The following is a 54,602-nucleotide window of genomic DNA, read 5'->3' on the forward strand; positions in this document are numbered from 1 at the left end:
GGGAGTGTCATCGGCTCCGGGGGTCGCAGGAAGTCGAACCGGATCACAGTGAACGGAATTCTGGCAGAGGCCGGGCGAAGCGACAACGGGCGTCCGGTGGGTACCGGACGCCCGTCGGTGCCCCCACCAGGGCTCGAACCTGGGACCTGCGGATTAAAAGTCCGTAGCTCTACCAACTGAGCTATAGGGGCGCGGGAGGACAGTGTAGTGGGCGATCTCGGTTTCGCGTAATCGGGGGACGGTGTGAGCCCGGGCGCTCACATCAGGTTGCGGCCCTGCGGGGTTACGGGTTCGCCGGTGACATCGCCACGGCGGGGTTTGCTGCGGGTGGATGTCCGCGCCGGGTGCCTTTGAGTAACGTCCCGTGAACAGGATACTATCCAAATATGTTGTATACCAATGCCTTTGGCCCAGAAGGGGTGGGACTCGGAGCCTGTCGGTTCCGGGACGCGGTGGGATCGGTGTCGTTCGTTGCCGTGGTCTGCGCCATCGGTTCCACGAGGCGCACGGTACGGCATGTTCGGCGAATGGCGCTGTATCGCGGGTGAACCAATCCCTGTACCAGGGAGTTTCACGGGATCGGCGCGCAATTCGCGCGATTGCGCCAGGTTTGCTACACGGGGTTCGGGCGGGTCCGGCTAATCCGCTCCGCCGGTTTGCCGCGTGTCGGCCGGGAATCCCAGGTACGGTGACTAGTCGGTGAATTCGGGGTTTCGCACGGGTCTACGCCGCGGGAGGCACATCGGGGACGACGAAAGCGCGATAGGTGTTTGCCCGGATGCACACCCCCTGCGGCGCATCCGGGCAAGCAAATTATACCAGCTGGTGTGTTATTGAAATTCAGAAAGTTTTCATACCCGAAGGTATGGAACGTCTGAAAAACCAGACTGGACGTACAGATAAACCGCATAAATTCGCGCCATCGGTCCGTTCCCTTGTGTGGTTGGGTCGGTGGCGGGCGCCCGATGAGAGGAATTCATCGGGCCGCACAAGCTTCGGAGGCGTTTCGAGCATGGCACGGCAACAGGAGCGGGCCCGCCGGACCCGGGCGGCGATTATCAAGTCCGCCGCCGTTGAGTTCGGGAAGAGCGGTTATGCCGCGGCTTCGCTCAACCGAATCTTGGAAGGGTCGCGAGCTACCAAAGGCGCAATGTACTTCCATTTCGATTCCAAGGAAGATCTGGCGCGGGCCGTACTCGATTCGGCGGTAGAACGCTATCGCCACTCCGCGGAACGATGGTTGGCCCGCGCCGATCTCGGTCCGCTGGACATCCTGCACGGGTTGCTCGACGAGATAGCGCTACGGCTGGAGCACGATATCGTCGTGCAGGCCGAATTCCGGCTGATCATCGAGCCCGGATTCCATCAGGAAGCGCAGCACGGCGGTCGGATACTCGCCGGTGTCATCCGGATGCTCGCGGTCCGTGCCGTCGAACAGGGGCAGCTGCGCGCCGATGCCGATCCCGATCGTTTCACCCATATCCTCGCCGGTGCGCTGGTGGGTCAGCGCTACATCCTCGACCTGACGGGCAGCAAGGCGGATCTGCGAACCCGGTTCACCGAGGCGCTGGAGGTGGTTGTCCAGGCCATGGCGACGTCCGAGTGGACCGAGAAGTTCCGGCAGCGCGGCTGGCGCGCCGCTGCCCGCCTAGAAGAGTTAGGCTTAGCCACCTGACCAGCTGGTTTGGGAAACCGGCCCGGTCTGGCATAAGCTATGCGAGCTCCCAACGGACAGCCGTTGAAAAGCCGGTCCGGAGAAATCCGGGACGAGCCCCCTTCGTCTAGCGGCCTAGGACGCCGCCCTTTCAAGGCGGTAGCGCGGGTTCGAATCCCGTAGGGGGTACTGCCTACAGAGTAGGTACACAGAGCATGGCCCTGTGGCGCAGTTGGTTAGCGCGCCGCCCTGTCACGGCGGAGGTCGCGGGTTCGAGTCCCGTCAGGGTCGCCAGCAAACGCCGGAGAAATCCGGCGTTTCCCGTATGGCATTCCACACCGGGTGTCTGCGGCCAGGTAGCTCAGTTGGTACGAGCGTCCGCCTGAAAAGCGGAAGGTCGCCGGTTCGATCCCGGCCCTGGCCACTCGTGATCGAGAGGCGAGTGCTCGCGAAGAGCGCTCGCCTCTATTGCTTTGTCCGTGTTCTATGTGGGCGGCTCTCACACTCTCCCGGGGGTTCGTTCCCCCCTCCGCGGTCCCTGCGGTCGCGTCCCCCGGTCCCGGTCGACTCGAGAGCGTGGTGTTTCTCACTTCCGGGATGGAATGGGATGCTGGGGTATGGCTGAACGCTGGTACTACTGCTTGAAGCACAATCGGGCCGAACAGGGGCGGCAGTGCTGGTTTCGGGATCGGATGGGGCCGTATCCCGACCGGGCGACCGCGGAACGGGCCCTGGAGATCGCCCATGAACGCACCGCGCGTCAGGACGCCGAAGATCGGACCTGGCGGGAGGGGGACTGATCCGGTGGCCGGGGTAGGGTGGGCACCGAACGGGTCGGCGCAGTACGGCCCGGTGCGCTGAATTCGCGGGGAGGCGGTTCGGCTACCGTTCACGAGAATCAGAACGAATGCTCGTGGCCCGCGTACCGGCCGGCGGGCGCGACCAGGTGAGCAGGGAGGGCGACCCTTGAGGGTTACCGTTGTTGTGCCGACCTATAACGAGCGGGACAATCTGCCGGTTGCGGTGGAGCGGCTGATGGCGCTACCCGTACCCGACCTGCACGTACTCGTTGTGGACGACAACTCGCCGGACGGCACCGGCGAGGTCGCCGACAAACTGGCCGTCGATATGCCGGAAAACGTCGGGGTGCTGCACCGCACCGAGAAGGACGGGCTCGGGCGCGCCTACGTCGCCGGAATCACCCGCGCCCTGGACCAAGGCGCCGACGTGGTGGTCCAGATGGACGCCGATCTGTCGCATCCCGCGGAGGTCATCCCGGCCATGCTGGAGGAACTGGACCGTACCGACGCGGGCGTCGTACTCGGTTCCCGCTACGTGGCGGGCGGCTCCACGGCCGAGGAGTGGAAGTGGTACCGCAAGGCGCTGTCGGCGTGGGCCAACTTCTACGTCAATCTGATCCTGCGGCTCGGCGTCAAGGACGCCACGGCGGGTTTCAAGGCGTGGAAGGCCGAGACGCTGCGCGCCATCGACGTCGCCTCCATCCGCAGCAATGGGTACTCGTTCCAGGTGGAGATGAACTACCGGACGAAGCAACAGGGCATCGCCATCGCCGAGGTGCCCATCCGCTTCGAGGAACGCACCCTCGGCGCGTCCAAGATGAGCCTGAAGGTGCAGTTGGAGTCGGCGCTCATGCCGTGGAAGCTGCTCCTCGGCCGCACCGTCTGAGCCGGATACGGCTTCGGCTATACCGGTCGGCACGGCCAATCGCGCAGCGTGTCCAGGAACCGCTGCCGCACCGCGGCGACCTCGTCGCCCATATCGGCCGGGTCCCAGTCGCGTACATCGATCGGCGGCAGAATCGCCACCTCGACCGTGCCGGGGCGAGCGATCACGGAATTGCGCCGGACGATATCGCCCGCGTTCCGGATCACCACCGGGATGACGGGTACACCGGCCTGTCGGGCGATATGGAAGGCCCCCTTCTTGAACGGGCCCACCTGAGGGGTATAGGAGCGGGTACCTTCGGGGGCGATCGCGATCGACAGGCCCTCGCGCAGGGTGTCCACCACGGGTATCAACGATTTCCTGGCGCCGGCGGTATCGGCTCGGTCGATGAACGTGACTTCGACGAACCGCATGAGCGGACCGAAGAGCGGGTTCTTGGTGAGCTCCTTCTTGGCGACGGCGGTCACGCCGCCGCCGAGCACCGCGGGCACGATGATCACATCGAACTGGCTCTGATGGTTGAAGACGAATACCGCCGGGCGGGGCGAGCGGGCGTATTGCTCCCCGACAACCCGCAGCCGGACCCCGCACAACCGCAGTGTCGCCGCGGTGCCGTATTTCATCAGGGCATCGGCCATCGGCCTGCGCCTGCGGGTATAGGACTTCACCAGAACCCCGAACAGCGCGCCGGCGAGCAGCCCGGCGAATCCCAGCAGGGTCCGGACATAGGCGGCCGGGCGGGGCGCGGTGCGCGGGCGCACCACGGGCCGCGGCCAGCCGTGCTCGGTCGCGGCGGCGGCGAGTTCGGGGTCGGGCGCCACCACGACGGGCTGCCCGGCCAGAGACAGCATCGGAAGATCGGTGGCGCTGCCGGTATAGACGAAGCTGCGGTCCAAATCGATACCGTGCTCGGCGCCGAACTCGGCGACGGCCTCGGCCTTCCCCTGGCGTATGAGCACCCGGCCGGCGGGGCGGCCGGTGAGCCGGCCGTCGGCGACTTCCATCCGCGTGTGCAGTGTCCGGGAGATACCGAGCGCGGCGGCCACGGGCGCCAGCTGGAATTTCGTCGGCGAGCCGACCAGCAACACCGTGTGCCCGGCGGCCTCGTGCTCCCGGATCAGCCGCCATGTCTCCGGGTACAGCAGTTCGTAGGTGCGGCGGAACAGCCGTCGGCCCACCGCGTCCAGTTCTTCCTCGGGCCGACCGGCCAACAGGGTTTCGGCACCGTGCAGAAAGCGTCCATAGTCGCCGTCCCGGCGGATACCGTCGAGCAGCAGCGCGGCCACCGCTCCGTCGCGTGAACGCCGCAGCCGAGGAACGGCTCGGTCATCGGCTACCGCCGAGAAATCGAATACGGCCGCGATCCGGGGCCCGCGAGGCGCCGATCGGATCGCGGCGACCAGCGTTTCGATATCGGTTGTGCCGGCCGCCGGGGTGCCCGGGCGGGAGGCGGCGGTACCCGGCGAGGCGACCTCGGTGGCCGGGGTGTCGGGTTCCCGGTCGGGCACGGTCACGGTACCTCCGTCGGGGTGCGGTTGGACGGGTCGAGCGTCGCGACCCGGGATATGCGCTTGCCGATAACGCGCAGACGTTCGGCGAATTCGATCCGACGTGCGGCGAGTGCGGCTCGCGCCGCAGCGGATTCGGGGTCGGCGGGTTCGAGCAGGTCGTAGTTGTCGGCGAGTTTGAGGGCGCTGGTGAACAGTTCGGTCGACACCGATTCGGGGCTGTGCAGCCGCTGCTGCAACAGCATCTGTTTGCCGACGGAGACGCATTCGTCCACCAGTTCCTTGCGGTCGATCTCCTCGCTCGGATCGCGCGCCGCCAGGCGTTCGGCCACCACCAGTTGCGCGTCGAAGAAGGAGCGCAGCACCCGGTGCGCCATCAGGAAACCGCTACCGGTCAGGGCGTCCAGGATCTCCGTGCTCAGGGTGTCGCGGCTGCGGGTATGCCAGGTGGGGTCCACCAGCAGCATCTCGGCGGTGAGCTGTCGGGCGAATTCCTTGCGGTCGGGAAAGAAGAACTCGAATTTCAGCAGGTCACGCAGGCGGAACGCTTCCTCCCAGCCTCGATTCAGGGCATCGGTGTCCGGTCCGGACGCCGCAGGGTCGATCGGGGTGCCCTCTGTCGCCTCGACCACGGCGAGAATGGACAGTTCCAGAATCGCCCGGTCGATGAACCAGTGCACCGCGCTGTTGCGGTAGAAGGCGGCCTCGAGATGTGCGCCCGGTTCGATCGAGTACACCGGTTCGAGACCGCCGCGATAGACGGTCACCACCCTGGCCAACGCCAACTGTTCCAACACCACGGCCAGACTCTGTTCGTCGCGCAGGGCCTCCACCGCGCCGCGCGGCAGATCGCGCCGCTCGATATAGGACAGCACCGGGCCGAGCAGACCCCGTACCTCGTGCAGGGTGAGCGCCCGGTCGTTCACGCCGAGCAGGGCCAAGGTGACCAGGGCGTTGACCGTGATCGGGGTGACCGCGTTGATGCCCACGGCGATCTTGAAGGCGAGCCGCTGCACCGCCCGGCGTTCCAGTTCCTCGCCGCTGGTATCCGGTTCGCGCGATACCGTGTCCCGGCGCTCGGGGGAGTCGGTGCGGTGCAGCGGGATGGCGATCGGGGGCGGGGTGAGCGGGTCGCCGTAGGCGGCGAGCCGCTCCCGGGCCGACAGCGGGGTCCCGAACCGGACATAGACGTTGCCGGCCGAATGCTGTTGGCTGCGTATGTACCGGGCCAGCCAGGCCAGGCCTTCCGGTTTCTTCCGGCCGCCGACCTGTTCGGTGGCGATGGCACCCAATTCGTTGAGCCGCTCGTAGGTGATCGAGACCGGCACCAGCAGGACATCGTCGATCCGGTTCCGGCGTACCGCCGCGGCCAGATAGTTCAGCAGCCCGTAGCGCGGGGGCCGCAGTTTCCCGGTACGGGTACGTCCGCCCTCGAAATACCATTCCAGGTTGAACCGTTTGGCCAGCAGGTAGCAGAAGTACTCCTCGACCACGGCCTTGTACACCTCGTCGTCGCCGAAGCTGCGGCGAATGAAGATGGTGCCGGTGCGCCGGGCAATCTGACCTATCGGCCAGAACCGCAGATTCGCCCCGCCGACCACATGGTTGGGCGGGAAATCGTTACGGGCCAGCACATCCCCGAGGACGAACGGGTCCACATAGGACCGGTGGGAGGGCAGGAAGACCAGCGAATGGCGCCGGTTGAGCTCACGCAGGGCGGCCAGGCCGGAATCGTCGCTGTCCACTTTCCAGGTCGACGCGTGTATCGGGCGCATGGCCTGGGTGAACAGATCGGAGACCAGCCGGCTCTGCGCGGCGACGAGTTCCCGTAGCGCCCGCTCGGTCCGCCGGTACACCTCCTGCGGTTCCATCCCGGTTTCGTCGGCGATCAGATCGAGGCGGCGCAGGAATTCGGGGGAGTCGAGTATTTCCTCGGCGACCAGGCGCGGAACCTTGTACCGGTCGCCGATCACGGTGCGTTCCGCGCGTTCCAGCGCGACCACCGCGGCACGCACGATGGCCCGGGCGAACGGTTCCGTGGTGCCTGCGGTGTGCAGGGCGGCCGCTTCCGGGTTGTTGGCACGCAATTCGCTCAGGCGCGCGGGGCTGCCGGTGAGCACCAGGTGCCGGTCCGGCGCCCGGCCGATCAGTTTGCGCTGGGCCAGCCGGTTCGGTTTGCGGGGGTTGGTGAGCAGGGCGAGATCGGTGAAGGTGACCCGCCGGACACCGTCGCGCTCCGGAGGCAGCCACAGGACCCGAACCGGTATCACGAGCGGATCGTCGGTACGCCCGGTGAGCCGGGTACCGATCGCGTCCGCGTCCAGGTCGAGTTGGGTGACCGGCACGGTGACGCCGAGGTCCGCCGCGAGTCCGCCGTTGGTGAGCCACCGGCCGATCAGTTCGCGTTCCACGCTCGATGCCGCGTCGACCAGAGCCACAACCGAATCAGGCGGTGTTTTTTTCAGAGCACGGGCGGGTGTCCCGCCGCGGTGATCGATCATGGCGTTCGGTCCTCCCGCGTGTAGACGATTCCTCTATTCAAGCTCGCCGAGGGGATGGGCGCATGGGACTGGGGGATGTGAGTCGAATTCGTACTGCGGACGCGAGAACCGGCCCATTTTGGGAGGTAATGCTAACCTTACCTCTCGGAGTTAGGTCAGGGTAACCTTGGAGGATCGTTGTCGAGCACGGACGAGTACTTGCGTGTTGAGTATGTGACTGACCCGGCGGCAGCGATGTCCCGACTCGCGGGGGACGAACGATTCGGCGAATACGTCGTATACGAACGGCCGGGCGAATGGGTTTTCGCCGCGGACCCCATCGGCGGTATCGAACTCGACGTCGACGAACTGCGGGTGACCTGGGAAGGGCAGACCACCAGCGTTCCATGGGACGGCAGGCCCGCCCAGGTGATGGACCGGACCCTGACCTCGCTGCCACTGAACGGCCGCAACGCCTACGGGTGGATCGGATTCGAGTTCTGCGCCTGGGCGCTGGGTGCCACCGAATACCTACGGCCTCGGACATCGCTGGCGCATGTGATGGTTCCCCGGGTGGAGGTGCACATAGGGGCCGGCGGTATCCGGATCAGCGGCGCCACACCGGGGGAGACCACAGAGATCCACGATCTGATCGCGCATTCGCAGGAGTTACCGCTACCGCGGCCGTACCCGGTGGATATCCGCCTCGACCCCACCGGATACCAGGAACGGGTGGCCGAGGCGATCGACGAGATCCGGGCCGGGCAGTATCAGAAGGTCATCCTGTCCCGGAAGGTCGACCTGCCGTTCGCGGTGGATATTCCGGCCACCTACCGGCTCGGTCGGGCCAACAACACGCCGGCGCGGTCGTTCCTGCTGCGGCTCGGCGGGCTGGAAGCGGCCGGGTTCAGCCCGGAACTGGTGGCATCGGTGGACGACGACCAGATGGTCACCACCGAACCGCTGGCCGGTACCCGGGCGTTCGGGTTGGGTCCCGATATCGATATGGCGGCCCGCGCGGACCTGGTCACCGACCCGAAGGAGATCGTCGAACACGCCATTTCGGTGCAGACCTCGTTCGCCGAGATCGCCGCCGTCGCCGATCCCGGCACCCCGGCGGTCTCGGATTTCATGGCGGTACGGGAACGCGGCAGCGTGCAGCATCTGGCCTCCACCGTGCGCGGCCGACTGGCCGCCGACCGGTCCTGCTGGGATGCGCTGGAGGTGCTCTTCCCCTCGGTGACCGCGTCGGGTATTCCGAAGCGGGCGGGCGTGGACTCGGTGTTCCGGCTCGACCACGATCCCCGAGGCCTGTACTCCGGTGCGGTGCTGACGGTTTCACCGACCGGAGCCATGGAGGCCACCCTGGTGCTGCGCGCGGTGTACCAGGACGCCGACGGCGCGTGGCTGCGTGCCGGCGCGGGAGTGGTCGGACAGTCCCGGCCGGAGCGGGAATTCGAGGAGACCTGCGAGAAATTGGGCAGTGTCGCGCCGTACGTCGTGAAGGCCTGATCCCGAGGACGCGGTGATCGAACACGGCGCCCGATAGGTGGTTCGACCACCGGACGCCGTGTGGTTACCAGGACATTCGAGGCAACGGTGCCGTATTCCGAAGCGACGCCGCGGAATCGGGCGGCACCACATCGCTCACTCCTGCGCGCGCAACGCCTTCTTGTCGATCTTGCCGACCGCGGTGATCGGCAGGCCGTCCGCCCGACGCAGGACGTCGGGCAGTTTGTAGGTGGCCAGGCCGCGCTCGGTGAGGAACTTCTTGATCTCGGCGAGCGTCGGCATCTGCCCGGTGACCACCAGTACCGCGCAGACCTTCTCTCCGAGCGCGGGGTCGGGTAGACCGACCGCCGCCGCATGCCGTACGGACGGGTGGGCGAGCAGGTGCTCCTCCAGTTCGTCGCAGGAGACGTTCTCCCCGCCGCGGTTGATCACATCCTTGATCCGTCCGGATACCACCAGATGACCGCTGGGCAGTCGGCGTACCAGATCGCCGCTGCGGTAGAACCCGTCCGGGGTGAAAGCGCGGGCATTGTGTTCCGGGGCGCGGTAGTAGCCGCGGATGGTGTAGGGCCCCCGGGTGAGCAGCTCGCCCTCCTCGCCGGGGGCGAGGTCGTTACCGTCCTCGTCGACCACCCGCACCTCGTCGGCGGGGGAAAGCGGCCGACCCTGGGTGGTGCACACCATATCGGCGGAATCGTCGAGGCGGGTGTAGTTGATCAGTCCCTCGGCCATGCCGAAGACCTGCTGCAGGGTCACATTCAGCGCGGGCGCCACCTCGCGGGCGTTCACCTCGGCCAGTTTCGCCCCGCCCACCTGTAGCAGGCGCAGCGACGAGATATCGGCGTCCTCCCATTCCACGGCCGCACACCACAATTGGGCCAGGGGGGGAACCACCGCGGTGACGGTCACCCGATGCTTTTCGATGGCGGCGAAGGCGTTTTCCGGGCTGGGGTTGGTGACGAACGCGAGCGCGCCGCCGGTCGCGACGGTGCCGAGGATGCCGGGGCAGGCCAGAGGGAAGTTGTGCGCGGCGGGGAGGGTGGCCAGGTAGACGTCCGTTTCGGACAGTTCGCAGATCTTGGCGCCGGCGGTCGCGTTGTAGACGTAGTCGTCGTGGGTGCGGGCGATCAGCTTGGGCAGACCGGTCGTGCCGCCGGAGACCAGCATCAGCGCGATATCGCCGGGATCGATATCGGGCAGCGAACCGGTGTCGCGCGCCACGGTGTTCAGGTCGGTGAACGGGCCGGTGTCGCCGAGGACCAGGACATGGCGCAGGGTCGGCACCGTATCGCGGAGCGCGGCGGCGAGTTCCCGGTAGTCGAAATCGGCGACCCGGTCGGCGATCAGGTAGCCGACCGCGCCCGACAGTGTCGCCAGGTGTTCGATCTCGGCGCGGCGGTGCGCGGGCAGGGTGAGCACCGGGATGATGCCGGCGCGGAGCAGTCCGAACAGGACGGTCACGAATTCGGGCACATTCGGCAGTTGGACCACCACGCGGTCGCCGGGGGCGATACCCAGAGCGAGCAGACCGTAGGCCATACGGTCTGCCTCGGCGTCCAGTTCCGCGTAGGACAGGGGCCGTTCCCCCAGGAGGGCGGGATGATCGGGTTGCCGGCCGGCGGTCGCGCGGAGTAGGTCGCTCAGGGTGCTGCCGGTCCAGTAACCGGCCGCGCGGTAGGCATCGGCGCTGTCGGCGGGGAACGGGATGTAACCGTCACGGTGGGTACCGGCGGTGATGGAAGTCGAACTCACGGTGGCCTCGCAGGAACGGGGTCGGTGGGCGGGGTGTGGGTCTCTGGTCTGCAAAGTAGGTTAGGCAACCCTATCCAATTCCGGAAGTCGAAGGAGAAATCGGGTGGGTTTTCCACCCCACATGGCACCGATCGCGGAATTAGACTCGCCGCATGAGTGGTTGGGGAATCGGGGATATTCCCGATCAGCAGGGCCGAGCGTTCATCGTCACCGGGGCCAACAGCGGGCTCGGCGCGGTCGCCGCGCGGGCGCTGGCCGGGGCCGGAGCGCAGGTGGTGCTGGCCTGCCGGAATATGGACAAGGGGCGTGCGGTCGCGGACAAGATCGGACCGCGGGCCGAAGTGCGCCGACTCGACCTTGCCGACCTGGCCTCGGTGCGGGAGTTCGCCGCCGGGGTGGACCGGGCGGATGTGCTGATCAACAACGCCGGAGTGATGGCGATACCGCTGCGCCGGACCGCCGACGGTTTCGAAATGCAGATCGGGACCAACCATCTCGGCCACTTCGCCCTCACCGGACTGCTCCTGGACAAGATCGCGGATCGGATCGTGACGGTGTCCAGCAGCACACACGCCGTAGGCACCATCGAACTGGACGATCTGAACTGGGAGCGGCGCCCGTACCGTCGGTGGCCCGCCTACGGTCAGGCCAAACTGGCGAACCTGATGTTCGCCTATGAACTGCAGCGCAAGCTCGCTGCCGCCGGCTCCACCACGATTTCGGTCGCCGCGCACCCGGGCTATGCCGCCACCGAACTGCAGTCGCATACCGAGACCCTCCTGGACACGGTGATGGCGCTGGGCAATCGGCTGTTGGCGCAGAGCGCCGATATGGGAGCGCTGCCGGAGCTCTACGCCGCCACCGCCGCCGACGTGGAACCGGGCGGCTACTACGGTCCCGTCGGATTGGGCGGGATGCGCGGCCGGCCCGGCCGGTCGGGGTCCTCGGCCCGGGCGAAGGACGAGTCGACGGCCCGGGCACTGTGGGATCTGTCGGAGAAACTGACCGGGGTGACCTATCGCTTCGGAAACTGACACAGCTCTGTCACACCCGACGCGGCCACATCGTCGTCCTGATGAACACCGATGACAACGGAAGGAAACAGGACATGGAACCCCGCTTCAACCTCTTCGGCAGCTCCGTCACCGCAAGCTTCGCCAAACGGCTGATCACCGCGAGCAAGGTGGTCGACACCTCCGGTCTGTCGGCGGCCACCCACGAACTGGTCAAGATCCGGGCCAGCCAGATCAACGGCTGCAGTTTCTGTGTCGATATGCACACCAAGGACGCCGCGCACGCCGGCGAGTCCACCACCCGGATCAACCTGGTCGCCGCCTGGCGGGAGGCGACCGTGTTCACCGAGCCCGAACGCGCCGCGCTGGCACTGACCGAGGAGGCCACCCGGCTCGCCGACGGCGGTGGTGTGAGCGAGGAGGTCTGGCAGCAGGTGCGCAAGCACTACGACGACGACCAGATCGGCGGGCTCATCGCCACGATCGCCGCCATCAACGCCTGGAACCGTATGAACGCCATCGCCCACACCCCCGCCGGCGACTATGTCCCCGGTTCGCTCGGCTGAGCCGCGAGCCCGAACAGCGAACCACCAGAACCTTCGCCCGACGGTTCGCCGGGGCGGGCCCGACCCGGCGAACCCGACCGCAGCGAATTCACGGTAGCGGCCCCGCGAGGACCAGGCCCGAGAGATAGACCCGGCCGGCACCTCTTCGGACGTCTCGCGGTGATGGCCGGGCCCACCCGGGCCGCCCCGCCCGGAGCGACGTCGCGTCAGCGGCATCGTGGGGAATGACCAGGCTCTTCGGGCATTCCGCTCTCTCCGAAAAGAGGGCGCCACACCTTTCCGGACGCCTCACGTAAGTGGCCGGCCTCGCTCAGGGTCTGGCCCGCCCGCAGCGACATGGCGCAGCCGCGGAATGCAAGAGGGGAAGACCCGGCGGCACGAGCGCCCGACAGCGCCACCCGAGGTGTGCAATCGAACACAGTCCACCTCGGCTCTGCCTCGCCCGCCGCGACATCACACAGCGGCGACACGCAGAAAGGCGAGATCCAAGGTCACGGGACCACCAAGGGTTGCGGCCCGTCTCGTGTTCCAGCGCCCGAAGCGCACGTGCCGAATGCACGAGTTTCGGGCGCTGGAACACGAGACCCGTCGGGGCCGCAACCCCGCGCCGCCGAAGGCGGCGCAATCGAACACAGCCCGGACGCATACCCGGCGTTCATCGACTGGTACCGTACAGAACGTGCAGTGCGTGTATTCCTGGTTTAGCAAGCCGGCCCTGGGTGGGTCGGTCTGCGGCAACCGCGTGCGCTGACCAGTTTCACCCCGAGCCGGAGCAAGGACCGGCTCGACGGGTTGATGTCCGTGGGTCGGCCGGAGCAGTTAGGAACCACCCACGATGACAATCGCAGTCGATATCGACGCCCGCCATGCCGACCTCGACGATCAGCGCACGCTGAGCGTAAGCCCGCTACGTTCCCCGGCGGAGGTGCGTATGGTGCACCCGATCACCGATGAGCTGGCCGCGACCGTGCGCGCCGGGCGCAAGGCGACGGTGGACGTGCTCGACGGCACCGACGACCGTCTCATGGTGATCGTCGGGCCGTGTTCGGTGCACGACCCGGCCGCCGCGCTCGACTACGCGCGCCGGCTGGCCGCCGAGTCCGCCGCGCTGGCCGATCGGCTGCATGTGGTGATGCGGGTGTACTTCGAGAAGCCGCGTACCACGCTGGGCTGGAAGGGGCTGATCAACGATCCGCATCTGGACGGCAGTTTCGATGTGAACACCGGGTTGGGAATCGGTCGCAAACTACTCACCGATATCACCGCGCTGGGACTGCCGGTGGCCTGCGAGTTCCTGGACCCGATCACCCCGCAGTACATTTCCGATCTGGTCTGCTACGGTGCGATCGGCGCGCGGACCGCCGCCAGCCAGGTGCACCGCCAACTCAGCAGTGCGCTGTCCATGCCGGTCGGGATCAAGAACGGCACCGACGGCGATGTGCAGGTGGCGGTGGATGGGGTGCGTGCCGCCGCCGCGAGCCATGTGTTCCCCGGCACCGATCTGTCCGGCCGGTCCGCCCTGATCCGTACCACCGGCAACCCGGACTGTCACGTGATTCTGCGCGGTGGCAGCTTCGGTCCGAACTACGACGTCGCCTCGGTGGCCGAGGCGTGTGCCCGGCTGGAGAAGGCGTCGCTGCCGCAGCGGCTCGTCGTCGACGCCAGCCACGGCAACAGCAACAAGGACCACACCAGGCAGGTCGACGTGGTCACCGATATCGCCTCCCGGCTCGCCGCCGGGGAGCCGGGAGTGGTCGGGGTGATGTTGGAGAGCTTCCTGGTTGCCGGTCGTCAGGATCTGACACTTGGCCGGGCCGAGGATCTCACCTACGGACAGTCCATCACCGATGCCTGCATGGACTGGGATACCACGGCCGCACAGCTGGTGACACTCGCCGACGCGGTGGCCCACCGTCGAGGCCGGTAGGAGTTCGGGCCGGCTCGGCGATGAGGCCGAGCAGGTCGCCGGTTGTGACACTGCGCACGGCGAAGCCGCCGGCGGTGGGCCGCCGGGTTCAGATATCCGCCGGCCAGCCTTCGGCCCGGCCGGGCGGATCGGTGGACAGGCGGGCGGCCATCCAGTGGTCACGGCGCACACCGCGTTGGAGGCTGCCGAGCCGGCACAGTCCCTCGTAGCGGAAGCCGTTGTTGCGGACCACGGCTGCGGAGGCGTGGTTGCCGACGAAGGCGCGCCACGATATCCGGGCCAGTGCCAGGCCGTCCGTTCGGAAACCGAAATCGCACACCATGCCTACTGCCCGGCCGATCAGGCCGCGGCGGCGGTATTCGGGGGCGAGCCAGTAGCCGATCTCGGCAGCGGACTCGTCACGGGCACCGAGGCCGACCGTGCCGATCAGCCGGCCGTGCTCGGCCAGGCGCACCCCCCAGACCGGGCTGCGTTCGACCCAGCCGTTCGCGACCATGTCGTGCACGAACCCCTCGGCGTCACAGCGGCGATACGGTACCGGGATGGTGACCCATTCGCCGATCACCGGGTCCTGACAGTGTTCGGTGATCACGTCGATATCGGTGTCCTTCGGTCGGGACAACCAGACGGTGCCGTCGGTCAGGGTGCGCTCCTCCATCTCGCCATGGTGGCACGGAGGTACCGGTTCCGCCCAGACGTTTTCGCTGTTCGTGCAGGCTGTGCCAGGTGGAGGTGTTCGGCGCCCCGGACCGTAGAATCGGTCCGGTGGTGGCCGCGATCCTCGCCGATCTGTTCGAATCCCATCGTTCGCACCTGTTGGCGGTGGCCTATCGGCTGACCGGCAGTGCCGCCGACGCCGAGGACGCGGTGCAGGAGAGTTGGCTGCGGTTGGCGGGGGCCCGCCAGTCGGAGATCGAGGACCTGCGGGCCTGGCTGACGACCGTGGTGAGCCGATTGTGCCTGGACCGGTTGCGCAGCGCGGCGGTGCGCCGCGAAAGCTATGTGGGGCAGTGGCTGCCGGAGCCGGTGGTCGCGCCCCTGAGCGGTGCGCGTCCGACCGACCCGTTGACGGCCGTGGTGCGCGGGCAGGAATTCCGGTTCGCGGCAATGGTCGTGCTCGATTCGCTCACGCCACCGCAGCGGGTGGCGTTCGTGCTCCACGAGGGGCTTTCGGTGCCCTACGACGAGATCGCGGAGATCCTCGGGGTCACCGTGGACGCGGCGCGACAGCTGGCGGCGCGGGCGCGCAGATCGGTGCAGGCGGCACCCGAACCGGTGACCGACGCCGAACACGATGCCGCCGTGCAGCGGCTGCTGACCGCGCTGAACTCCGGCGATGTACATGCCGTGGCCGCGGCGCTGCACCCGGAGACGGTGATGGTCGGCGACGCGAACGGCACCACCCCGACCGCGCCCAATGTGATCACCGGCCCGGTCAAGGTCGCGAGGTTCTTCCTCGGCCTGATGCGCCGGTACGGGCTGACCGAGCTCGGCGAGGCCTCCGGGTTCGAGTTCGTGCTGGTGAACGGTCGACTCGGCGCGCTGGTGCATGAGCGGCGCCCCGACGGGGTCCATCCGGGACACCCGAGGCGGGTTGTCGGGTTCACCGTTGTCGACGGGCTGGTCCGGGGCACCTACGATATCGCCAACCCGGCGAAATTCACCGGTATCCGGCTGGGCCGTCCCACGGGAGCACCATAAGGTGGGCTCATGCCCGTCGATACGCCGACCGTCACCCGGCTGCGCCCCTTCACGTCCACCATCTTCGCCGAAATGACCGAGCTCGCCCTCCGGTACGACGCGGTCAACCTCGGCCAGGGTTTCCCGGACAGCGACGGGCCGGCGGAGATGCTCGAGATCGCCCGCCGTGCGATCGCCGATGGAATCAACCAGTACCCGCCCGGGCGGGGTATGCCGGTACTGCGTCGGGCGATCGCCGCGGACCGTGCCCGCCGCTATGGCACCGACTACGACCCGGACACCGAGGTCCTGGTGACCGTGGGCGCCACCGAGGCGGTGAGCGCCGCGGTGCTCGGGCTGGTGGAACCGGGCCGGGAGGTGGTGCTCGTCGAGCCCTACTACGACTCCTATCCGGCCGCGGTCGCGCTGGCCGGCGCGCGTCGGCGTACGGCGCGGCTGGTGGCCGACGGCGACCGGTTCGTGCTCGACCACGACAGCCTGCGCGCGGCGATCACCCCGGAGACCCGGATGATCGTGCTGAATTCGCCGCACAATCCCACCGGCACCGTGCTCGATCGCGCCGATCTCACCGCGATCGCCGAACTCGCGTGCGAACACGACCTGCTGGTCCTCACCGACGAGGTCTACGAGCATCTGGTCTACGACGGCGTCGAGCATGTCTGTATCGCCACCCTGCCCGGGATGGCCGAGCGCACCCTGGTGGTGTCCAGCGCGGCCAAGACGTTCAATGTCACAGGTTGGAAGATCGGCTGGGTATGTGGCCCGCCCGCGCTGGTCGACGCGGTACTGGCCGCGAAACAGTTTCTGACCTTCGTCGGCGGCGGCCCGTTCCAGCCGGCCGTCGCTCATGCCCTGACCTACGAATCGGCCTGGGTGCAGCGGTTGCGTGCCACCCTGTCCGAGGAGCGGCTACGGCTGTCGGCCGCCCTGACCGACGCGGGTTTCCGGACGTACCGCAGTGCGGGCAGCTATTTCGTCTGTGCCGATATCCGGCCGCTCGGCGCCGGCGACGGAGTGGAGTTCTGCCGGGAACTGCCGGGCCGGCTCGGTGTGGCGGCCGTTCCGGTCGGTGTCTTCGCCGACGATCCGGCACCCTGGCGGCACCTGATCCGGTTCACGTTCTGCAAACGGCCGGAAACCCTCGACGAGGCCGTCCGCCGGCTGCGTCGAGGGTAAGGTGATCAGGCCGGAACCGGACGGGCACGGTCGGTGATGAGCAGGCCGGCGATGACGCCCAGTACGGTGCCCATGAGGTATCGCTGGACCCGCACCCACAGCGGACGGCCGGTCAGGAGGGCGGCCACTCGTCCCGCCCCTAGCACGATCAGCCCGTTCACCAGCAGCGCGACCGATATCTGCACCGCACCCAGGCACAGGCTCTGCGCCCAGACCGGCCCGCCGCAGGGGGCGACGAACTGTGGGATCAACGCCAGGTACATGACGGCGATCTTCGGGTTGAGCAGATTCGTCAGCAGACCCATGGCGAACAGCCGCCGGGCGGGGGCGGCGGGTAGCGCGGTCGGGGCGAACACCGAGGCACCGCCGGGCCGGATCGCCTGCCACGCCAGGTAGCCGAGATAGCACGCGCCGGCCAGTTTCAACGCCAGATACAGTTGGGGGACCAGCGCGAAGACCGCGGTGATGCCGGTCGCGACCGCGGTCAGATACACCGCGAACCCGGCAGCGACACCGCTCAGCGAGATCAGTCCGGCACGGCGCCCCTGCGCCACCGTCCGCGATACCAGGTACATCATGTTCGGTCCCGGACTCAGCACAATCCCCAGCGCCGCCGCCGCGACTCCTACCACCGCTGCCATCTCGATCACGGTTCCTATATTCGCCCCGGTCGCTCGTATCCGTCTCGGTCCACTTCACGATCGCCGGCCCGGTCCGCGCGGGTGCGAGGAATTCGCCACCGTGTCGGAGGGTTCGGCAACAATGGGAAACGGCAGAGGAGGAGTTCTTGTGGCAGATGGCCCGCTGATCGTACAGAGTGATAAGACGCTGTTGCTCGAGGTCGACCACGAACTGGCCGATACCGCCCGGCAGGCCATCGCCCCGTTCGCGGAACTGGAACGGGCGCCCGAGCATGTGCACACCTACCGGGTCACGCCGCTGGCGCTGTGGAACGCCCGGGCGGCGGGGCACGACGCCGAGCAGGTGGTGGACGCGCTGGTCAGCTATTCGCGGTATGCGGTCCCGCAGCCGCTGTTGGTGGACATCGTCGACACCATGGCCCGGTACGGGCGGTTGCAGTTGGTGAAACACCCCGCGCACGGACTCACCCTGGTCAGTCTGGACCGGGCGGTGTTGGAGGAGGTGCTGCGGCACAAGAAGGTCGCGCCCATGCTCGGTGCCCGTATCGACGACGACACCGTCGTGGTACACCCGTCCGAGCGCGGTCATATCAAACAGCTACTGCTCAAGATCGGCTGGCCGGCCGAGGACCTGGCCGGTTACGTGGACGGTGAGGCGCATCCCATCGAACTCGATTACGCGGGCGGCCACTGGCGGCTGCGTGATTACCAGGAGATGGCCGCCGATTCGTTCTGGGCGGGCGGCTCCGGGGTGGTCGTCCTGCCGTGCGGCGCGGGCAAGACGATGGTCGGGGCGGCGGCCATGGCCAAGGCGAAGGCCACCACGCTGATCCTGGTCACCAATACCGTCGCCGGACGGCAGTGGCGGCGGGAGCTGCTGGCCCGCACCTCGCTGACCGAGGACGAGATCGGCGAATACTCCGGGGAGCGCAAGGAGATCCGGCCGGTCACCATCGCCACCTACCAGGTGATCACCCGGCGCACCAAGGGCGAGTACCGACATTTGGAGCTGTTCGACAGCCGGGACTGGGGCCTGGTGATCTACGACGAGGTGCACCTGCTGCCCGCGCCGGTGTTCCGGATGACGGCCGATCTGCAGTCCCGGCGCCGGCTCGGGCTCACCGCGACCCTGGTGCGCGAAGACGGCCGCGAGGGCGATGTGTTCTCGCTGATCGGTCCCAAACGCTACGACGCGCCGTGGAAGGATATCGAGGCGCAGGGGTGGATCGCGCCTGCGGAATGTATCGAGGTGCGGGTCACGCTCACCGACGCCGAGCGGATGGCCTATGCGACGGCGGAACCGGAGGAACGGTACAAGTTGTGCTCCACCGCGCACACCAAGATCGCCGTGGTGGAATCCATCCTGGCCCGGCACCGGGACGCTCCGAGCCTGGTGATCGGCGCGTATCTGGAACAGCTGGAGGAGTTGGGCGCGGCCCTCGACGCCCCGGTGATCCAGGGCTCCACCAGAAACAAGGAACGTGAAGCGCTTTTCGACGCCTTCCGACGGGGTGAGATTCCGGTGCTGGTGGTGAGCAAGGTGGCCAATTTCTCCATCGACCTACCGGAGGCATCGGTGGCGGTGCAGGTATCGGGCACCTTCGGTTCCCGACAGGAAGAGGCCCAGCGGCTCGGCCGGCTGCTGCGGCCCAAACACGACGGTGGTCAGGCGCATTTCTATTCCGTTGTCGCCCGCGACACCCTCGACACCGAATACGCCGCCCACCGGCAGCGGTTTCTCGCCGAGCAGGGTTACGCCTATCGCATCACCGACGCCGACGATCTCCTGGGGCCGGCCATCGGTTCGGAATGAACGGTGGCGACCGTTCCGGAGCCTACCGGCGCACGCGGGTCGGGCGATCAGTCGAGCAGGGCGACCGAAGCGATGCGGTGCAAGGTGAACTGTCGCACCGTGCCGGTCACCGGGTCCAGCGCGTCGAGTTGTCCGTGACCCACCCGGACCGGTTCGACCACCCGCTGAATGGCCACCCCCTGCGCGTCCACATAACCGATATTCACGGATCGGTGGCCCCGGGCCGCCAATTGGAGCAGCGCCAGGGTCGCGGCGGTACCGGTTCGGGTGCCGTCGGTACGCACCGTCCGACCACCCGTCGCGCTCGCGGCGCGTTCCCCGGCCCGCAGCTCGGCGACCAGCAGTCGTAGCTGTTCGGTGCTCGGCGGAACCGGACGGTAGGGCTGCCGCGTCGGTGGGCGCACAGTGATTCGGGCACCGCGGCGGCGCAGGTCCACGATCAGACCGGCCGCATCCTCACCGGCCGGCGCGAAACCGGCCGTACGGAGCCGCTCCAGCAGTTCACCCAGCGGCGCCTGCGATATGGCGACCGTCGGCGCGATACCGCGCAGGGCGAGATCTTCGGCCACGGGCGAGGCCAGGACCTGGGCCAGCAGGGTCGCGTCATCGCTACGCACGAACGACTGCGCCATCCCGGCCCGCAGCCGGCCGTGGCGGCGGGCCACATCGTCGATCAGATAGGACAGGGTCTGCGGTATGGGCGTGCGGGAATGCCGGTCGAACAGGGCGTGTAGTTCGGCCGCGGTCAGACCGGCGTCGAGGGCCCGGCGCACCGAGGTCTCGCTGATCCGGTACACCGTCGCGGCGCCGGCCGATTCCACATCGGCCACCAGTTCGATCCGCTGCTGGAGGTCGGCGGTGAGCGGTCCGGGGGCGATAACCGTCAGGTCCGCCTGCACCAGCACATGATCCACGGGGTCGGGCAAAGCGGTTTCCATGGCGGCCTCGGCCGCAGCGGTGCTGTCCGGTGTGTCGCGCAGCAGTGCCCGCGCCGGTGCGGTGAGGGCACCCCGACCGATGAGGCCCAAGGCGGCCGCTTCGCCCAGGATGTGCTCCACCACCTCGCGTCGGTAGTGTCTGCGTCGCCGTGGGGCGCGCCAGGCCAGCAGCCGGGCGATATCGGCGGGGCCGAGTTCGGTGCCGGCGGGTTGTTCGGCCAGGACACCGAGGATCGCGCGTCGGTCGCGGACGGCGTGCGGTACCCGCAGTTCGTGGGCCAGCGCCGCCAGCGGTTTGCCATTGGCGTCGCGCATACCGATCATCCACGGGCAGCGGTCCAGTTCGAGCCAGGCCGTCGCGAGCGGTACCCATCGGTGTGCGGTCGACGCCGCCTGCCAGGCGTCCGCAGCGGGCGTGGGCGCCCAGAAATCGTCGGTGGTGTCGAGGGCGGGCGCCGGATCCGGTAGGCCCTTCCCGATCAGTTTCGCCGCGGCGAGCAGTTCCACCAGCAGACCGGCGCGTGATTCGTCGATACCGGCGGCCTTGGCCACCCGCCGCAGTTCGCGGACGCCGAGCCCGCCGGCGCGCAGCGCCGGCGCGGGAGCCTGCCCCAGCACGTCGATGATCGCGGCACAGTGCCGCAGCAGTTCCCCGACCTCACCGGCCGCGACACCGTTCACCTCGGCCCCGGTGTGGGCGACCGGTTCGAGTTCGGGTGGGGTGAGGCCATGGGGGTCGGTGACCGGTTCGTGCCGCAGGACCTGGCCGACGGTGAGCGGCAGCTCCACGGTTTCATCGTCGATCCGGTGCAGCAGCCCCCGGGCCAGAAGGCGTTGGACCGGACGATCGGGCGAGGTGCCCGGTGCGGCGTCACGGGTGCGTCCACGCGGACCGTTGTCCGCCAGCTTGTCCAGCAGGGCGCGTTCGGCCGGGGCCAGCTCGGAGAGGGCGGCCGTCACCTCGGGTTCGGTGAGCGCGTCGGGGAGGTCGGTGGCGCTGCCCATCGGCCACGGCAGCGCCTCGGCGACCGTGGGCACCGGATGCAGTCTGTCGTCACTGTCGGACCAGAGCAGGGCCCGGTCGGTCAACCGGGTCAGGGCGGCGTCCACGGCTGCGGCCCGTGCCCGATCACACAGCGCTTTCTTCAACTCCTGGCAGGTCGGTGCCGGGGCGCCGGAGGAGGTCCGCACGGCCAGGATCTCGGCGATGGCGAACTCGAGGGTGTTGAGATCATCGGCGGCGCGTAGAACGGAGGCCCGCTGTTCGGCCCGGGCGGCGAGTACCGTCATCGACGAGGGTAGTGGCACTGCCAGATCGGGCCGGCGCTCGAGCAAAGTCACCAGCTGTGCGTCGGTTCGGCCGCCGAGCCAGGCGGCCAGAGAGTCGGTCCCGGTCATCCGATCCAGCCTACGTGGCTGCCACCGCATCGATGGCGGTCGTTGACATGCCAGAATGAGCCCGTGGTGAACAAATCGAAGAAACGTTATGTCGACAACGGCTGGCCTGAAGTAGGCGATGGTGAGCACGCGGTCACCGAGTTGTCGTCGGCCCGCTCCGGTAATCTCTCGCCCTTCGGCGAGGACACCGAATTCCCGGTCGCTGCCGAGCAGTTGCCGTACCTGCACCCGCGCACGGTCGTCAACCGCTGAGCTGTGTTCGATTGCGCCGCCTTCGGCGGCGCGGGGTTGCGGCCCTGGCGGGTCTCGCGTTTCAGCGCCCGAGACTCGTGCCTTCGGCGCATGCGCTTCGGGCGCTGAAACACGAGAACCCCGGGTGCCTTTTGCTGTATCTACCCCAACAGATCGTTACGCAGCAGGCGCGAGCCCGACCGGGCAACGTGCACGATGCTCGCCGCCTCTCGTCCCGTCAGGTCCAGGCGTTTCGCCAGCTCGAGTGGCACTGTCGTCGCATCGCCCACCAGTTCGACGAGCAGGCGGTTACGTGCCTGTTTCGCGGCATGTAGATCCTCGGCCGCGCGGCCGTGCCGGACGGTGGGCTCGGACCGTCGCCCACCACCGATATAGGTCGGTTTCGATCCATAGAAAGCTGCCCGCGCCCGAGCGAGACGGGCGAGGATCCACCGTTCGCGGACATCGACAGGCGGCACGTTCATACCTGCACGATATCGCGGCCGACGAGCTGCTCGTCGAGCTCCCGCACCGACTTGCTCGTCGCCCAGGGTGCGAGTCGATGCCTACTCGACACGACGGCAGCGGCCAAACGCGGGGATCGGTTCCGCTCGCACAGCTCGGCGGCCTCGCCGATCACGGCCGCGGCCTCGTCGATGTCGTTCATTTGCTCCAATGGCCGGGCCAGCTCGAGCAACGTCACTGCCCGGTCACGCGCGAATTCGGGGTCGATCATGGACGCGGCCCGCCTCGATGCCGCGGCGGCGGGGCCGGCCTCGCCGAGGTTGGACAGGACAAGGCCCCGGTAGGACTCGAGCAGGCCGGGGCCTGCGAAATAGGCCCGGGACTCGGACGGATGGCACGGTGAAAGTCCGGCGAGGTCGCGCTCTGCGTCGGCGAGCGCGGACAATGCGGCGCGATTCTGCCCGGCCAAACCGGCGGCGTCGGCGTACCGGATGCCGACATAGGCACGTAGCCGGCGGTCCTCGCTTTGGGCGACCCACGAACGTGCAGCGACAGCGTAGTCGAGGGCGGTACGGCGCCGCTGCTGCCATATGGCGAGTTGGCTCATGTGGCACAGCATGTACGCGGCCAGGTCGTCGTCTTCGGCGTCGTGCGCCAGTTCACGGGCGTCCGCGTATCGCTGTCCCGCGGTCGCGTGGTCGCCGCTGTCCCACGCCAGGCACCCGGAGAATCCGACCCATTCGGCGCGCGGCGACAGCAACGCGGGCCGCAATTCGGCCGGGCAGTCTTGCAACATGGCCTCGGTGAGTTGCTGTTGGACGGTGACCAGGCCGGACGCGGCGGGAGATCCCAATTTGTCGTCGAGCTGCATGGCTGCGTGCAAGGTGGAGCGGACCAGCTCGACTGTCGCCGTGTCGGGTCGGCCGGATCCGTGGGCGAGCCAATCCGGGCCGGCCGGATTACCGCCGGGCCCGGTGAGGGTTGCGGCGGCACTGAACGCGCCGGCAGCCTTGAACAACGCCCGCCGATCCACGTCGGACTCCTCTCGCGTGAGGCGGAACGCCTCGGTCTCCGAGGGCGTCAGCCGTGCCAGTAGGCGGCCGAGGTCGGCTTGCCCGGCACGGCCGATCGTGTGGCCGGCTTCCCACCTTTTGACGGTGCGCACGTTCACGCCGCACCGGTCGGCGAATCCCTGTTGCGACAGAGACATAGCGTCGCGCAACGCGCGCACGTCTCGGTCTGTCCACGTGGCAACGATAACCATCTGCGCCCCTGCGAAGTCGGTGTGAATCCACTGTATGCGCGCATGGCACCACCATGCCCCCGAATGTCCCCCCAATGTCCCCAAGGACACCCATAGCGTCGCCTGTACACCCGGCGCCGGGATGTGCCGAAGGCTGACACAGCGCGCGGCTCAACCACCGGCCGACAGACGAGCCGGCGGGGATATTCCAGCCTTGGCGCCGGGTGAACACACCGGACACCAACAGGGGACACATAATGAGTCATGTCGAGATAGCTCCGCCGCCCGCTAGAGTGCCGATGTGCTCGCAGGCGATCGTGACCGCGCTGAACATTTGGAACGTCCTCGGCACTCGCGTGGATGCCGACGCATGCAACAGCGTAGAGCTTTTGGAACGCGTCTCCGAAGGACTGCGGGGTCGGCCATGACCGGGCATGCTCCCACGATCGCCGCCCCGAGGCGGGCAATCGTGCTGTGCCGGCAGGACTGCGATACCCACACGCTCAAACGGATCGTGCAGCGGCACGGCCTCACAGTGGTGCACACCGTATTCGCGGAGATAAAGCTGGAGCTCGCAGCGGCTGTCGCAGTGCAACACATGCTCGAGCATGACGCCGAGGTGGTCGTCGTGCCGCACCTGAGCAAACACGCTGTCCAGCAGCCTCGGCCGTGGCGTGCGGTCGCTGCGGTTGTCGACCTCGTGACCGCGACCGGCGTGCTCGAGTGCAGACTGAACCCGCCGACCCGCTGAAACGACTCGAGGCGCCTCGCCGATCCCGTAACGGACCGGCGGGGCGCCTTTTTCGTGCCCCCGCACCATCACCGAGGGGACACCTTATGTCGATTCCTGTTCGTTCCACTCTCGCTGTGCTCGCCGCCGCGGCGCTGCTGTCCGGCTGCTCGGTCGAAACCGATACCGCCGCCCCCGCCACCGAAGCCACCGCACCGCCCGCCACGACGAACGACGCGGCGACGGCACCGACGATGTGCTACCCGGCGTCACCTATCAAGGATCCCGAGCTCTCCGCGTTCGCCGCGGTCCTGCAGTTGCCACCCGACGCCCAGGTGGTCACCGGCCGAGTGTCCACCGACAGCGATCACCCGGGCGAGGTCGGCGTCGCGCTCGACCTCTGCGTTCCGGACTCGTCGAGTGCGGATGCGTTGCGGCCGATCGCTACCGATATCGCGACGGTGCTGAAATCGACGCCGCTCGGCCAGAGGACGTTCGCGCTGTACGTCGCCGATATGGGACCGGAATATGACACCGAGGCCAAACTGAAAGACGGCGATTTTCAGCTTCACCTGTGGAATGGGAATCCGTCGCGCTCGGCCGAGCTCGCACGGTGGGAAGTCGTGACCGGATAGCCGCAGACACGAAAACAGCTCCCCGCATCGGGGTGGATGCGGGGAGCTGTTTTCGTGTCTGCGGGGAGCGAGTGGCTCAGGAAGGCAGTAGGCCTTTGTTGGCCTGGAAGAAGTCGACGACCGCCGGGTCGAGCTGGGTGTTGTTCGCCTTCACGGCGTTGAAGAGGTCGAGGGCAGGCTGCGGGATCTGGATGCCTTGGGCCTGGACCGCGGCGACGGCGCGGTCGACGGCGGCGTAGACGTCCTGGCTCTCGGTGTTCTGCGTCTGCTGCTGCGGGGCGGCAGGGGTCTGCTGGGGGGCGGTCTGCTGCCGCGGGGTGTTCTGCTCCACGAGCTTGGTCTCGGGGGCCTCACGGGGGGTGGAGCCGCTGCTCAGGCCCAGCTTGGAGGAGCAGGACGGCCAAGCGCCCCAGCCCTGCGAAGCGAGAACTCGTTCGGCAACCGTGATCTGCTGTTCGCGGGAGGCCTGGTTGGCGGTCGGGGCATAGTCGCCGCCGCCGTGGGCCCGCCAGGTGCTCGGCGAGAACTGCAGGCCGCCCTGGTAGCCGTTGCCGGTGTTGATGGCCCAGTTGCCCCCGGCTTCGCACTGCGCGAGTTGATCCCAGTCGGAGTCGGGTGCCGCGCTGGCGTTACCGGCGAGGGCCACACCGGCGGTGCCGATCATGGCGCCGGTGACGGCAACCTTGGCTACGGTGCGACCGGTAGTGGTTGGCTTGCGATGGCGTCCACTCATTCGGGTTCGTCTTCCTCTCGTACGCACCTGCGAGGTAGTTCGTTCGGGTTCGGACTGAGAGGGTGTCCGTCCCGCCCTCGCCCCTCGTTCCGTTTGGGGTCCGGTACCCGCGGGGCGAGGCTCGGTGCGGCGGGCCGGTGGGCCGGGTCTCCCGGCTGGCTAAGACGGTACGACGAACGCCGCGAAAAATCACTATTTGGTAACCGGTGTGTGCGGGCGGGTTGCGGGACGGTCTCGGGGCACCGTAATTGCTTCTATGCAGCTAGTGGCTGTGTGTGAGGTGCGAGACGGTTCGTGGACCGCTTCGTTATCGGCCTGTTATGTGATGAGGATCACAGTTGGATTTCGGGTGTCGATGCACGGGTACCCGATGCTCGGTCGGCCGAATTCGTATCGCTCACCGGCTCCGGCGGCCGGAACGCAGCGTGAAGATCAACGCCACGACGAAGCCCAGAGGCGCCAGCATCGCGCCCAGGTACAGCCACAGACCGGGCTCCCTGTCGGCAAGGGCCGGGGTGAGGAAGATTCCGATAATCGCCAACACCCCCAGCGTGAACAGTCCGAGGGCGGTATACAGCAGCCAATTGCCCGAGGACCGGGGGGACCGAGGAGGCGGCGACGATTCGGCATGCGGTGGTTCGGCGGGGTTCGTCACCGCTCGACGGTAAAACTGATGTGCTGGTGTGGATCGCACCGGGGTAGACTCTTGTGCAACACGCGTCCTGCATACCTGTGGGGCGCGTTCTTTACGAGTAGTTGCGGGCTCTGTCGCCGGCTCCGGCCGGGCGGTGCCCCGCGGACGGGTGTGCCCGCGGCGCCAGGCTTCGGGTTCCGGATAAACGAACGGGTGAGCACAGTGCCGACCGGCAGGGTGAAGTGGTACGACGTGGAAAAGGGCTTCGGCTTCCTTTCCCAGGACGAGGGTGAGGACGTGTATGTCCGCTCGTCCGCGTTGCCGCAGGGTATCGAGTCCCTGAAACCCGGCCAGCGCGTGGAGTTCGGGATGGCCGCGGGGCGTCGCGGGCCACAGGCGCTGAGCCTGAAACTCCTGGAGGCGCCGCCATCGCTGCGGCAGAGCCAGGAGCGTCATTCGCGCAAGGAGCCCGTCCGCAAACACACTCCGGACGAGCTGCACGGCATGGTCGAGGACATGATCACCCTGCTGGAGGCGAAGGTGCAGCCCGACCTGCGCAAGGGCCGCTACCCCGACCGCAAGACCGCCCAGCGTATTTCCGAGGTGGTCCGCGCGGTGGCGCGCGAACTCGATCGCTGAGTTGTGTTCGATTGCGCTGTGTTTTTTGGCGCCGCCTTCGGCGGCGCGGGGTTGCGGCCCTGGCGGGTCTCGCGTTTCAGCGCCCGAGACTCGTGCCTTCGGCACATGCGCTTCGGGCGCTGAAACGCGAGACGGGCCGCAACCCTTGGTGGTTTCGTAGCATCGGATCTGCGCCGGGGTGGGCCCCGACCATCGGGGCGAGGTGTCCGAGAAGGGTGCCGACCGGGGCCTGGAGCGAGGCTCTGTACCTGCGTGTCGCCGCTGCGTGACGTCGATTCGGGTCAGAGGCGGGCCCCGGCCATCGGGGTGAGGTGGTCGGAGGATACCGGGCGGTTACGGGGTTTCGTGGCTCGCCGTGGGACGTAACGGGGCCTTGTGACTTCGGCCCGTCAGGCCGTCTTGATCGACCACACCGCGTGCGGGACGGAGAACTCCCGACCGGTCTCGTCGATCGCGAGGATGGGCAGCTGCAACTCCACTCCGATCAGCCGTAGGTCCGGTTCGGGCCGAGACGGCACGGTGATGGCGCGGGTGCCTTCCGGGAAGCCGGTGTGGTCGATCGGGCGGGCGATTTCGTCGCCGGACGGCAGTGCGTAGACCTGCTGCATCCGCCACGGCGCGTCCACCACCCGGTCCGGCAGCGACAGTTGCAGCGGATATCCGGCGGGGACTTCGAGCGGTACCGTCTCGCCGTAGCGGCAGTCCTGCATCCGCACCGTGCAGTACATGAACGGTGGCACCGTCACCGTGGTGCCGTGCGCGTACGCGGTGATCTCGGGATCGTGTGGTTCGGCGTCGCGTACCAGCGCCCACACCACGCCTACGGTGGCGGCAACGAGCACCAGCAGCCCGGCCGTGAGCAGCGCGATGCTCGTGCGGATGTTGTATGTGCTCACCGGATGGGGTCTCCTCGGGGAATATCGGACAGCGGCACGGGAATTTCCTGCTCCGCGTGATGGGGACGGTTACCGCCCAGTCCGGGCAGCAGGGAATGGCCGCGATAGCTCAGCACACTCTGGACCAGACCGAGTACGAGTACCGCGCTGACCACCGCGAAACCCTTCCAGTAGTCGGTGGGCAGCAGCACCCCGGCCGCCCCGCCGACCACCCAGCTGAGCTGGAGCACCGTTTCCGACCGGCCGAAACCGGACGCGATCGACTCCGGCGGCAGATCGTCCTGGATGGCGGCGTCCAGGGATACCTTCGCCAGCGCGCTCGCCGCCGCGGCGACCAGGGCGGCCAGCGCCGCGCCGAACAGGTTGTCGGTGAACACCGCGACCAGCGCCACGACCGTGCATCCGACCGTGCAGTTGAGCACGATCAGCGAGGGCCTGCCCAGTTTCAGGCGGGCACCGGTCGCGTTTCCCGCGAAGTTGCCGACGGCGGCCGCCGCGCCGACCACCCCGAGCATGGCGGCCTGCTGGACCGGTCGATGTTCGGTGGCCTTGGCGACGAACGCCACATAGAAGGTCAGGAATCCGGTCAGCACCCGGATGGCACTGTTACCCCACAGGCCGGTGACCACCGCCCGGCCCAACGGCTGGCGGCGTTTGCGCGGTGGGACGGTGGATTCGCTACCCCGGCTCAGCACCTCGGTATGCGGATCGTGCCCGTGGTAGCCGAATGTGGCGGGAACCTCGCCCTCGGTGACCTCTACCCAGCGGGGGATGTGCAGGCTCAGATAGGTACCGCCGACGGCGATCACCACCGCGAGACACAGCGCGCCCCCCGAACCGAACAGCGCGGCCGCCGCCCCGGCCACCCCACCGGCACCAAGAGTGCCGCCGACCAGGCCGAATACCGTCAGGCGGGAGTTGGTGCGGACCAGATCGATCCCCGGGGGCAGGACCCGAGGCGTCACCGCGCTCTTGAGCACGGCGAACGATTTGCTGAACACCATCATGCACAGGGCCAGCGGATACAGCGCCCAGCTGTCGAAATCGATGAGCAACACCACCGCCACCACCGCGCGGATCGCGAAGGAAACTGCCAGGGCGAGTCGGCGGCCCCGCTGCAGCCGGTCCAACAGCGGACCGATGAGCGGGGCGATCACCGCGAACGGGGCGATGGTGATCAGCAGATACAGAGCGACCTTGGTTTTGCTCTCGGCGGTGGCGCTGGCGAAGAACAGGGTATTCGCCAAGGCCACGGCGATCGCCGCGTCGAGGGCGAAATTCGCCATGGTGGCGTAGGTCAGCGCGGTGAGCCCGGATTTGTCGGCGCCGTCGGCCTTGGCCGCGCGCTGGAAGGTGGCGATGCCCTTCTCGGTGAGCTCCCGGCCGCGCATGGCGGCGACGCGGGTGACGGTGAGCTTGCGCGGGATGCGGCGCGCGCCGGGGGAGTCGAGCGGGGTGGAGGATTCGACCGTCTCGTACGGCCGGGTCGGCGGATTGCTCGCCGGATCACCGCCGGGTGGGGGGTCGTAGCGCGCGCGGCCCGCGGTGCCGACAGCGCGACCCGTACGGCCGGCGGAGTCGGCGCGGAAGGCGCGAGAGCTCCCTTGGGGAAGGTCGGCGGCCCGGCGGGTGGCGGGCCCGCCGAAGCGGTTCGTCGAGTCCGCCGGCTCCGGGGCATCGCGGTGTTCGGATGCGGCGGACCGGTGGGGTGATCGCCCGCCGTCCGGTACCGGTGGGCCCTCCACACCGGAGATGCCGAAGATTCGGGCGAATCTGCTGGGTGGCCGGGCGATATCGCGCTGCTCGGCCGCGGACCCGGGGTGCGGGCCCCGATCGTGGTCGTGCCCGATCTCGTCGTGCTCGGCGATGTGGAGGCGACGGGTGCGCGGCGATTCTGTGTAGTCGGGGCCGGAATCGGCGTCCCGGTTGCGGTGTGGCACGTTCGGCGGCGGGTAGCGGTCGTATCCCGGATGCCGCTGCGATGGCGGATACTCGGCGGCGTCCCACCGACCGCGATCGGAACCGGAGGGCTCGCGGGGAGTGGTCACACCCTCAATTCTGGCGCATGCGTCACAGTGCGGGATTCCGCCCTGCCCGAGCCGATGGCGGCAGTGACGTATCTCGCTTCCCGCACCGGCGACCGAGGGCTCAGGCCGGTACGAAGCGGACCTCGAAAACCGTTGGCCAGTACTTTCCGGTGAGCAGGAAACGGTCGGTGCCGGGGACCTGGGCAATCCCGTTGAGGACATCGGCCTGGGCCCGTTCCAGGGTGGTGAGCAGGCCGCTCGCATCGATATCGGCCAGTACGCGGCCGGTGTCGGGATCGATGCGCAGTATCCGGTCGGTCGGCCAGACGTTGGCGTAGACCGAGCCGTCGTCCGCGCAGTCGAGTTCGTTCAACCGCGCCGAGCCGTGGTCGACCAGGGTGACCGAGCCGGTTACGGCGAAGCTGTCCGGATCGCGGAAGGTGAGGGTCGCCGAACCGTCGCTCATGACCAGCCGGCCTGCCCGGGTGCACAGCCCCCAGCCCTCGCCCTCGTATCGGATGCGGGCGCGTTCGGCCAGGGTGCCCGGATCGCGGGCGTAGGCCACGCCCTCGGTCCAGGTGAGTTGCCAGAGCGTATCGCCTGCGCGGGTGATGCCCTCGCCGAAATACGGGTCGGCCAGGTCGGTGCGGGCCAGTTCGGCACCGGAGGTTCGATCAGTGGTGCGCACACCGGAGCGGCCCTTCATACCGGTGCTCTCGTACAGCACCTCGCCGTCGATTTCCAGGCCCTGCGTGAACGCCGTCCGGTCGTGCGGATAAGTGCGCAATACCTGCACGGTCAGCCGTGGTGACGTGCCTTCGACATCGCCGCACGCGGCCGTTCCGAGCAGACAAATCAATCCCGCGACGGCCCACGCACGGCGATTGCGCCTCATACGGCAAAATATAGTCCGTGAGCGCAGTACCTGTTTCGGACTCTGGTGTACGGCCGATCCTGGGCGATGCCGTGGACCTGGCCCGGCGTGCGCTTCTGGAACTGGAGCCATCCGGGGTCGGGGAGTATCTCGGGGTCAGTGCCGAGGACGACTACGCGGCCACCCACCGGTTCGAGGCCACGCTGCCCGGCTACCGCGGCTGGCAGTGGGCGGTGGTGGTCGCGGCGCCGGCGGATGCCGACCATGCCACGGTCAGTGAATCCGCTCTGCTTCCCGGACCCGATGCGCTGATCGCGCCGGAGTTCGTACCGTGGGAGCAACGGATCCGACCCGGGGACCTCGCTCCCGGTGATCTGCTGGCCCCGTTGCCGGATGATCCGCGTCTGGTACCCGGCTACACCGCGACCGGTGATCCGGAGGTGGACGAGGTCGCCTATCAGGTCGGCCTGGGCCGTAGCCAGGCCCTGAGCCCGGAGGGCCGCGCGGAGGCCGCCGAACGCTGGTACGCCGAGTACGGTCCGGATACCGAGATGGCCAAGGCGGCGCCGGGCACCTGCGGAACCTGCGGCTTCTACCTACCGTTGGCCGGTTCGCTGCGCGCGGCGTTCGGGGTCTGTGCCAATGCCATGGGTGCCGACGGGCATGTGGTCCATGCCGGATACGGTTGTGGTGCGCATTCGGACACGCCCGCTCCCACCGGCTCGGGGTCGCCGCTGTACGAGGCCTACGACGATGCGGCGATCGAGGTCATCCCCACCGATTCGCTGCGGTCCGGGACTCGGCCGGAGGACTCCGGTATGAACGGGTCGGCCGCCGAACAGACCGCGGTTGTGGCCGAGACCGGTGCGATGGTCGGCTCCACAGAATCGGCCTCGACCGAGATGCGGGACACCGAGAAGGCGCAAGGCGATACCGTACCCGTCGGACAGGATTCGGACGAGAGTTCATCCGAACGCGGATCATCGGAGACGATCTGAGCGAGCGGGCCGCCTCGGGCGAGCCGGTCGGGCCGGGCGCCTCGGACACTTCCGGCGGAGCGGATATACCCGATCCCTTCGATACGGCGCGGCTGCGATCCGCGGTGCTCACGGCATGGCGGGACTCACCGACCCGGTTGCGGGAGGACGCGGCCGCCGAGGCGGACCTGGTGCGGGCCGGGTACCGGGATCGGCTGCTCACCGAGTTGGCACAGAACGCCGCGGACGCGGCCGCCGCGGCCGGGGTTCCCGGGCGGCTGGTGATCCGGTTCGACGGGCGGACGCTGTCGGTGTCGAATACCGGCGCGCCCGTCGACATCTCCGGAGTGCATGCGATGACCGCGCTGCGCGCTTCCGGGAAAACCGATACATCCGGCACCGTCGGCCGCTTCGGGGTCGGGTTCACCGCGGTGCTCACCGTGAGCGACGATATCGAATTGCGTTCCACCAGTGGGTCGCTGCACTTCTCTCGGGCCCGTACTCGGGATGCCCTGCGCCGGTCGGGGATATCGGTTCCGGAGGGTCCGGCCGCCGCGGATTTCGCGCCGCCCGTACTGCGGCTGGCCTGGCCGGTGTCGGTGGGGCCGGTGCCCGGCGCGGATACCGAGGTGGTGTTGCGGCTGCGGGACGAGGTGGATGTCGAACATCTGTCGGCGGCCATGCGCCGAGAGGCGGTCGACCTGCTGATGGAACTGCCCGCGCTGCACAGTGTTCGGATCGGTTCGGAGGAATTGGTCGCCCGGACCCGGGACCTGGACGCCCGCGGCGCGAGTGAACTGCGGATCAGCGGCTTCGGGGCCGAGCGCATATGGTGGCAGTTCCGGACAGAGCACGCGCGCTGGCTGCTTCCCGTGCGCGACGGTACGCCGGTGCCGGCCGCCCCGGATGTGCTGCGGGCGCCGACCCGTTCCGATGAGGAACTGTCCCTGCCCGCACTGCTGGTCGTCGATATTCCGATGCAGCCGGATCGGCGCCGCCTGCTGCCCGGCGCCCGGCTCGACGGGATCGTCGCGGGCTATGCCGATTTCGCTCGGGCACTACCCCCGGAGGATCGGCTCGTTCTGGTCCCGGCACCCGGCTTCGCGCGGAGCGAGGCCGACGGGTTGCTGCGGGAAGCGATCGTTCGGGAGCTGCGGGAACACTCATGGCTACCGGTCGTGGTGGACGAATCCGAGGTGGAGGCAGGCGGTATCGACGGCTCCGACTCCTCGGCGGGCGCGCAAGCGGACGGGACCGGCCCGACGGAGTACCGGACGGCGGTGCCGACTCGGGCGAGCGTATTTCCCGATATCACTCCTGAGCTGGCCGAACTGCTCGCCGGTATGGTCGGACCGCTGGTGCCGCCGAGTCTGTCCGGGCGCCGGTACGCCGAGGCGCTGTCCGTGCTCGACGTGCATCGGCTCGGCCTTGCCCGGATCGCCGAACTGTCCGGTGGGCTCGACCGGCCGCCGCGCTGGTGGTACGCGCTGTACACCGCGCTGGAACCGTTCGTCGGTGATCGGCTCGCGGTCGAGGAACTGGGCGCGCTCGCGGTTCCGCTGGCCGACGGCCGGCTGGTCACGGGTCCGCGCACGGTGGTGCTCGACGATCGGCTGCGCGAGCCGGTCCCGGTGCACTGGGCGCGGTTGGCGCACCCGGAGGCGGTGCATCCGCTCCTGGCGCGGCTGGGCTCCCGGCAGGCCACGGCGCGGGAACTGCTGACCGATCCCGGCCTGCGGGCCGAACTGGCCGACCGGCCGGGCGACCCCGAGACCGTCGACGCGGTGCTGCGTCTGGCCGCTTCCACCGAGACCGATACGCTGCCGGACTGGCTGGGTCTGCTCGAAATACCCGACAGCGCCGGTGAACTGCGGCCGGCCGATGAGCTGTTGCTGCCGGACGCTCCCCTGGCCGAACTGCTCATACCGGATTCGCCGCTCGGCACGGTGGCCGCCGGTATCGTCGACAGGTACGGTGCGGCCGCGCTGCGCGCGGTGGGTGTCGGCTGGGATTTCGGGATCGTCTCCGAAACCGATCCGACGGGACCCGACCATCAGCTCGACGACGAGGACGCGTGGTGGGCCGGCCTGTCCGAGGACCCGCCGGAACTGACCGCGGTCCGCGATCTGGATCTGGTGGACGACGCCTCCTGGCCGGAGGCGTTGTGGCGACTGCTGTCCGGGGACCGCACCCGGGCGTCGCTCGCGGACCGGGCCGGTTATACCGCCTGGTGGCTGCGCCGGTATGCCCGTGTCGACGGCATCCCGCTGGGACGGTACCGGCATCCCGGGGATATCGAATTCGCCGGGCTGCTGCCGGAACTCCCGATCACCGGACTGTCGCGCACGGATCTCGACGTGTTGCGGTCGAGTCTGGCCGATCCGGAGGCCATCGACTCCGATCTGGCCCTCGTCCTGCTCGAGGCCCTTGCCGATCCGGCGAGAACACCGGCGCCCGAAACCGTTTCGCTGGTGCACGCCCGGTTGTCCGCGGTAGTGCCGCGGTTGGACCTCACCGCCGTCGACCCGCCCGATCGGGTACGGGCGCTGTCGGGGGCGGTGATCGACGCGGCGGACGCGCTGGTGTTGGACCGGCCGTGTTTCGGTCTCGTGGTGCCTCCGGACCGGTTGGTGGTGGGCGATCCGGATTTCGCCGCCGATCTGGCCACCTTGCTGGATCTGCCACTGGCCTCGGAGAGCGTAACCGTCGAGATTCTCGGCGCAGGTTACGGAACCACCTGGTCGGACGAGCCGCTCGGGGTCGTGGTGCGCAGGATGTTCGCCTTGCCGGCGCAGGTCGGGCCGCTGGTGTTACACGATGATCTGCGGGTGCGGCTCCACGGGGCGGTGCGGCGTACGGTATCGGTGCCGTGGTGGCAGGACGGCACGACCACGCATCTGCGGCGTCCGCGTCCGGAGGGCTGATCGGCGCGAGTGTTACGCGCCGGCCTCCGCGTGGTTCACCAGCGTCTCACAGAGCAGGTCCAACTGGGTCCGCACGCTTTCGCTGTCGTTGTCCACCAGCCAGCGCAGCACGATTCCGTCGATCACATTGAGCGTGAACCGCGACAGGGTGCGCACCGGTACCGTCCATCGGCTGTCGGTGGCGACGCGGGCGTGCTCGAGGATATCGGCGACCGTGGAATCGTTGAATGCGTACTGTTCTCGCGCGATGGCGAGTTTCGCGGGCGTCTGTTCACCTTCGCGCAGGGCGTAGGTGGTGGTCTCGTAGGTGAGCAGCTGTCGCTCCGGGGTGGCCTCCACATTGAGCCACATCAGTTCCAGCCCCGCGCGCACCAGCTCCCGCAGTGCGGCGATGCCGGTGCCGGTGCTCTGCCATACGGTGTCGTCGGCGTCGACGGAATCGCGTAGTTCCATCGATAGCGCCTTGACCAATTCGGTCATCAGGGCGTCCTTGTTCTCGAAGCAGTAGTGCACCACTCCGAGCGAGACGCCTGCCGCCTGGGCGACGTCTCGTGTGGTCACGCCCGCAACTCCCTTTTTCTCGGCAAGGCCGATCGCGGCCTCGATAAGGTGGGCCCGTCGTTCTTCGACGCTCAATCGGGAGGACACCTGAGCGAGTTAAGCGCCCACGGCGCGAACAGTCAATTCCCGGAATGGACCCACCGAACTGGACGATTGTCCAGATGTATGGGTTTGCTGCCCTGCGAACCGAGAGGGGCCGCCGTAACCGTGACGCGCAGGACAATGCTCACCCGGACGGTCGCGGGTTCCGCCGTGTCGGCGGTGTCGACGGCGCCTGTGACCGGGCCGGCCCTCGTGCCGGGCGTCTCCCCCCACGACGCCGAACCGGGCCGCTACCATTTCCGGCACTTCGCCGACCGCTTGACGCCGGACGGACGGCCGGTGCCGTTCACGGGTACCAGCGCGGAGTTCGACATCCCCTGAAACAGGCGAGGTCTCGCCCGGCGTGCGAGGCTCGGGCATCGGTCCGAGGCGTCGTTTCCGCGGACCACCCCGACATCCGCCGGCACTACAGTCCGGTCTGCGCACCCTTGTCGCCGCGCCGCGCACCGCGCCGCTGGACGAGGAATATCGTGTAGCCGAGCAGACCCACGGCCAGGCCCATCAGGCAGACCGGACGCGTGGATTCCCAACGATCGCCGCCGAGCCACACCACAACGGTGGCCACGGCCCACAGCGCACTGCCGATCGCGAGAACCGGGCGGGGATCGGTCAGCCACGGTGGAATCTGCGGAACCTCGGGGGCCATCAACCCAGCCTAGACCTCTGTTCCACGAGCGGCCGGCGTGGTCCCGACGCCCGGTAACAGGCCCGGTTGCCGTATTCTCCCTCCGACGAACGGTGTCCCGTATCGTTCACAACTGTGACGACCCCATCGGATGTTCGAGCACTCGCGAGCGAAGTATCGCTGGCGGTCGTACGCTTGACACGACATCTACGGGGGCGGCGTACGGATTCGCTGATCTCGCTGACCCAGCTGTCGGTACTGGCCACTCTGCACCGCGAGGGCGCCATGACCCCCGGTGCGCTGGCCGCGAAGGAGCGCGTGCAGCCGCCCTCGATGACCCGGGTGATCGCCTCACTCACCGATATGGGGTTGGTGGCTCGTACACCGCACCCGACCGACGGGCGGCAGATCATCGTCTCGTTGTCGCCGGCCGGTGCGGGACTGCTCGCCGACGAGGCCAGCGCGAGGGAGGCCTGGATGACCGATCGGCTGTCCCATTTGGAGCCGGAGCAGCTCGATGTGCTCGCCCGCGCGGTGAAGATCATGAACCGGATCGTCACCGAGTCCGAATAGGCATTCCCGGCGCGGCTACCGTGCGTGCCGGTATCCGAAAGCCTGGTCGCTGTCCACGATTTCGCGGCCGAGGGGGAACAGGGCCAGCGGAATCAACTTGAGATTGGCCCAGGCGAACGGGAGCCCGATGATCGTGCAGGCCAGTGCGATACTGGTGCCCAGGTGCCCGAGCGCCAGCCACCAGCCCGCCACCACGAACCAGATGATGTTGCCGATCAGGGAACCCGCGCCCGCGCCCGGTTTCTCCACCGTGGTGCGGCCGAACGGCCACAGCACATAGGCCGCATTGCGCAACGCGGCCACGCCGAACGGGATGGTGACGATCAGAACGAAGCAGATCAGCGCTGCCACCAGATAGCCCAGTGACATCCAGAATCCCGCGAAGACCAGCCACAGGATATTGAGGACGAATTGGATCGGCTTCACGTTTCCAGCATGCCGGGCTGTGTCTGATTGCGCCACCTGGAGGTGGCGCGGGTCGGGGCCCTCGTGACCCCGGGTCTTCCCTCCCTCCGCGCCGCCGCCGACGCGACGGCGCTCCGGTCGGTCCAGACCCGGGGCGGGCCCCGACCTGGGGGGCGGGGTTGGCAGGATATCGGCTGTGGCGGTGGTTGTTGATGTGGACGATATCGCCGATCCGCGTGTCGACGACTTTCGTGATCTGAAGGCGGCGGATCGGCGACCGGATCGACCCGGTGGTAAGGGGCTGGTTATCGCCGAGGGGGTCGTGGTGGTGCAGCGGATGGTGAATTCGCCGTTCACCCCGCATGCCCTGCTCGGAGTGGAGAAGCGGCGGCGGGAACTGGCCGATGATCTCGCCGGGCTCGATGTGCCCTATTACCGGGTCTCGGCCGAGGTGATGGCCGAGGTCGTCGGGTTCCATCTCAATCGGGGCGTGCTGGCGGTGGCGCGGCGTCCCCCGGAACCCGAATTCGGCCCGCTGCTCGACGAGGCACGGACGGTGGCCGTGCTGGAAGGCGTCAACGACCACGAGAATCTGGGATCCATCTTCCGTAACGCGGCCGGACTGGGGGTCGACGCCGTGCTCTTCGGCGAGCGGTGCGCCGACCCGCTGTACCGGCGCGCGGTGCGGGTCTCGATGGGGCATGTGCTGCGGGTTCCGTTCACCCGAATACCGGACTGGCCGAACGGGCTGGAGCTGCTGCGCCGGCGCGGTTTCCAACTCGTCGCGCTCACCCCCGACCCGGGCGCGCACACCCTGGCCACTGCCGTGACCGGAGGCCGGGTGGCATTGCTGTTCGGCGCCGAGGGGCCCGGTCTGACCGAACAGACCATGGCGGCGGCCGATGTGCGCGCGCGTATTCCCATGGCGGCGGGCACCGATTCGCTCAATGTGGCCACCGCCGCCGCCCTGGCCTTTTACGAGCGGGTCCGGACGGCATGAATACACACCCCGGTGCGCGGCGGGTATCCGCGCTACGTTTTCCCGGTGAACGTGTTGCCACCCGCGGGCCACCCCGGATATCCGCCCTCGCCGGACCCGACACCATGGGCCGCCGGGATAACCGTGACGGTACTGGTGGCGGCCTTGACCGCCGTGGCGGTGTACGCGTTCGGGGTCGCCTTGGCGCAGGTACATCCACTGCTGTCGCTGGCCGTGAACCTGGTCGCGGTCGGCGGTGTCGCACCGACGGCCTGGCGCTGGCGCGCTGTCCCGGTGGTCCGCTGGATAGTGGCCGGCGGGGCCGCGGGTGTGCTGCTCGGCTGGGTGGCGCTGCTGTTCGGCTGAACCGCCGGTTATTCGTCGCCGCCGGTGGCCGGCGTCGCGTCGTATCCGCGCAGCCAGGAAAACAATCCCCGGCGGGTGCCGTCCGGGGTGGGGTGGTTGTCGTGACCGTTGCGGTCGGATGCCGCGCCCTTGGGACGCAGTGCGAAACCACAGACCGGGATATCGGCCGGGGACAGCCCGTCTCGGGCGGCGGCCCGGTAGCCGAAACCCAGCCATTCGCACTGGGCGGCATCGGCGAAAAGGGTGGGATCGTACGGCAGGGCCAGCGGGTCGGATACCTCGCCGGGCCGGCGGCGGACCGGATGTTCACCCGCCCAATACGGGCGTTCCCAGACCATGGGCAGCCCCCTGTTCTCCAGGATGTTCAGCCGGGTCGAACTGAACGCGCGGCGCAGTTCTCCGCGTTCCCAGTGCGCGAACGCTCCCCAGCCGCGCGTGGTATCGAAGGCCACCAGGTACGTGTGCTCGGAGGCGAGTGGTCGCACCAGCAGTTCCGGTATCCCGGTGGGCCGGGGCCGGGTGGCCTGTGCGGAGCACAGCAGGGTGAGGCCGGGATAGCAGCCGAGGTAGACCTCGTCGGGTTCCGGGCCCGCGTGGTGTTCGAGGGTGTCCTTCGTGGTCGGCACGATATCCAGGTCGGGATGCAGCTGCCGGGCCAGTGCCGGCCCCGCCGTCGGGTCGGGATCGAGATGGGCGCGCAGTACGGCGGCCGGATCGGGTGTATCGACATACCAGATCGACGAAACTTTGCACAGCATTTCCGGCACCTCCCGACCGCACGCGAAATATGTGTCGCAAACAATGGGCAATCCGAGGCGGTCATGCCCGGGCCCGCGCTGTGCGTGGATTGAACTGCGCTGACAGCGCATGAAGAAATTTACCCGCAGGACGTGGGGGAAGGGGTCGTTCCTCCGCCAACACGCCGAAAACTCGGACGACAGTACCGATTCGGTCGACGGACCGGCGCGACCGGACCGGGTCAGCGACCGGGGCCGCGTACGCCCAGCAGCACATCCTCCCACGAGGGCATCGGCGCCTTGCCGCGTTTACCGCGGGCGGCCGGTTTGGCCTTGTTCGCCGTCGGCTTCGCGGGCTGTTCAGGAGCCGACGGCGGCTCCTCCTCGGGTTCGGTGACCTGCGGTTCGGCGGGTTCGGTGCCCGCCCGGGTGCCCGCGGCGACCTTGGCCGGCCTACCGCCCGCGGCAGAGACGCTCTCCGCCGCGCGGCCGTTCGATTCCGCGCGGGTGTCGGCCGAAGCGGTGGTGTTCGACCCCACAGCGGTACCCCCGGTGGTCGCGCCACCGGCCGCGGGGACGGCGCTCCCGCCCGCGGCCACGGCACGCTGCTCGTAGTACTCCTCGACCGTGGAGTACTGCTCGGCGGCGGATCGGCCCGCCGGAGCGCTACGGGGCGCCGGTGCGGCCTCGCGCCGGACCTCGACGGCCGGTTCGGGCTCGGGCGGTGTTTCGGGTTCGGTCGGCAGTATCGTCGCGAGTCCGCGCAGAGCACGGCCGAAATCGGGATCGATCAGATCCGCGGCCGGATCGTCGAGCGGGGAGACCGTACCGCCGTGCGCGTCCGGCTGATAACGCCAGTGCGCGGCGATCTCGGAATGGCCGTTCTGCCACTGCAGTTGGGCGACCCAGAACCCCTTCTCGTCCTTCCAGGCATCCCACTCGGCGTTTTCCAGGGTGTGGCCGCGGGCGGTGAACGCGGCGGTCACCACGTCGATGAGGATTTCGACGGCGGGTCCGTCGGAACGGACCGGATGTGCCTTCTGGGCCAGTTCGGCGGCGCGGGCCCGTTCCAGCAGAACGGGGTAGGCGAAACGCTCGACCCGATTGGCCGGCAGGCCGGATTCCGCGGTGACCTGCTCCACGGAGGCGCCGGCACGGATTCGGGCCTGGATATCGCGAGGACGCATGGTGGCTTCCGTTTCGATCTCGATCTGGCCGAATCGGGCAAGGTCCCCACGGGCCGCGGCCCGTAGTTTGTCGTCGGCGGGAAGCCGGAATTTCTGGCCGTTTTCGGTGTCGACGCACACGATATGGGCGGAGTCGGGCGTCACCCCGATCACTCGAAGTTCACGCACCGTTACCTCCTTATCGCGCTGCTCGCGACACCGCCCACGTTCTGGAACAGTAGTGCACTTCTGAGATTCGTGTGGCAAGACACGCGGCATCGAAATCTACCCCGCGGCAGCGCCGCACAGCTAATCTGCTCTATCTCTTTGCGTATCAAGTCGTTTCCGAACAGGCAATGGGCCACCACACTCGAAAAGCGCAACAGCCCATTGCCTGTCATCGAAACCGCTGTTCGGACGATCTGGGCAGGAGCGGATCCGTCGACGGGCCGGTGGCAGGCGGTGACGATCAGGAGAGCTTTTCCACCACCCAGTCCACGCAGCGCGTGAGCCGGGTTACATCGTCGGGTTCGACGGCGGGGAACATACCGATGCGCAATTGGTTGCGGCCCAGCTTGCGATACGGCTCGGTATCCACGATGCCGTTGGCGCGCAGAATCTTCGCCACCGCGGCGGCGTCCACCGAATCGGCGAAATCAATGGTGCCGACCACTTGCGAGCGATGCGCCGGATCGACGACGAACGGAGTGGCGTATTCACTCGCCTCCGCCCAGGTGTACAGCCGCGACGAGGAATCCAGCGTCCGCTTGACCGCCCAGTCCAATCCGCCGTGGTTGTTCAGCCATTCGATCTGATCGGCCAACAACAGCAGCGTGGCCAGCGCGGGTGTGTTGTAGGTCTGATCCTTGACGCTGTTGTCGATGGCGATCGGCAGCGACAGGAAATCCGGTGTCCAACGCCCGGAGTCCTTGATTTCCTCGACCCGGTCGAGCGCGGCCGGGCTCATCAGCGCGATCCACAGGCCACCGTCGGCGGCGAAGCATTTCTGGGGCGCGAAGTAGTACACGTCGGCGTCGGTGATATCCACCGGCAGCCCGCCCCCGCCCGAGGTGGCGTCGATGGCGATGAGTGCGTTTTCCGACCCCGCGGGCCGCCGCACCGGAACCGAGACACCGGTGGAGGTCTCGTTGTGCGCCCAGCCGACCAGATCGGCGGACGGATCGGCGACCGGCTCGGGGGCCGAACCCGGGTCGGCGGACACCACGATCGGTTCGCCGATGAAAGGGTTCTTCTCGGTCACGGAGGCGAACTTCGAACTGAACTCGCCATAGGTCAGGTGCAGTGACCGCTCACGGATCAGGCCGAAGGCGGCCGCATCCCAGAACGCGGTGGTGCCGCCGTTGCCGAGGACCACCTCGTAGCCGTTGGGCAGGGAGAACAGATCGCGCAGGCCGGAACGCACGCGCGCGACCACATCCTTGACCGGCTTCTGCCGGTGGCTGGTGCCGAACACCGAGGCCCCCACGTCTACCAGGGACCGCAACTGCTCCGGGCGCACCTTGGACGGGCCGCAGCCGAAACGACCGTCCGCGGGTTTGATGTCGTCGGGGATTGTCGGGAACGCACTGGTCATGGCGAACAGCGTAGTCGCGGTGTCGCTGTGCGTCGTACCACACTCCAGCTAACGTCCAGCGGTATGAGCATGCTCTCGGCAAACCTGCGCCGATGGCTTCGCGGCCTGCCGGCGCGACGAATGCACCCGCAGATGGGAGTCGTTTCCGGCGCCGCGCGACAGGAGTTGTCGATATGTGGTCTTACCGGCTCGGCAACCGTTCTCGGCGTACGGCCGTGCCACCGGGGACCCGGCTGTGTGTTCCGGGTCCGGATCCGGATACCGGGGCGGCAGCCGTACGAGACCCGGATACGGCAGAAGGTCCGCCAAGCCGATCTGGACCGAATGCGGCCCGGGGACGTGATCCGCTGTCGGGTCGACCCCAGCGACCCCGAGCGGGTGGTGTTGTATCCGCTCGGCGTCACGGCCGCCGACCACTCGGGTACCACGAAGATCTTGGCGGACGGCCGCCGCGCCGAGGCCACAGTGCTGGCGGCGACACCCGTCGCGGCCGACTACTCCGGAATCGGCGATCCGGTGTTGCGACTGGACCTGGAGCTACAGACCTGGGACGAGCCGACGCCCTGGCGGATACGGTTGGTGCAGTCGGTGCCGCTGGCCGCGATCGACCTGGTCGACCTGGGCCGGCGCCTGAAGGTCGCGTTCTTCACGGTCGATTGCGGCGAATCGGTCGCCGTCGACTGGGAGGCCACGCTGAAGGAGCGCTGAACGAACGACACCCTACGGTCCGGGACGCCTCCGCCTCGGCCGTGTCCAGGCCGTCGAAGGAGGCCGCGCCTATCGGACGCGGACCACCGACTCCCAGCCCGCCACGTCCTCCGGGCGGCGCGGCCCCGGGCCGGTGTAGATGGCGGCCGGGCGCACCAGTTTGCCCAGCCGTTTCTGCTCCAGGATGTGCGCGCACCAGCCGGCGGTCCGGCCGCAGGTGAACATGGCGGGCATCATATGGGCGGGGACCTCGGCGAAGTCCAGGATGACGGCTGCCCAGAACTCGACATTGGTCTCGATCGCCCGGTCGGGGCGGCGTTCCCGCAGTTCGGCCAGCGCGGCCTGTTCCAGCGCGGCGGCCACCTCGTAGCGCGGCGCGCGCAGCCGGCGCGCGGTATCGCGCAGCACTCGGGCCCGCGGATCCTCGGCCCGGTACACCCGGTGGCCGAAGCCCATCAACTTCTCCTTGCGGTCCAGAATGCCCTTGACCAGCGCGCGGGCATCACCGGCTCGCTCGACCTCTTCGATCATCGGCAGTACCCGCGCGGGTGCGCCGCCGTGCAGCGGACCGGACATGGCGCCGATGGCGCCGGAGAGCGAGGCCGCCACATCGGCACCGGTGGACGCGATCACCCGGGCGGTGAAGGTGGAGGCATTCATCCCGTGTTCGGCGGCCGAGACCCAGTAGGCGTCGATGGCCTCGGTGTGCCAGGGGTCGGGATCGCCTTTCCACCGGGTCATGAAGCGTTCGGTGACCGTGGTGCACTCGTCGATCTTCTTCTGCGGGACCGCCGGTTGATAGATACCGCGTGCGGACTGCGCGACATAGGACAGCGCCATCACCGAGGCGCGGGCCAGATTCTCCCGCGCGGTCTCGTCGTCGATATCCAGCAGCGGCCGATAGCCCCAGATGGGTGCGAGCATGGCCAGACCCGCTTGGACGTCGACCCGGACGTCGCCGGTGTGCACCGGCAGGGGGAAGGGCTCCGCCGGCGGCAGCCCGTGCCCGAACTCGCCGTCGACCAGCAGAGCCCAGGCGTCGCCGAAGGTGACCCGATTGATGACCAGATCCTCGATGTCGACGCCGCGGTAGCGCAGCGCGCCGCCGTCCTTGTCTGGTTCGGCGATATCGGTGGTGAACGCCACCACGCCCTCGAGGCCGCTGACGAAGTCCGGGGGAAGGGCGGTGGAGCCGGAAACCGCGGAGCTTGTGGTCATGGCAGGACTCTCCTTTCCCCACGACTCTATCGCTTGGCTACCGGGTAGTAACGTCTGGCCCATGCGTGAGCTGGACAATTCCCGCCCGGATCTCGCCGCGATGCGGGCCGAATACGGTGTCACCCATCTGGGGATGGGTGATCCGTCCACCGGCCGCGGCATACACGACGCCGAGCTCGACGAAAGCTGGCTGGCAGGCGGGTGGGAACCGCTGCTGCGGCACTGGATCGAACAGGCCACCGCGGTCGGTATCGCCGAGCCCAACGCCATGGTGCTCGGCACCGTCGCCGCCACCGGGTCACCGGATGCGGCCCCGCGTCCGGTGACGCGCACCGTGCTGTGCAAGGGGCTCTCCCCGGAGGGTGTCATCTTCTACACCAACTACGACTCGGCCAAGGGAACCCAGCTGGCGGCGGTGCCGTATGCCTCGGCGACCTTCCTGTGGCCGCAATTGGCCCGGCAGGCGCATGTGCGCGGTCGGGTCGAACGGGTCTCCGCCGAGACCACCGCCGTCTACTGGCGGTCCCGACCGCGCGAGTCCCAGCTGGGTGCCTGGGCCTCCCAGCAGTCGCGGCCGATCGACTCCCGGGCCGATCTCGATCGAGCGTTGGCAGAGGCCATCGTCCGGTTCGGCGATGTGGACGAGATTCCGGTGCCACCCCATTGGGGCGGTTATCTGCTCCGGCCCGACGAGGTGGAGTTCTGGCAGGGACGACAGGGGCGGTTGCACAACCGCATCCAAGTGCTCGTCGACGACACGGGAATGACAGTGCGCCGGCTGCAGCCATAGGGACCCGGGCCCAATTGGATGTCATGCCCTGCGGCGGTGGGTATTTGGCCTGGTCAGAGCTTGTAAGTCGGGTATCGGTGATATTTCGCACGGTTATTCGCGGCGGTATCCGGGTACACGCCGGCGGTGGCGAGCAACGAGATGGCGCGACGGCCGGTGTGCGGGGCCGCGGGACGGCCGCCGCGGCCCGGACGCGTCGGTGAGTCGGCCGGTCACGGCGATGATCCCGAGTGCCGGACAGGGGTGTCCTCACGGCGTTTTCCGCGGCTCCGTGAGAACTACTCGTGGGTACCCCTCCTCGCCGGGGCCGGTGAAGCAGCGACTAGCGTCTCCGGTAACGCACCGTGTGCCGACCGCACGCGATGCCGATGGTCATACGCCTGAGAGGGATCCTTCCGTGCCCGAGAATCACATCAACGACGCCAAACCGGTTCTCACCTACCCGGGTGGCGAATACCCAATGACGATCGCCCAGGCCGCCGAAGGCAACGACGGTATCGATCTCGGCAAGCTGCTGGCGAGCACGGGCTACACCATGTTCGATCCGGGATTCGTCAACACCGCGTCGACCAAGTCGGCCATCACCTACATCGACGGTGAGGCCGGTGTTCTCCGCTACCGTGGATACCCCATCGAACAGCTGGCGGAGCACTCCACCTTCATCGAGGTGAGCTATCTGCTCATCTACGGCGAGCTACCCACCCAGAGCCAGCTCGAGGAGTTCACCGACAAGATCCGTCGGCACACCCTGCTGCACGAGGATTTGAAGCGGTTCTTCGACGGCTTCCCGCGCAACGCGCACCCCATGCCGGTGCTCTCGTCCGCGGTCAACGCGCTATCCGCGTACTACCCGGATTCGCTGGACCCGCGCGACCGCGAACAGGTCGAGCTGTCCACAATCCGGCTGTTGGCCAAGCTGCCCACCATCGCCGCGTACTCGTACAAGAAGTCCGTGGGCCAGCCGTTCCTCTACCCGGACAACTCGCTGTCCCTGGTGGAGAACTTCCTGCGGATGACGTTCGGCTTCCCGGCCGAGCCGTACCAGGTCGATCCGGAGATCGCGGCCGCGCTGGACATGCTGCTGATCCTGCACGCCGATCACGAGCAGAACTGCTCCACCTCCACCGTGCGGCTGGTCGGGTCCTCCGACGCCAACCTGTTCACCTCGGTCTCCGGTGGTATCAACGCGCTGTGGGGCCCGCTGCACGGCGGCGCCAACCAGGCCGTGCTGGAAATGCTCGACGGCATCAAGGCCGCCGGCGGAGATGTCAAGGAGTTCATCCGCAGGGTCAAGAACAAGGAAGACGGTGTGAAGCTGATGGGCTTCGGACACCGCGTCTACCGCAACTACGACCCGCGGGCGTCCATCGCCAAGAAGCACGCCGACGCGATCCTGAGCAAGCTCGGCAACGACCCGCTGTTCGATATCGCCCAGGCCTTGGAAGAGGCCGCACGCACCGACGACTACTTCATCGAGCGCAAGCTCTATCCGAACGTCGACTTCTATACCGGTGTCATCTACAAGGCCATGGGCTTCCCGACCCGCATGTTCACCGTGCTGTTCGCCATGGGCCGGCTGCCCGGCTGGATTGCCCACTGGCGGGAAATGCACAGCGAACCCATCAGGATCGGTCGCCCGCGGCAGGTCTACACCGGCTATGGTGCACGCGACTACACCGAACTCAGCGAACGCTGATCGATACCTCGAAAGGGAATCTGCCCATGAGCAAACCGGAAATCGAATTCCAGGCGGGCCCGCCGCCTACCGAGTTGGTCGTCAAGGACCTCGTCGTCGGCGACGGCCCGGAAGCCGTGCCCGGCGGCACGGTCGAGGTGCACTACGTGGGTGTGGAATTCGATACCGGCGAGGAGTTCGACTCCTCCTGGAATCGCGGGGAGTCCATCACCTTTCCGCTGCGTGGGTTGATCCAGGGCTGGCAGGAAGGGATTCCGGGCATGAAGGTCGGCGGCCGGCGGCAGCTGACCATCCCGCCGGAACTGGCCTACGGTCCGGCCGGCGGGGGACAACCGCTCTCCGGTAAGACCCTGGTCTTCGTGATCGATCTGCTCAACGTCGGCTAGGGACGATCCGGGAGAAGCAGGACCAAACGGACCCCGCCGAGGGTGCCGTCGTCGAAGTAGGCGTGGCCTCCGTGTAATTGGGCCTGCTGCGCGACCAGCGCCAGGCCCAGCCCGGATCCCCCCTTGCCGGCGCGGCTGCCCCGGAAGAAGCGCTCGAAGACCGCTTGGCGTTCTTCGGCCGGAATACCGTGTCCGTTGTCGTCTACGGAGATGACGATCGTGCCGTCGGACATGCGGTGCGCGGAGACCAACGCCTCGGTGGCCCCGCCGTGTTTCACGGAGTTGGCCAGGGCGTTGTCCACCGCCAACCGCAGGCCCGCGGGCAGGCCGCGGGTCACCAGCTCGATATCGGCATCGACGTGGACGGTCAGGTCCGGGAAATGTCGCATGGCGTCCTGGGCGGCCAGATCGCACAGCTCCACCACATCGGTGTCCACATGGTCGCGTTCCCGGGTGAGATCACCCGCGGCCAGCCGTTCCAGCGCGGCCAGGGTGGTCTCCAGCCGTTCCTGGCTGCGCTGCAGGTCGTCGAGAATCTCCGCTCGCTGTTGCTCGTTCAGGTCCAGGGTGCGCAGCACCTCCAGATCGGTGCGCATGGCGGTGAGCGGAGTGCGCAGCTCATGCGCCGAGGCGGCGGCGAAATCGCGCGCGGTCTCCAGGGCGGCCGCGGTCTCGGCCTGGGCCTGATCCACCCGCTGCAGCATGCCGTTCACCGCCTCGGCCAACTGTTCGGCTTCCAGCACCCCCGAGCCGTCCACCGGTCCGAGAGAGCTGTTCGGGGCGCCGTAGCTGTCACGGGAGCCCACTCGGCGGGTCAGATCGACGATCGGCCGCACCGCCCGGCCGCCGAACAGCCAACCCAGTCCCGCCGAGGCGGCGATGGCCAGACCGGCTCCGCCGAGAACCCACCGCTGCTGCCGGTTGGTCGCCTCGGCGGCCTCGGCGGCCGGTATCCCCAGTGATACCGCCCGTCCCGGCGGTTGATTCTCCGAGGTGGTCAGCACCCGGTACGGGATACCGTCGACGGTGACCGTCTTCGAGCCGGTGGGCAACGCGGGCAGCCGGATCGTGGTGCTTGCCACCATCTCGCCGTTGTCCCGGACCGTCAGCGCCATATTCCTGTCCGGGCCGACCAGGTTCACCACGCCGACCGCGATCACCGGGTCGATCAATACCAGCCGCGACGCGATGAGCAGCTGCTGATCCGTCTGCCGCAGGTTGTTGCGCTCGATGGCCTCCACCACGAACGCGCTCAACAGGGCGACGATCAGTACCGCACCGGCCGCCGCCGCGCCCGCAACTCGGGTGCGCAGCGAATACGACCGCCGCCGGCCCGGCGTATCCCCGGGCCGGCGGCCGGCAGGTGTCGGTGGAAGGGGCGCGTTCACTTCGGCGCCCGCAGGACGAATCCCACCCCACGAATGGTGTGCAGCAGCCGGGGCGTGCCGTCCGCCTCCAGCTTGCGCCGCAGATAACCGACGAAAACGTCCACCACATTGGTATCGGCGGCGAAATCGTAGCCCCACACCAGTTCCAACAGTCGCTCCCGACTCAATACCACCCCCGCGTTGCGCGTGAGTGTGGACAGCAGTTCGAACTCCCGGGTGGTCAGCTCGATCTCCCGCCCACGTACCGACGCCCGATAACCCGCCACATCCACCTCGAGCGGACCGACCACGATACTGTCCGGCGAGGCGGCGGGGGCGTCGGTACGCCTGCGCAGCAGCGCCCTGATCCGAGCCACCAGCTCCGCCAGAACGAATGGTTTGACCAGGTAGTCGTCGGCCCCGGACTCCAGACCCGCGATCCGGTCGTCGACCGAACTGCGGGCGCTGAGCACGCAGATCGGCACCTCGTTGCCCATAGCGCGCAACGCCGTAACCACCCCCGCACCGTCCAGGACGGGCAGGTTCATATCCAGCACGATCGCATCCGGCGCATGCCCGGAAACCGCCCGCAGCGCCGCGGCGCCGTCCCGGGCGGCCAGCACCCGGAACCCGGAGAGCCGAAGCCCGCGCTCCACGGAAGCGAGCACATCTTCGTCGTCGTCGACAACGAGTACGGTCGGGGCCGCGGTCTGCTCGCTGGTCACCCTCCAATTCTGCCTGTGCTCCACCGACACTTTCACCAACGCCCCACCACGATGGCCGTGTTCGTCCCGACCGGAGCGCCGTCGCGCCAACGGTGCCGCGCTGGAGAGATCCCGAGTCGCCACGCCCGGTCGAGCCTTCTCGGATGCCTTACCCCCGTGGTCGGGACCTGCCGCGGGCCCGGACCACCAGGGCGATATCGCGTAGCGGCGGCATGCTGGGAGAGTCCGCGTCGACAGGTCCCGGCCCTTGTCTTGTCGGCCGCCTCGCCCCCGTCGTGGGGGTCCGCCGCGGGGGCGGACCGCCCGGGGCGATATCGCGTAGCGGCGACGCGCCGAGAGAGTCCTGGTCACCGGTCCTGGCCGACACCTTCGTGAACGCCTCACACCGGTGGTCGGGGCCCGCCCGGGTCTGGACCGACCGGAGCGCCGTCGCGTCGGCGGCGGCGCGGAGGGAGGGAAGACCCGGGGTCACGAGGGCCCCGACCCGCGCCGCCGAAGGCGGCGCAATAAAAACACAGCCTTAGACGTAGCTGTGGCAGGTGTCCGCGACGGTGCGCAGGGTGGCGATCAGCTCCTGGGTGCGCGGGTCGTCGCCGGCCTGGTGGGTGGTGCCGGGATTCTGTTCGAGGTAGCGCTGCAGCTCGGTGCGCCGCTTCTCCACCGGCTGATCGAATTTCGCGCGCAGATCGGCCTTCAGTTCCGGATTGGAATCCAGGATCACCGCCAGCTGGGGCGCGTGATCGTGCAGCGCGGCGTCGACCTGCGAGAAGGAGCAGTCCGAGGCGAGCAGTGGTTCGGCCATCTCCAGTGGACCCGCCGAGGCGATGGCGGGTGTGAGCAGGCCGATCGCCGCGATTGCCGCCGCGATGCCGAACTTCCCGTACGGGCAGGTCATCTGGTGCCTCCTTCTCTGCGGTGTGACGGATCTCGTCACGGCTGGGGGTGCGGTGTCCTGATGACTTGTTCCAGGATGGCCAGGACGGTGGGGTCCTCGATGGTGGATGGGGGCTCGTATGGTTCGCCCGCGGTGATCTGTCGGATGGTTTTGCGCAGGATCTTGCCGGATCGGGTCTTGGGGAGGGAGGGAACCACGACGGCGTCGTACAGGCCGGCGATGGGCCCGATCTGTTGGCGGACCCGCTGGGCCAGTTCATCGCGCAGTGTGTCGGGATCGACGGTGGCCCCGGTTTTCAATACCACATAGGCGATGGGACGCTGGCCCTTGAGCTCGTCGGGCAGGCCGATCACCGCGCATTCGGCGACGGCCTCGTGGCCCGCGATGGCGGCCTCGATACTTCCCGCGGAGAGGCGATGGCCGGCCATATTGATCACATCGTCGGTGCGGCCGAGGACGAACAGGTAGCCGTCGTCGTCGAAGTAACCGGAGTCGCCGGTCAGATAGTGGCCGGGGAAGTCCGCGAGGTAGGAGCGGCTGTAACCCTCCTCGTCGTGCCACAGCCCGGTGAGCGTTCCGGGGGGCAGCGGGAGTCCGATCACGATACTGCCCTCGGTATTGGCCGCCACCGGATTGCCGGAGGAGTCCAGGACGCGCAGCCGGAAACCGGGTACCGGCACCGAGGCCGATCCGGGTTTGATCGGCAGCCGCTGCAGGCCGAGCGGATTCGCGCACACCGGCCAGCCGGTCTCGGTCTGCCACCAGTGGTCGACCACCGGGCAGTCGGTGCGGCCGGCCAGCAGGGTTTCGGCGGCCCAGGTATAGGTGGCCGGGTCCAGCCGTTCGCCGGCGCAGAACAGGGCGCGCAGCGAGGACAGATCGTAGGTGTGGGCCAGCGCGGCGTCCGGGTCGGCGCGGCGGATGGCCCGCAGCGCGGTCGGCGCGGTGAACAGGGCGTGTACCCGGTGCTCGGCCACCACACGCCAATACGTGCCCGCATCCGGGGTTCCGATGGGTTTGCCCTCGTACAGCAGTGTGGTCGCGCCGACCAGCAGCGGCGCGTAGACGATATAGGAGTGGCCGACCACCCAGCCGACATCCGAGGCGGCCCACATCACCTGTCCGGGGCCGACATCGTAGATATTGCGCATCGACCAGGCCAGCGCGACGGCGTGTCCTCCGTTGTCGCGGACCACGCCCTTCGGTTTCCCGGTGGTGCCGGAGGTATAGAGGATGTACAGCGGATCGGTGGCGGCCACCGAGACCGGTTCGACCGCTTCGGCACCGACCAGCGCATCATCCCAGTCCAGCCATTGCGCGGCCACACTGTCGGCCGAGCTCGGCAGGGTATCGGTGGCGGGCTGTGGGGCGGGAAACCGGTTCGGCGGGAAACCGGGCCGGTGTTTCACCAGCACCGTCCGCGGGGCGGTGGTCGTGGCCAGTTCGAGCGCGCGGAGCACGATCGGCGGATAGTCGATCTGCTTGCCCGGTTCCAGACCACCGGAGGCGGTGATGACCAGGACCGGTTCCGCGTCGTCTATGCGCGCGGCCAGTTCCGGTGCGGCGAATCCGCCGAACACCACCGAGTGCACGGCTCCGATCCGCGCACAGGCCAACATCGCGATCACCGCTTCGGGGATCATCGGCATATAGATGACGACCCGGTCCCCGGTCGCCACTTCGAGCCGCCGCAGCGCGCCTGCGAAAACCGAGACCTCCTCGAGGAGGTCGGCATAGGTATAGACACGACCCGTTCCGGTCATAGCGGATTCGTATATGAGCGCCGGCTGGTCGGCGCGGCCCGCCGATTCGCGCACATGTCGGTCGAGGGCATTATAGGAAGTATTGAGTCGGGCGTCCGGAAACCAACGGGGCGTCTGGCGCGCGGAGGAATCGAGGACCTGCGTCGGCGGAACGTCCCAGTCGATGGCATCGGCGGCACGGGCCCAGAACTCGGCCGGATCGACCAGGCTGGTCTGATAGACCGGTCGATACTCGTTCCTCGCGTTCACCCGTGACTCCCTAGCCTCGCCTCGCACCGCCCTCGATAGATCAGCATGATTGTGGCAGACTTCACGCGGCCCCCAGATGAGAGCCGCGACCTTTGTTTTCGTTTGGAACAAGCTGGTCACTGTCCGTCGAACCGGGCGGGGTACACCAAGAAGTTATCTATCCGTTAGAATCCGATGACATCAATTCGGTCCGTCGTAGACGCAACTTCTCGGCCAGCCGCGATCCTCGGTCAGCTCCACCGTCGTGCCAGCGCGTGAATGTGGAGTCGCTGATGATGCATGGCTGGGGCCAGGTTGGAAAGTGAGTTGGAGATGCGCGACGCCGCTAGGTCCGGCAGGAAGCGTTGGGCGCTCAGTAACTGGGACCTGCGTTGGAAGGTTACGGCCGTGCTGGCCGTGCCCCTGGCGGTCGCGGTCGGACTCGGCGTGTCCAGGATCTCGTCACAGTGGGGCGAGGCGAACCGGCTCGCGGCGGCCGCCGAGAATGTCGGCGTGATTCCCACGGTGACCGGTTTGAGCGCGGCCACCTCGACGGTCGCGGGCTCGGCGGTCATCACCCTCGCGCCGGGGCGGTCCATGGTGACCGACGAGAACATCACCACTTTGGACAAGGCGCTGGCCGCAGCCGAGGCGGCGGTCGGCGAACTGAGCGACGTACCCGCCGCTCAGCAGGCGTTCACGGAGATGATCGACGGAGCCAAGGCGGTGCGCGCCAACGGTAAGGCGCCCTCGTCGCTGCCACCCGCCGAGGCCGCGGCCCAGATCGACTCCTACCGCAGCGCGGGCGTTCGGACCGTGGAAGCCATCGTAGCCGAGATCAGCTCCTCCTCGATCGACCCGGCCAAACTTCGCCTCGTCGACTCGCTCAATACTCGATCCGCCATGCTCGGCGAGGTGGTCGCCGCGGCCGAGATCATGCGTGATCCGGTCGCCGGCCTGCAGAGCTATATGATCGCAGCGAATACCGAGCGCACGCTGGTGAACATCCTGGCCCACCGCTACAGCGCCGAAGACCCCGATATCGCCATCCTCCGTCAAGGTATCGATGCGCGTGTCGCGCTGGTCACCGGTCCCGAGGCGCAGGCGGGCAGGCTGCCGATCGGTGAATCGCGCCAATCGCTGCTGGGCAGCCTCGACACCACGGAGAAACTGGTCGCCGAGGCCACCGCCGCGATCGACAGCGGCGTACAGAAGATGGCCGACAAGGCGCTGCGGGACGCGATCGTCTACAGCATCGTGGTGCTGCTGACCATTCTGGCCGCGCTGCTGCTGGCCGTCTTCGTCGCGCGGTCGATGATCGTGCCGCTGCACCGGTTGCGGCTGGCCGCACTGCGCGTCGCCGAAAGCGATCTGCCGGACGAGGTCGCCGAACTGCGCAACGGCGCATCGCCCGAGCAGGTGCCGCTCGAGCCCATGCCGATCCGCAGTGACGAGGAGATCGGCCAGCTGGCCCGCGCCATCGACGATATCCACGGCCAGGCGCTGCGTCTGGCGAGTGATCAGGCGCAGATGCGCTCCCAGGTCAACGATATGTTCGAGACCCTGGCCCGACGCAGTAAATCGCTCGTCGACCATCAGCTCACGCTCATCGAGGCGATGGAGTACGACGAGAAGGACCCACGGCTGCTGGAGAACCTGTTCCGGCTGGACCATCTCGCCGCCCGTATGCGTCGAAACGGCGACAACCTGCTGATTCTGGCCGGCACCAAACAGCGCCGCGCCAAGTCCGCTCCGGTCGAGATCGCCGACGTGCTGCGGGCCGCGATCTCCGAGGTCGAGGATTACGAACGGGTCAAACTGGGCGCGACCCCGCGGGGTGCGCTGGTCGAGCCCGCGGCCTCCGATATCGCCCACCTGTTCGCCGAGCTGCTGGACAACGCGCTGCGCGCTTCGCCGCCGGAGACGGACGTCAAGTTCACCTTCGCCCAAGCACACGACCAGGGGTTGCTCATCGAGGTCGCCGACCGCGGTATCGGTATGCCGCCCGCGGAGATGGCCGAGATCAACCGCAAGCTGGAGAGCACCGCCGAGCCCGGTCCGGACACCGCCCGGCACATGGGTCTGTTCGTGGTCGGCCGGCTGGCCGAACGTCACGGGCTCACGGTGCGGTTGCGTCCCACCTTCGATACCGCGCGCGACCCCGGTGTCACGGTTACCGTGCATATTCCGCTCGGTCTGATCGTCGCGGGCCAGACGCAGATCCTGCCGCTGGCCTCCGCGTCCGGACCACAGCCCGCGGTGCCGAAGTCCGAAGACGAGAAGACGACCGAGTCCGGTCCGAAGCCGCAGGCGTCGCCGTCCACCATGCAGACCCGAGGGATCAGCCGGACCCCGGGCGGAAATGTCATGGTCACGGTCGATCCCGGTATGAGCGGGCCGATTCCGGTCACCGAGCGGCCCGGCGCCGCCGAGGACCGTCCCGGGTCCGCATCGGCTCGACCGGCCGCGGCGATCGGACCGAACGGGTTGCCGCAGCGACAGCCCGGTTCGGCCATGGCCGGCGGTCTGCGCGGCCAAGAAGAGCAGGCCGCGACCAGCCTGCGGTCCGCCAGTGCCGGTTCTACGCCGCAGCGCGGGAAACTCGCCGCCGCGAGTCTACCCAAGCGCAACCTCGGCCCCGGTGGCACGCTGCCCCCACGCTCCGGTGACACCCCGAGCGAAGCCGCCGCGGGCGGCCCGCCACCACGGGACAACGCGCGCGACATCCTGACGCAACGCCGCCCCGGCGCGGGCGGACCGCCCCCCGAGGGGTCCTTGGGTCTTCCCCAGCGCCGGCCCGGCGCCAACGGCATACCGCCACGCGAGGGCGGTGCCGTCGATGCCCCGGGTGCGCCGCAGATCTCGCGGGGGAGCAATGGTCTGCCGCAGCGCCGGCTCGGGGCCCCCGACACAGGCACGAACGGACGCCTCTCGGAAGAACCGGC

49 protein-coding genes and 4 tRNA genes are annotated in these 54,602 nt (G+C 68.2%); 28 read left to right on the forward strand and 25 right to left on the reverse strand.

All coding sequences use genetic code 11. The features are described from left to right. Positions 1 to 118 precede the first annotated feature (118 nt). Positions 119 to 191: transfer RNA gene (locus ON20_RS02660), tRNA-Lys, on the reverse strand. 821 nt (positions 192 to 1,012) lie between these two features. Here ON20_RS02660 and ON20_RS02665 point away from each other — a divergent pair. The 6 genes from ON20_RS02665 (at position 1,013) to ON20_RS02690 (ending at position 3,340) form a co-directional block, all read left to right on the forward strand. Next, the gene (locus ON20_RS02665) at positions 1,013 to 1,675 is read left to right on the forward strand and encodes a TetR family transcriptional regulator (RefSeq protein ID WP_040833263.1); all 663 of its coding nucleotides are present in this window, start codon (positions 1,013 to 1,015) and stop codon (positions 1,673 to 1,675) included. Between the two features lie 95 nt (positions 1,676 to 1,770). Then, a tRNA-Glu gene (locus ON20_RS02670) sits at positions 1,771 to 1,843 on the forward strand. Positions 1,844 to 1,871: 28 nt separating this feature from the next. Then, a tRNA-Asp gene (locus tag ON20_RS02675) sits at positions 1,872 to 1,948 on the forward strand. A 56-nt stretch (positions 1,949 to 2,004) separates the two neighbouring features. Continuing rightward, positions 2,005 to 2,078, forward strand: a tRNA-Phe gene (locus ON20_RS02680). Positions 2,079 to 2,271: 193 nt separating this feature from the next. Beyond that, entirely contained in the window at positions 2,272 to 2,454 is a 183-nt protein-coding gene (locus tag ON20_RS02685; protein ID WP_040833306.1) for a hypothetical protein, read from the forward strand. 166 nt (positions 2,455 to 2,620) lie between these two features. Beyond that, positions 2,621 to 3,340: a polyprenol monophosphomannose synthase gene (locus tag ON20_RS02690; RefSeq protein WP_281032833.1), complete on the forward strand. Its 720-nt coding sequence runs from the start codon at positions 2,621 to 2,623 to the stop codon at positions 3,338 to 3,340. Positions 3,341 to 3,357: 17 nt separating this feature from the next. Here the strand turns inward: ON20_RS02690 and ON20_RS02695 are convergent, their stop codons facing one another. Both ON20_RS02695 and ON20_RS02700 read right to left on the reverse strand, forming a co-directional pair. After that, entirely contained in the window at positions 3,358 to 4,854 is a 1,497-nt protein-coding gene (locus ON20_RS02695) for an HAD-IB family hydrolase (RefSeq protein ID WP_245546973.1), read from the reverse strand. Then, positions 4,851 to 7,349: a glycerol-3-phosphate 1-O-acyltransferase gene (locus ON20_RS02700; RefSeq protein ID WP_083864522.1), complete on the reverse strand. Its 2,499-nt coding sequence runs from the start codon at positions 7,347 to 7,349 to the stop codon at positions 4,851 to 4,853. Before ON20_RS02700 ends, ON20_RS02695 begins: the two co-directional genes overlap by 4 nt. Positions 7,350 to 7,583: 234 nt before the next feature. Between ON20_RS02700 and ON20_RS02705 the strand changes: the two genes are divergently transcribed. Beyond that, positions 7,584 to 8,840, forward strand: a complete 1,257-nt coding sequence (locus ON20_RS02705) for a salicylate synthase (RefSeq protein ID WP_281032834.1) — start codon at positions 7,584 to 7,586, stop codon at positions 8,838 to 8,840. A gap of 135 nt (positions 8,841 to 8,975) precedes the next feature. On the opposite strand, the gene ON20_RS02710 is transcribed toward ON20_RS02705, so the two are convergent. Continuing rightward, on the reverse strand, positions 8,976 to 10,592 hold the full coding sequence (locus tag ON20_RS02710) for a (2,3-dihydroxybenzoyl)adenylate synthase (protein ID WP_083864524.1): 1,617 nt from the start codon (positions 10,590 to 10,592) through the stop codon (positions 8,976 to 8,978). A gap of 152 nt (positions 10,593 to 10,744) precedes the next feature. Between ON20_RS02710 and ON20_RS02715 the strand changes: the two genes are divergently transcribed. From ON20_RS02715 to ON20_RS02725, 3 genes are all read left to right on the forward strand, one after another. Then, on the forward strand, positions 10,745 to 11,626 hold the full coding sequence (locus ON20_RS02715; protein WP_040833266.1) for an oxidoreductase: 882 nt from the start codon (positions 10,745 to 10,747) through the stop codon (positions 11,624 to 11,626). 74 nt (positions 11,627 to 11,700) lie between these two features. After that, positions 11,701 to 12,171 (forward strand): carboxymuconolactone decarboxylase family protein, encoded by a 471-nt coding sequence (locus ON20_RS02720; protein ID WP_040833312.1) that lies wholly within the window; start codon positions 11,701 to 11,703, stop codon positions 12,169 to 12,171. Between the two features lie 835 nt (positions 12,172 to 13,006). Next, positions 13,007 to 14,098, forward strand: coding sequence for a 3-deoxy-7-phosphoheptulonate synthase (locus tag ON20_RS02725; RefSeq protein WP_040833268.1), 1,092 nt, complete (start codon positions 13,007 to 13,009; stop codon positions 14,096 to 14,098). Positions 14,099 to 14,186: 88 nt separating this feature from the next. Here ON20_RS02725 and ON20_RS02730 read toward each other — a convergent pair whose 3' ends face one another. Next, on the reverse strand, positions 14,187 to 14,756 hold the full coding sequence (locus ON20_RS02730; RefSeq protein WP_040833269.1) for a GNAT family N-acetyltransferase: 570 nt from the start codon (positions 14,754 to 14,756) through the stop codon (positions 14,187 to 14,189). Between the two features lie 107 nt (positions 14,757 to 14,863). Between ON20_RS02730 and sigJ the strand changes: the two genes are divergently transcribed. Next, positions 14,864 to 15,799, forward strand: a complete 936-nt coding sequence (gene sigJ / locus ON20_RS02735) for an RNA polymerase sigma factor SigJ (RefSeq protein WP_040833313.1) — start codon at positions 14,864 to 14,866, stop codon at positions 15,797 to 15,799. A gap of 9 nt (positions 15,800 to 15,808) precedes the next feature. Beyond that, complete coding sequence (locus tag ON20_RS02740; RefSeq protein ID WP_040833270.1) at positions 15,809 to 16,975, forward strand: pyridoxal phosphate-dependent aminotransferase; 1,167 nt, start codon at positions 15,809 to 15,811, stop codon at positions 16,973 to 16,975. A gap of 5 nt (positions 16,976 to 16,980) precedes the next feature. Here ON20_RS02740 and ON20_RS02745 read toward each other — a convergent pair whose 3' ends face one another. Continuing rightward, the gene (locus tag ON20_RS02745; RefSeq protein ID WP_040833271.1) at positions 16,981 to 17,625 is read right to left on the reverse strand and encodes a LysE family translocator; all 645 of its coding nucleotides are present in this window, start codon (positions 17,623 to 17,625) and stop codon (positions 16,981 to 16,983) included. 139 nt (positions 17,626 to 17,764) lie between these two features. On the opposite strand from ON20_RS02745, the gene ON20_RS02750 reads away from it, so the two are divergent. Continuing rightward, positions 17,765 to 19,429 (forward strand): DNA repair helicase XPB, encoded by a 1,665-nt coding sequence (locus ON20_RS02750; RefSeq protein ID WP_040833272.1) that lies wholly within the window; start codon positions 17,765 to 17,767, stop codon positions 19,427 to 19,429. A 47-nt stretch (positions 19,430 to 19,476) separates the two neighbouring features. On the opposite strand, the gene ON20_RS02755 is transcribed toward ON20_RS02750, so the two are convergent. Next, entirely contained in the window at positions 19,477 to 21,765 is a 2,289-nt protein-coding gene (locus tag ON20_RS02755; RefSeq protein WP_040833273.1) for a helicase-associated domain-containing protein, read from the reverse strand. Positions 21,766 to 21,828: 63 nt separating this feature from the next. Between ON20_RS02755 and ON20_RS02760 the strand changes: the two genes are divergently transcribed. Then, positions 21,829 to 22,017, forward strand: a complete 189-nt coding sequence (locus ON20_RS02760) for a hypothetical protein (RefSeq protein WP_040833274.1) — start codon at positions 21,829 to 21,831, stop codon at positions 22,015 to 22,017. A gap of 140 nt (positions 22,018 to 22,157) precedes the next feature. Here the strand turns inward: ON20_RS02760 and ON20_RS02765 are convergent, their stop codons facing one another. Together ON20_RS02765 and ON20_RS35580 are read right to left on the reverse strand one after the other, a co-directional pair. Beyond that, on the reverse strand, positions 22,158 to 22,481 hold the full coding sequence (locus ON20_RS02765; RefSeq protein ID WP_040833276.1) for a hypothetical protein: 324 nt from the start codon (positions 22,479 to 22,481) through the stop codon (positions 22,158 to 22,160). Further along, entirely contained in the window at positions 22,478 to 23,725 is a 1,248-nt protein-coding gene (locus tag ON20_RS35580; protein ID WP_157228653.1) for a helix-turn-helix domain-containing protein, read from the reverse strand. The genes ON20_RS02765 and ON20_RS35580 overlap by 4 nt, the downstream gene beginning before the upstream one ends. A gap of 403 nt (positions 23,726 to 24,128) precedes the next feature. Here ON20_RS35580 and ON20_RS02775 point away from each other — a divergent pair, with 403 nt between their 5' ends. Together ON20_RS02775 and ON20_RS02780 are read left to right on the forward strand one after the other, a co-directional pair. Continuing rightward, positions 24,129 to 24,455 carry a hypothetical protein gene (locus ON20_RS02775; protein WP_040833279.1) on the forward strand — a complete coding sequence of 109 codons (327 nt, stop codon included), beginning with the start codon at positions 24,129 to 24,131 and terminating at the stop codon, positions 24,453 to 24,455. Positions 24,456 to 24,541: 86 nt separating this feature from the next. Then, entirely contained in the window at positions 24,542 to 25,069 is a 528-nt protein-coding gene (locus tag ON20_RS02780) for a hypothetical protein (RefSeq protein ID WP_157228654.1), read from the forward strand. Between the two features lie 76 nt (positions 25,070 to 25,145). Here ON20_RS02780 and ON20_RS02785 read toward each other — a convergent pair whose 3' ends face one another. Continuing rightward, complete coding sequence (locus tag ON20_RS02785; protein WP_040833282.1) at positions 25,146 to 25,802, reverse strand: transglycosylase family protein; 657 nt, start codon at positions 25,800 to 25,802, stop codon at positions 25,146 to 25,148. Positions 25,803 to 26,199: 397 nt separating this feature from the next. Next, the gene (locus ON20_RS02790; RefSeq protein WP_040833283.1) at positions 26,200 to 26,457 is read right to left on the reverse strand and encodes a hypothetical protein; all 258 of its coding nucleotides are present in this window, start codon (positions 26,455 to 26,457) and stop codon (positions 26,200 to 26,202) included. Positions 26,458 to 26,658: 201 nt separating this feature from the next. On the opposite strand from ON20_RS02790, the gene ON20_RS02795 reads away from it, so the two are divergent. Beyond that, positions 26,659 to 27,075, forward strand: coding sequence for a cold-shock protein (locus ON20_RS02795; RefSeq protein WP_040833284.1), 417 nt, complete (start codon positions 26,659 to 26,661; stop codon positions 27,073 to 27,075). 389 nt (positions 27,076 to 27,464) lie between these two features. On the opposite strand, the gene ON20_RS02800 is transcribed toward ON20_RS02795, so the two are convergent. From ON20_RS02800 to ON20_RS02810, 3 genes are all read right to left on the reverse strand, one after another. Continuing rightward, a complete protein-coding gene (locus tag ON20_RS02800) occupies positions 27,465 to 27,971 on the reverse strand; it encodes a DUF2771 domain-containing protein (RefSeq protein ID WP_051161479.1) in 507 nt (168 codons plus the stop codon). Beyond that, entirely contained in the window at positions 27,968 to 29,764 is a 1,797-nt protein-coding gene (locus ON20_RS02805) for an MFS transporter (protein WP_438803370.1), read from the reverse strand. Before ON20_RS02805 ends, ON20_RS02800 begins: the two co-directional genes overlap by 4 nt. Before the next feature lie 355 nt (positions 29,765 to 30,119). Continuing rightward, on the reverse strand, positions 30,120 to 30,893 hold the full coding sequence (locus ON20_RS02810; protein WP_040833285.1) for a glutaminyl-peptide cyclotransferase: 774 nt from the start codon (positions 30,891 to 30,893) through the stop codon (positions 30,120 to 30,122). Between the two features lie 17 nt (positions 30,894 to 30,910). On the opposite strand from ON20_RS02810, the gene ON20_RS02815 reads away from it, so the two are divergent. Further along, a complete protein-coding gene (locus ON20_RS02815) occupies positions 30,911 to 31,870 on the forward strand; it encodes a DUF3027 domain-containing protein (protein WP_083864532.1) in 960 nt (319 codons plus the stop codon). Between the two features lie 104 nt (positions 31,871 to 31,974). Continuing rightward, the gene (locus ON20_RS02820) at positions 31,975 to 34,773 is read left to right on the forward strand and encodes a sacsin N-terminal ATP-binding-like domain-containing protein (RefSeq protein ID WP_174361845.1); all 2,799 of its coding nucleotides are present in this window, start codon (positions 31,975 to 31,977) and stop codon (positions 34,771 to 34,773) included. 12 nt (positions 34,774 to 34,785) lie between these two features. On the opposite strand, the gene ON20_RS02825 is transcribed toward ON20_RS02820, so the two are convergent. Next, complete coding sequence (locus ON20_RS02825) at positions 34,786 to 35,421, reverse strand: TetR/AcrR family transcriptional regulator (protein ID WP_040833286.1); 636 nt, start codon at positions 35,419 to 35,421, stop codon at positions 34,786 to 34,788. Between the two features lie 120 nt (positions 35,422 to 35,541). On the opposite strand from ON20_RS02825, the gene ON20_RS02830 reads away from it, so the two are divergent. Next, complete coding sequence (locus tag ON20_RS02830) at positions 35,542 to 35,757, forward strand: hypothetical protein (protein ID WP_157228655.1); 216 nt, start codon at positions 35,542 to 35,544, stop codon at positions 35,755 to 35,757. Positions 35,758 to 35,842: 85 nt separating this feature from the next. Here the strand turns inward: ON20_RS02830 and ON20_RS02835 are convergent, their stop codons facing one another. Continuing rightward, positions 35,843 to 36,082: a DUF2530 domain-containing protein gene (locus ON20_RS02835; protein WP_040833288.1), complete on the reverse strand. Its 240-nt coding sequence runs from the start codon at positions 36,080 to 36,082 to the stop codon at positions 35,843 to 35,845. 114 nt (positions 36,083 to 36,196) lie between these two features. Between ON20_RS02835 and ON20_RS02840 the strand changes: the two genes are divergently transcribed. Further along, entirely contained in the window at positions 36,197 to 36,634 is a 438-nt protein-coding gene (locus tag ON20_RS02840; protein ID WP_040833290.1) for a MarR family winged helix-turn-helix transcriptional regulator, read from the forward strand. Between the two features lie 15 nt (positions 36,635 to 36,649). Here the strand turns inward: ON20_RS02840 and ON20_RS02845 are convergent, their stop codons facing one another. After that, positions 36,650 to 37,060 (reverse strand): YccF domain-containing protein, encoded by a 411-nt coding sequence (locus ON20_RS02845; RefSeq protein ID WP_040833292.1) that lies wholly within the window; start codon positions 37,058 to 37,060, stop codon positions 36,650 to 36,652. Positions 37,061 to 37,235: 175 nt separating this feature from the next. On the opposite strand from ON20_RS02845, the gene ON20_RS02850 reads away from it, so the two are divergent. Both ON20_RS02850 and ON20_RS02855 read left to right on the forward strand, forming a co-directional pair. Then, positions 37,236 to 38,039 carry a TrmH family RNA methyltransferase gene (locus tag ON20_RS02850; RefSeq protein WP_040833294.1) on the forward strand — a complete coding sequence of 268 codons (804 nt, stop codon included), beginning with the start codon at positions 37,236 to 37,238 and terminating at the stop codon, positions 38,037 to 38,039. 51 nt (positions 38,040 to 38,090) lie between these two features. Next, positions 38,091 to 38,384: a DUF2537 domain-containing protein gene (locus tag ON20_RS02855; protein ID WP_438803371.1), complete on the forward strand. Its 294-nt coding sequence runs from the start codon at positions 38,091 to 38,093 to the stop codon at positions 38,382 to 38,384. A gap of 8 nt (positions 38,385 to 38,392) precedes the next feature. On the opposite strand, the gene ON20_RS02860 is transcribed toward ON20_RS02855, so the two are convergent. The 3 genes from ON20_RS02860 to serC all read right to left on the reverse strand — a co-directional run bounded on the left by ON20_RS02860 (position 38,393) and on the right by serC (position 41,881). Then, complete coding sequence (locus ON20_RS02860; RefSeq protein ID WP_040833296.1) at positions 38,393 to 39,142, reverse strand: DUF6928 family protein; 750 nt, start codon at positions 39,140 to 39,142, stop codon at positions 38,393 to 38,395. 221 nt (positions 39,143 to 39,363) lie between these two features. Beyond that, positions 39,364 to 40,476, reverse strand: coding sequence for a septation protein SepH (sepH, locus tag ON20_RS02865; protein WP_040833297.1), 1,113 nt, complete (start codon positions 40,474 to 40,476; stop codon positions 39,364 to 39,366). A 280-nt stretch (positions 40,477 to 40,756) separates the two neighbouring features. Continuing rightward, positions 40,757 to 41,881, reverse strand: a complete 1,125-nt coding sequence (gene serC / locus ON20_RS02870) for a phosphoserine transaminase (protein WP_040833298.1) — start codon at positions 41,879 to 41,881, stop codon at positions 40,757 to 40,759. 63 nt (positions 41,882 to 41,944) lie between these two features. On the opposite strand from serC, the gene ON20_RS02875 reads away from it, so the two are divergent. Then, on the forward strand, positions 41,945 to 42,589 hold the full coding sequence (locus ON20_RS02875) for a hypothetical protein (RefSeq protein WP_040833299.1): 645 nt from the start codon (positions 41,945 to 41,947) through the stop codon (positions 42,587 to 42,589). Between the two features lie 69 nt (positions 42,590 to 42,658). On the opposite strand, the gene ON20_RS02880 is transcribed toward ON20_RS02875, so the two are convergent. Beyond that, on the reverse strand, positions 42,659 to 43,807 hold the full coding sequence (locus tag ON20_RS02880) for a citrate synthase 2 (RefSeq protein WP_040833300.1): 1,149 nt from the start codon (positions 43,805 to 43,807) through the stop codon (positions 42,659 to 42,661). Positions 43,808 to 43,868: 61 nt separating this feature from the next. Here ON20_RS02880 and pdxH point away from each other — a divergent pair, with 61 nt between their 5' ends. From pdxH to ON20_RS02895, 3 genes are all read left to right on the forward strand, one after another. Continuing rightward, a complete protein-coding gene (gene pdxH, locus ON20_RS02885; RefSeq protein ID WP_040833301.1) occupies positions 43,869 to 44,597 on the forward strand; it encodes a pyridoxamine 5'-phosphate oxidase in 729 nt (242 codons plus the stop codon). A 397-nt stretch (positions 44,598 to 44,994) separates the two neighbouring features. Continuing rightward, positions 44,995 to 46,293 (forward strand): citrate synthase, encoded by a 1,299-nt coding sequence (locus ON20_RS02890; protein ID WP_083864528.1) that lies wholly within the window; start codon positions 44,995 to 44,997, stop codon positions 46,291 to 46,293. Positions 46,294 to 46,319: 26 nt separating this feature from the next. Further along, entirely contained in the window at positions 46,320 to 46,679 is a 360-nt protein-coding gene (locus ON20_RS02895) for an FKBP-type peptidyl-prolyl cis-trans isomerase (protein ID WP_040833302.1), read from the forward strand. On the opposite strand, the gene ON20_RS02900 is transcribed toward ON20_RS02895, so the two are convergent. From ON20_RS02900 to ON20_RS02915, 4 genes are all read right to left on the reverse strand, one after another. Next, positions 46,676 to 48,067: a sensor histidine kinase gene (locus ON20_RS02900; protein ID WP_174361846.1), complete on the reverse strand. Its 1,392-nt coding sequence runs from the start codon at positions 48,065 to 48,067 to the stop codon at positions 46,676 to 46,678. The two genes, ON20_RS02895 and ON20_RS02900, sit on opposite strands and share 4 nt — an antisense overlap. Then, entirely contained in the window at positions 48,064 to 48,771 is a 708-nt protein-coding gene (locus ON20_RS02905; RefSeq protein WP_040833303.1) for a response regulator transcription factor, read from the reverse strand. Before ON20_RS02905 ends, ON20_RS02900 begins: the two co-directional genes overlap by 4 nt. A gap of 520 nt (positions 48,772 to 49,291) precedes the next feature. Continuing rightward, on the reverse strand, positions 49,292 to 49,666 hold the full coding sequence (locus ON20_RS02910; protein ID WP_040833304.1) for a hemophore-related protein: 375 nt from the start codon (positions 49,664 to 49,666) through the stop codon (positions 49,292 to 49,294). Between the two features lie 35 nt (positions 49,667 to 49,701). Further along, positions 49,702 to 51,678 (reverse strand): AMP-binding protein, encoded by a 1,977-nt coding sequence (locus tag ON20_RS02915; protein WP_040833305.1) that lies wholly within the window; start codon positions 51,676 to 51,678, stop codon positions 49,702 to 49,704. Positions 51,679 to 52,065: 387 nt separating this feature from the next. On the opposite strand from ON20_RS02915, the gene ON20_RS02920 reads away from it, so the two are divergent. Beyond that, positions 52,066 to 54,602 (forward strand): sensor histidine kinase (locus ON20_RS02920; RefSeq protein ID WP_245546977.1); only part of this gene is annotated, 2,537 nt, incomplete at its 3' end.

Source organism: Nocardia brevicatena NBRC 12119, from assembly GCF_000308495.1.
In the GTDB taxonomy this organism is placed as follows: Bacteria; Actinomycetota; Actinomycetes; order Mycobacteriales; family Mycobacteriaceae; genus Nocardia; species Nocardia brevicatena.

Excerpts from the sequence above, each read along its gene's own strand:
- ON20_RS35580 (WP_157228653.1), bottom strand. The coding sequence starts at position 23,725 with ATGGTTATCGTTGCCACGTGGACAGACCGAGACGTGCGCGCGTTGCGC.
- ON20_RS02765 (WP_040833276.1), bottom strand. The coding sequence starts at position 22,481 with ATGAACGTGCCGCCTGTCGATGTCCGCGAACGGTGGATCCTCGCCCGT.
- ON20_RS02665 (WP_040833263.1), top strand. The coding sequence starts at position 1,013 with ATGGCACGGCAACAGGAGCGGGCCCGCCGGACCCGGGCGGCGATTATC.
- ON20_RS02780 (WP_157228654.1), top strand. The coding sequence starts at position 24,542 with ATGTCGATTCCTGTTCGTTCCACTCTCGCTGTGCTCGCCGCCGCGGCG.
- serC (WP_040833298.1), bottom strand. The coding sequence starts at position 41,881 with ATGACCAGTGCGTTCCCGACAATCCCCGACGACATCAAACCCGCGGAC.
- ON20_RS02725 (WP_040833268.1), top strand. The coding sequence starts at position 13,007 with ATGACAATCGCAGTCGATATCGACGCCCGCCATGCCGACCTCGACGAT.
- ON20_RS02700 (WP_083864522.1), bottom strand. The coding sequence starts at position 7,349 with ATGATCGATCACCGCGGCGGGACACCCGCCCGTGCTCTGAAAAAAACA.
- ON20_RS02810 (WP_040833285.1), bottom strand. The coding sequence starts at position 30,893 with ATGAGGCGCAATCGCCGTGCGTGGGCCGTCGCGGGATTGATTTGTCTG.
- ON20_RS02785 (WP_040833282.1), bottom strand. The coding sequence starts at position 25,802 with ATGAGTGGACGCCATCGCAAGCCAACCACTACCGGTCGCACCGTAGCC.
- ON20_RS02740 (WP_040833270.1), top strand. The coding sequence starts at position 15,809 with ATGCCCGTCGATACGCCGACCGTCACCCGGCTGCGCCCCTTCACGTCC.
- ON20_RS02720 (WP_040833312.1), top strand. The coding sequence starts at position 11,701 with ATGGAACCCCGCTTCAACCTCTTCGGCAGCTCCGTCACCGCAAGCTTC.
- pdxH (WP_040833301.1), top strand. The coding sequence starts at position 43,869 with ATGCGTGAGCTGGACAATTCCCGCCCGGATCTCGCCGCGATGCGGGCC.
- ON20_RS02730 (WP_040833269.1), bottom strand. The coding sequence starts at position 14,756 with ATGGAGGAGCGCACCCTGACCGACGGCACCGTCTGGTTGTCCCGACCG.
- ON20_RS02895 (WP_040833302.1), top strand. The coding sequence starts at position 46,320 with ATGAGCAAACCGGAAATCGAATTCCAGGCGGGCCCGCCGCCTACCGAG.
- ON20_RS02910 (WP_040833304.1), bottom strand. The coding sequence starts at position 49,666 with ATGACCTGCCCGTACGGGAAGTTCGGCATCGCGGCGGCAATCGCGGCG.
- ON20_RS02715 (WP_040833266.1), top strand. The coding sequence starts at position 10,745 with ATGAGTGGTTGGGGAATCGGGGATATTCCCGATCAGCAGGGCCGAGCG.
- ON20_RS02775 (WP_040833279.1), top strand. The coding sequence starts at position 24,129 with ATGACCGGGCATGCTCCCACGATCGCCGCCCCGAGGCGGGCAATCGTG.
- ON20_RS02875 (WP_040833299.1), top strand. The coding sequence starts at position 41,945 with ATGAGCATGCTCTCGGCAAACCTGCGCCGATGGCTTCGCGGCCTGCCG.
- ON20_RS02705 (WP_281032834.1), top strand. The coding sequence starts at position 7,584 with ATGTCCCGACTCGCGGGGGACGAACGATTCGGCGAATACGTCGTATAC.
- ON20_RS02860 (WP_040833296.1), bottom strand. The coding sequence starts at position 39,142 with ATGCTGTGCAAAGTTTCGTCGATCTGGTATGTCGATACACCCGATCCG.
- ON20_RS02880 (WP_040833300.1), bottom strand. The coding sequence starts at position 43,807 with ATGACCACAAGCTCCGCGGTTTCCGGCTCCACCGCCCTTCCCCCGGAC.
- ON20_RS02835 (WP_040833288.1), bottom strand. The coding sequence starts at position 36,082 with ATGGCCCCCGAGGTTCCGCAGATTCCACCGTGGCTGACCGATCCCCGC.
- ON20_RS02755 (WP_040833273.1), bottom strand. The coding sequence starts at position 21,765 with ATGACCGGGACCGACTCTCTGGCCGCCTGGCTCGGCGGCCGAACCGAC.
- ON20_RS02685 (WP_040833306.1), top strand. The coding sequence starts at position 2,272 with ATGGCTGAACGCTGGTACTACTGCTTGAAGCACAATCGGGCCGAACAG.